Source organism: Psychrobacter sp. DD43, assembly GCF_904846555.1.
GTDB classification, from domain to species: domain Bacteria; phylum Pseudomonadota; class Gammaproteobacteria; order Pseudomonadales; family Moraxellaceae; genus Psychrobacter; species Psychrobacter cryohalolentis.
Genome location: NZ_CAJHBE010000016.1, coordinates 1 through 57,671 on the forward strand (window position 1 = coordinate 1; position 57,671 = coordinate 57,671).

General features: G+C 43.0%; 48 protein-coding genes (1 of these 48 running past the window's edge). 16 read left to right on the top strand and 32 right to left on the bottom strand.

The genetic code is table 11. The annotated features are described in order from the left end of the window. Positions 1 to 238 precede the first annotated feature (238 nt). Positions 239 to 1,525 (bottom strand): NRAMP family divalent metal transporter, encoded by a 1,287-nt coding sequence (locus JMX89_RS09190; protein WP_201531731.1) that lies wholly within the window; start codon positions 1,523 to 1,525, stop codon positions 239 to 241. Positions 1,526 to 1,832: 307 nt separating this feature from the next. Next, positions 1,833 to 2,870, bottom strand: coding sequence for a LysR family transcriptional regulator (locus tag JMX89_RS09195; protein ID WP_201531729.1), 1,038 nt, complete (start codon positions 2,868 to 2,870; stop codon positions 1,833 to 1,835). Between the two features lie 225 nt (positions 2,871 to 3,095). Between JMX89_RS09195 and JMX89_RS09200 the strand changes: the two genes are divergently transcribed. Further along, entirely contained in the window at positions 3,096 to 4,148 is a 1,053-nt protein-coding gene (locus tag JMX89_RS09200; RefSeq protein ID WP_201531727.1) for a hypothetical protein, read from the top strand. Positions 4,149 to 4,167: 19 nt separating this feature from the next. Here the strand turns inward: JMX89_RS09200 and JMX89_RS09205 are convergent, their stop codons facing one another. From JMX89_RS09205 to nirB, 5 genes are all read right to left on the bottom strand, one after another. Then, a complete protein-coding gene (locus tag JMX89_RS09205) occupies positions 4,168 to 4,527 on the bottom strand; it encodes a DUF3817 domain-containing protein (RefSeq protein ID WP_413786636.1) in 360 nt (119 codons plus the stop codon). A gap of 157 nt (positions 4,528 to 4,684) precedes the next feature. Further along, positions 4,685 to 5,647, bottom strand: a complete 963-nt coding sequence (locus JMX89_RS09210) for an acyltransferase (protein WP_201531725.1) — start codon at positions 5,645 to 5,647, stop codon at positions 4,685 to 4,687. A 339-nt stretch (positions 5,648 to 5,986) separates the two neighbouring features. Further along, positions 5,987 to 6,649, bottom strand: a complete 663-nt coding sequence (locus tag JMX89_RS09215) for a hypothetical protein (RefSeq protein ID WP_201531723.1) — start codon at positions 6,647 to 6,649, stop codon at positions 5,987 to 5,989. A gap of 126 nt (positions 6,650 to 6,775) precedes the next feature. Next, positions 6,776 to 7,183, bottom strand: coding sequence for a nitrite reductase small subunit NirD (nirD, locus tag JMX89_RS09220; protein WP_201531721.1), 408 nt, complete (start codon positions 7,181 to 7,183; stop codon positions 6,776 to 6,778). Between the two features lie 45 nt (positions 7,184 to 7,228). After that, on the bottom strand, positions 7,229 to 9,838 hold the full coding sequence (gene nirB / locus JMX89_RS09225; protein WP_201531720.1) for a nitrite reductase large subunit NirB: 2,610 nt from the start codon (positions 9,836 to 9,838) through the stop codon (positions 7,229 to 7,231). Between the two features lie 559 nt (positions 9,839 to 10,397). Between nirB and JMX89_RS09230 the strand changes: the two genes are divergently transcribed. The 5 genes from JMX89_RS09230 (at position 10,398) to cobA (ending at position 19,788) form a co-directional block, all read left to right on the top strand. Next, the gene (locus JMX89_RS09230; protein WP_201531718.1) at positions 10,398 to 11,909 is read left to right on the top strand and encodes a NarK family nitrate/nitrite MFS transporter; all 1,512 of its coding nucleotides are present in this window, start codon (positions 10,398 to 10,400) and stop codon (positions 11,907 to 11,909) included. A 2-nt stretch (positions 11,910 to 11,911) separates the two neighbouring features. Further along, positions 11,912 to 13,963 carry a bifunctional protein-serine/threonine kinase/phosphatase gene (locus JMX89_RS09235; protein WP_201531716.1) on the top strand — a complete coding sequence of 684 codons (2,052 nt, stop codon included), beginning with the start codon at positions 11,912 to 11,914 and terminating at the stop codon, positions 13,961 to 13,963. An 80-nt stretch (positions 13,964 to 14,043) separates the two neighbouring features. Then, positions 14,044 to 15,459: an NAD(P)/FAD-dependent oxidoreductase gene (locus JMX89_RS09240; protein ID WP_201551430.1), complete on the top strand. Its 1,416-nt coding sequence runs from the start codon at positions 14,044 to 14,046 to the stop codon at positions 15,457 to 15,459. Then, entirely contained in the window at positions 15,456 to 18,749 is a 3,294-nt protein-coding gene (locus JMX89_RS09245) for a nitrate reductase (RefSeq protein ID WP_201551432.1), read from the top strand. Before JMX89_RS09240 ends, JMX89_RS09245 begins: the two co-directional genes overlap by 4 nt. A gap of 109 nt (positions 18,750 to 18,858) precedes the next feature. Next, positions 18,859 to 19,788, top strand: coding sequence for a uroporphyrinogen-III C-methyltransferase (gene cobA / locus JMX89_RS09250; protein WP_201551434.1), 930 nt, complete (start codon positions 18,859 to 18,861; stop codon positions 19,786 to 19,788). Positions 19,789 to 19,846: 58 nt separating this feature from the next. On the opposite strand, the gene JMX89_RS09255 is transcribed toward cobA, so the two are convergent. After that, positions 19,847 to 20,731, bottom strand: a complete 885-nt coding sequence (locus JMX89_RS09255) for a LysR family transcriptional regulator (RefSeq protein ID WP_068408009.1) — start codon at positions 20,729 to 20,731, stop codon at positions 19,847 to 19,849. 194 nt (positions 20,732 to 20,925) lie between these two features. Here JMX89_RS09255 and JMX89_RS09260 point away from each other — a divergent pair, with 194 nt between their 5' ends. Together JMX89_RS09260 and JMX89_RS09265 are read left to right on the top strand one after the other, a co-directional pair. Beyond that, entirely contained in the window at positions 20,926 to 22,053 is a 1,128-nt protein-coding gene (locus JMX89_RS09260) for an alkene reductase (protein WP_191690031.1), read from the top strand. 172 nt (positions 22,054 to 22,225) lie between these two features. Beyond that, the gene (locus JMX89_RS09265) at positions 22,226 to 22,441 is read left to right on the top strand and encodes a hypothetical protein (protein WP_201531706.1); all 216 of its coding nucleotides are present in this window, start codon (positions 22,226 to 22,228) and stop codon (positions 22,439 to 22,441) included. Positions 22,442 to 22,931: 490 nt separating this feature from the next. On the opposite strand, the gene JMX89_RS09270 is transcribed toward JMX89_RS09265, so the two are convergent. Then, positions 22,932 to 23,867: a LysR family transcriptional regulator gene (locus JMX89_RS09270; protein ID WP_201531704.1), complete on the bottom strand. Its 936-nt coding sequence runs from the start codon at positions 23,865 to 23,867 to the stop codon at positions 22,932 to 22,934. Between the two features lie 98 nt (positions 23,868 to 23,965). On the opposite strand from JMX89_RS09270, the gene JMX89_RS09275 reads away from it, so the two are divergent. Further along, positions 23,966 to 24,400: a DMT family transporter gene (locus JMX89_RS09275; protein ID WP_181210410.1), complete on the top strand. Its 435-nt coding sequence runs from the start codon at positions 23,966 to 23,968 to the stop codon at positions 24,398 to 24,400. An 8-nt stretch (positions 24,401 to 24,408) separates the two neighbouring features. Further along, a complete protein-coding gene (locus tag JMX89_RS09280) occupies positions 24,409 to 24,870 on the top strand; it encodes a DMT family transporter (protein WP_201531820.1) in 462 nt (153 codons plus the stop codon). Positions 24,871 to 25,450: 580 nt separating this feature from the next. Here the strand turns inward: JMX89_RS09280 and JMX89_RS09285 are convergent. Beyond that, the gene (locus tag JMX89_RS09285; protein ID WP_201531701.1) at positions 25,451 to 26,371 is read right to left on the bottom strand and encodes a glutaminase; all 921 of its coding nucleotides are present in this window, start codon (positions 26,369 to 26,371) and stop codon (positions 25,451 to 25,453) included. Between the two features lie 545 nt (positions 26,372 to 26,916). Here JMX89_RS09285 and JMX89_RS09290 point away from each other — a divergent pair. Then, positions 26,917 to 28,245 carry an ATP-binding protein gene (locus tag JMX89_RS09290; protein ID WP_201531699.1) on the top strand — a complete coding sequence of 443 codons (1,329 nt, stop codon included), beginning with the start codon at positions 26,917 to 26,919 and terminating at the stop codon, positions 28,243 to 28,245. Between the two features lie 11 nt (positions 28,246 to 28,256). On the opposite strand, the gene JMX89_RS09295 is transcribed toward JMX89_RS09290, so the two are convergent. After that, entirely contained in the window at positions 28,257 to 28,949 is a 693-nt protein-coding gene (locus JMX89_RS09295) for a thiopurine S-methyltransferase (RefSeq protein WP_201531697.1), read from the bottom strand. A gap of 575 nt (positions 28,950 to 29,524) precedes the next feature. Between JMX89_RS09295 and JMX89_RS09300 the strand changes: the two genes are divergently transcribed. Continuing rightward, positions 29,525 to 30,124: a DJ-1/PfpI family protein gene (locus tag JMX89_RS09300; RefSeq protein ID WP_201531695.1), complete on the top strand. Its 600-nt coding sequence runs from the start codon at positions 29,525 to 29,527 to the stop codon at positions 30,122 to 30,124. A 262-nt stretch (positions 30,125 to 30,386) separates the two neighbouring features. Here JMX89_RS09300 and JMX89_RS09305 read toward each other — a convergent pair whose 3' ends face one another. Further along, positions 30,387 to 31,766 carry a PLP-dependent aminotransferase family protein gene (locus JMX89_RS09305; RefSeq protein WP_201531693.1) on the bottom strand — a complete coding sequence of 460 codons (1,380 nt, stop codon included), beginning with the start codon at positions 31,764 to 31,766 and terminating at the stop codon, positions 30,387 to 30,389. A gap of 223 nt (positions 31,767 to 31,989) precedes the next feature. Here JMX89_RS09305 and JMX89_RS09310 point away from each other — a divergent pair, with 223 nt between their 5' ends. Further along, entirely contained in the window at positions 31,990 to 33,159 is a 1,170-nt protein-coding gene (locus tag JMX89_RS09310; protein ID WP_201531692.1) for an MFS transporter, read from the top strand. A 310-nt stretch (positions 33,160 to 33,469) separates the two neighbouring features. On the opposite strand, the gene JMX89_RS12915 is transcribed toward JMX89_RS09310, so the two are convergent. Together JMX89_RS12915 and JMX89_RS09315 are read right to left on the bottom strand one after the other, a co-directional pair. Then, entirely contained in the window at positions 33,470 to 33,598 is a 129-nt protein-coding gene (locus JMX89_RS12915) for a hypothetical protein (RefSeq protein WP_265088693.1), read from the bottom strand. Between the two features lie 634 nt (positions 33,599 to 34,232). Next, positions 34,233 to 34,706: a hypothetical protein gene (locus JMX89_RS09315; RefSeq protein ID WP_201531690.1), complete on the bottom strand. Its 474-nt coding sequence runs from the start codon at positions 34,704 to 34,706 to the stop codon at positions 34,233 to 34,235. A gap of 224 nt (positions 34,707 to 34,930) precedes the next feature. Here JMX89_RS09315 and JMX89_RS09320 point away from each other — a divergent pair, with 224 nt between their 5' ends. Further along, positions 34,931 to 35,605 carry a hypothetical protein gene (locus JMX89_RS09320; protein ID WP_201531688.1) on the top strand — a complete coding sequence of 225 codons (675 nt, stop codon included), beginning with the start codon at positions 34,931 to 34,933 and terminating at the stop codon, positions 35,603 to 35,605. Positions 35,606 to 35,755: 150 nt separating this feature from the next. On the opposite strand, the gene JMX89_RS09325 is transcribed toward JMX89_RS09320, so the two are convergent. The 11 genes from JMX89_RS09325 to yghU form a co-directional block, all read right to left on the bottom strand. Further along, positions 35,756 to 36,235 carry a hypothetical protein gene (locus JMX89_RS09325; protein WP_201531686.1) on the bottom strand — a complete coding sequence of 160 codons (480 nt, stop codon included), beginning with the start codon at positions 36,233 to 36,235 and terminating at the stop codon, positions 35,756 to 35,758. Next, complete coding sequence (locus tag JMX89_RS09330; RefSeq protein ID WP_201531684.1) at positions 36,236 to 36,979, bottom strand: zinc-dependent peptidase; 744 nt, start codon at positions 36,977 to 36,979, stop codon at positions 36,236 to 36,238. A 97-nt stretch (positions 36,980 to 37,076) separates the two neighbouring features. Continuing rightward, a complete protein-coding gene (rhuM, locus tag JMX89_RS09335) occupies positions 37,077 to 38,069 on the bottom strand; it encodes a RhuM family protein (protein ID WP_201531682.1) in 993 nt (330 codons plus the stop codon). Positions 38,070 to 38,154: 85 nt separating this feature from the next. Continuing rightward, a complete protein-coding gene (locus JMX89_RS09340; RefSeq protein WP_201531680.1) occupies positions 38,155 to 39,255 on the bottom strand; it encodes a helix-turn-helix transcriptional regulator in 1,101 nt (366 codons plus the stop codon). A 218-nt stretch (positions 39,256 to 39,473) separates the two neighbouring features. Further along, complete coding sequence (locus tag JMX89_RS09345; RefSeq protein WP_201551437.1) at positions 39,474 to 41,555, bottom strand: hydantoinase/oxoprolinase family protein; 2,082 nt, start codon at positions 41,553 to 41,555, stop codon at positions 39,474 to 39,476. Positions 41,556 to 41,595: 40 nt separating this feature from the next. Then, positions 41,596 to 43,359 (bottom strand): hydantoinase B/oxoprolinase family protein, encoded by a 1,764-nt coding sequence (locus tag JMX89_RS09350; protein ID WP_201551439.1) that lies wholly within the window; start codon positions 43,357 to 43,359, stop codon positions 41,596 to 41,598. A gap of 358 nt (positions 43,360 to 43,717) precedes the next feature. Further along, positions 43,718 to 43,924: an EamA family transporter gene (locus tag JMX89_RS09355; protein ID WP_227673066.1), complete on the bottom strand. Its 207-nt coding sequence runs from the start codon at positions 43,922 to 43,924 to the stop codon at positions 43,718 to 43,720. Between the two features lie 27 nt (positions 43,925 to 43,951). Beyond that, positions 43,952 to 45,196 (bottom strand): DUF819 domain-containing protein, encoded by a 1,245-nt coding sequence (locus JMX89_RS09360; protein WP_201551440.1) that lies wholly within the window; start codon positions 45,194 to 45,196, stop codon positions 43,952 to 43,954. A gap of 281 nt (positions 45,197 to 45,477) precedes the next feature. Continuing rightward, on the bottom strand, positions 45,478 to 47,142 hold the full coding sequence (locus JMX89_RS09365) for a DEAD/DEAH box helicase (RefSeq protein WP_201551442.1): 1,665 nt from the start codon (positions 47,140 to 47,142) through the stop codon (positions 45,478 to 45,480). A gap of 650 nt (positions 47,143 to 47,792) precedes the next feature. Further along, the gene (locus JMX89_RS09370; protein WP_227673067.1) at positions 47,793 to 48,872 is read right to left on the bottom strand and encodes a DUF1176 domain-containing protein; all 1,080 of its coding nucleotides are present in this window, start codon (positions 48,870 to 48,872) and stop codon (positions 47,793 to 47,795) included. A 463-nt stretch (positions 48,873 to 49,335) separates the two neighbouring features. After that, positions 49,336 to 50,178: a glutathione-dependent disulfide-bond oxidoreductase gene (yghU, locus tag JMX89_RS09375; RefSeq protein WP_201531665.1), complete on the bottom strand. Its 843-nt coding sequence runs from the start codon at positions 50,176 to 50,178 to the stop codon at positions 49,336 to 49,338. Positions 50,179 to 50,573: 395 nt separating this feature from the next. Here yghU and JMX89_RS09380 point away from each other — a divergent pair, with 395 nt between their 5' ends. Then, positions 50,574 to 51,950, top strand: a complete 1,377-nt coding sequence (locus tag JMX89_RS09380; protein ID WP_201531664.1) for a DHA2 family efflux MFS transporter permease subunit — start codon at positions 50,574 to 50,576, stop codon at positions 51,948 to 51,950. Between the two features lie 121 nt (positions 51,951 to 52,071). Here JMX89_RS09380 and bfr (JMX89_RS09385) read toward each other — a convergent pair whose 3' ends face one another. The 3 genes from bfr (JMX89_RS09385) to JMX89_RS09395 all read right to left on the bottom strand — a co-directional run bounded on the left by bfr (JMX89_RS09385) (position 52,072) and on the right by JMX89_RS09395 (position 53,710). Beyond that, positions 52,072 to 52,545, bottom strand: coding sequence for a bacterioferritin (gene bfr / locus JMX89_RS09385; protein WP_201531662.1), 474 nt, complete (start codon positions 52,543 to 52,545; stop codon positions 52,072 to 52,074). A gap of 62 nt (positions 52,546 to 52,607) precedes the next feature. Beyond that, positions 52,608 to 53,096 carry a bacterioferritin gene (gene bfr / locus JMX89_RS09390; RefSeq protein WP_011513715.1) on the bottom strand — a complete coding sequence of 163 codons (489 nt, stop codon included), beginning with the start codon at positions 53,094 to 53,096 and terminating at the stop codon, positions 52,608 to 52,610. 422 nt (positions 53,097 to 53,518) lie between these two features. After that, on the bottom strand, positions 53,519 to 53,710 hold the full coding sequence (locus tag JMX89_RS09395) for a bacterioferritin-associated ferredoxin (RefSeq protein ID WP_201531660.1): 192 nt from the start codon (positions 53,708 to 53,710) through the stop codon (positions 53,519 to 53,521). Positions 53,711 to 53,998: 288 nt separating this feature from the next. On the opposite strand from JMX89_RS09395, the gene JMX89_RS09400 reads away from it, so the two are divergent. Next, positions 53,999 to 54,322, top strand: a complete 324-nt coding sequence (locus tag JMX89_RS09400) for an ArsR/SmtB family transcription factor (protein WP_133104660.1) — start codon at positions 53,999 to 54,001, stop codon at positions 54,320 to 54,322. Positions 54,323 to 54,439: 117 nt separating this feature from the next. Here the strand turns inward: JMX89_RS09400 and JMX89_RS09405 are convergent, their stop codons facing one another. The 4 genes from JMX89_RS09405 to JMX89_RS09420 all read right to left on the bottom strand — a co-directional run. Continuing rightward, a complete protein-coding gene (locus JMX89_RS09405; RefSeq protein WP_011513718.1) occupies positions 54,440 to 55,162 on the bottom strand; it encodes a sulfate/molybdate ABC transporter ATP-binding protein in 723 nt (240 codons plus the stop codon). 82 nt (positions 55,163 to 55,244) lie between these two features. After that, complete coding sequence (cysW, locus tag JMX89_RS09410) at positions 55,245 to 56,177, bottom strand: sulfate ABC transporter permease subunit CysW (RefSeq protein ID WP_201531658.1); 933 nt, start codon at positions 56,175 to 56,177, stop codon at positions 55,245 to 55,247. Continuing rightward, positions 56,177 to 57,061 (bottom strand): sulfate ABC transporter permease subunit CysT, encoded by an 885-nt coding sequence (gene cysT, locus JMX89_RS09415; protein WP_011513720.1) that lies wholly within the window; start codon positions 57,059 to 57,061, stop codon positions 56,177 to 56,179. Before cysT ends, cysW begins: the two co-directional genes overlap by 1 nt. Before the next feature lie 266 nt (positions 57,062 to 57,327). Next, positions 57,328 to 57,671 carry the final stretch of a sulfate ABC transporter substrate-binding protein gene (locus tag JMX89_RS09420; protein WP_201531657.1) on the bottom strand. The gene runs 754 nt beyond the window's last position, so 344 of the gene's 1,098 nt are visible here — the last part of the coding sequence; its start codon lies beyond the right edge, outside the window — the gene reads right to left on this strand; its stop codon occupies positions 57,328 to 57,330.

The following is a 57,671-nucleotide window of genomic DNA, read 5'->3' on the forward strand; positions in this document are numbered from 1 at the left end:
ATTAAATATATTAATAATATTTATTTTATGGATACTGCTATCCATTAATTAGAGGTTTGTCTCCATTAGTATTCATAACGTATCAAACGCTGCATTTCTTCTTATTAGATATTTACATCTAGTTACAATTATATTTATAAGCGTTTTGTCGTTGTCCACAAAAAAGCCCTCTTAGTCTGGCTAAAAGGGCTTTTACTCTATCGAGTCTATTATTAGCTAGATTGGCTAACCTTTATTTTTAACCAATAATACCTGCAAGGCTAGCTAGGAATAACAAGGTAAAGCCACCTAAGAATACAAGCCCTGCAATCGAATAGGCGTTCATACCGGCTGATAGCTTTTTATGGTTTTTCACGAGCGAATAGTTTAACCAACCAAAGATAGGCGCGGATATAAAGGCCGATATCATCGCAAACTTCAGCATAGCGCCTAATTGACCTGCAAAGAAGCTAATAATCAAAAGACCGCCACCAATAGCATAAGTGGTCCAAAAGGCGATTTGCTTTTTATTAATCTCGTCTTCACTTTTTAGTAAGCGCCAGCATTCGGCATTGGCACGTCCATAGCCATCTGCACAGGTAATAGTGGTGCCAAACATACACATAAAGGCGACAAAGGCGACCAGTAGTCTTGACCATTCACCGATAGTGGCGGTATACATATTGATAAGCTGATCAATATAAGCGACACCTGCGGTTTGAATCTCTTGACCTGAGCCATATTGCACGAAAACGCCCAACGCTAAAAAGAACAAGGCTAAAATAGCGGAAACTAAGAAACCGACATTAAAATCCAGTAAGCCCTGACGGTGAGTGGTATTGTCCGCTTTTCTCTTGGCTGATGTCCACATCGAGGTGATGGCAGCGAACTCAAGTGGTGCTGGCATCCAACCCATAAGAGCCACAATAAACCCTAAAGTCGCCAAGTTCCAAGGAGAGGCAGGGACAAAATCCGCCACCATAACCGTCGGCTTACCAGCAGCAATCATCACCGCTAACACGGTTGCGGATACGAGCGCAATCATAATCCATTTAGTCACGCCGTCAAGCAACTTATAATGACCAGCAATCAGAAAAAACCAACATACCGCAACGATGATGACCGCTAAGGCAATACTTGATAGTCCTACAGATGCGGGCAGCATAAAGCCCAATATCACTGCCGCAAGCAATGTCACAGCCCCCGTACTAATCACCGCCGATAAAATAGATAGGATAAAATAAATCCAGAGATAGGCTTTTGAGCGTTTGGCATAGCCTGCGATTAAGCTCTCGCCAGTGTCGTAGACATAATCGGTGGCAAAGCGGAAGAACGGATACTTAAAGACGTTGGCTAATATAATCATAATCGCCAGCTGCCAGCCATATAACGCGCCAGCCTGTGTCGATGAAATCAGATGCGAGCCGCCAATAGCAGCAGTCGCCATCAGAATACCGGGACCAAAGATTCGCCAGCTAAAGCCTTCTTGCTGCGCGGAGAGAGTATCGCCTGTGGCACTTGGGTTATTGAGTGGTTGTGTGGTCATGCTTACCTCGAAATGGTTAAAACGGCAAATCATCACTTACCTGTGTCAGTTTGCCAATGATCATGAGCGCATCGCTTAATACTATTTATTAGTACTGTTTATGAGTACTGTTTCTTAAAACGATTTGCCTTGTATCGACTTTAGCACACCAATCTGGTTTAGTAGAATGATTATTTATATAATTATTACTTATTTTTTGCATAGCCATTCCTGATAGTTAGCATAATTAAATATAAATATCAAGATTTATCAATGGCTATTTTTTCGGGCTTCTTTATACCACAATTATGACTCAATATCTGATAATTTAGCGCTGAGATTCAAATTTTTGCCGGCGGTAAGTAATGCCGCGCTGCTCGTAGACATGATAAGTCGCACGCAATAAGTCAGGAATATGAGGATGCACAAAATCCTTAAGTGTATGCAGATAAATAGGTGAGGTGACGTTTTCGTGGATGAGGCGCTGATAGCTGATCTGCTCCGTACGCACCGTTTTTAAGCTGGCAGGGACTAAGGTGATGCCTTCGCCCGCCGCTACTAACCCGAGTGCCACTTGCAAGTCACTGACGGTGGTGGTCATAAATGGAGAGATGCCGTACTGTGCAAATAAATATAGTAAAGGCTCTGTTATCTGCTCAACAGTAGAGGCTTGATGATGGCTCGTATTATTTTTCTTATTCTGCCCCAAGGTTTTAGGAGTCCCTGTGCTTGATACCGTTTCTGGCATTGTTTCTGGCACTGTAGATACAGGCAAGTGGGTTTGATGATAGAGAATCAGGCGGTTATTGGCCAAATCGATCAAGCGTTGCTCGCGCACATTGGCAAGCGGATGGGCTTTGGGGAGGGCAACGACATAGCGCTCATGGCGTAACAGTATTTGCTGTATCCATGGGTCTTGATGGGCAAAGCGTCCAAAACCAATATCGATGTCACCAGATTTGAGCGCATCCATTTGCTGATAGGAGCTGATGTCCTTTAGGTTGACGTCAATCTCAGGATTGGACTGCTTCAGTCTGGCGATAATCTCAGGTAGCAACCCATACAGTATAGAGGGTACAAAACCGATATTTAATGCGCTGCTAGGGGCAGATAAGCGCTGGGTCATACCAACAACCGTATCGACTTCTGTCAGTATGGTACTGATTTTATCGTAAAAGAACGTGCCAGCTTCTGTTAAATGTAGCGGTCTGTGATAACGGTCAACCAGCATCACGCCCATATCTGTCTCAAGTTGCTTGAGCAAACGGCTTAGACTGGGCTGTGACAATCCGATTTTGGTAGCGGCTGCGCTAAAGCTCCTAAGCTCGGCAACGGCAATAAACGCATTGAGCTGCTTTAAATCCATGTTTTATGCTCATTTATCTGTAATATCATGTCGATTGATGAAGCGGATACTACTGTATTTTATATCAATAACAGCAAAACTAGAAAATTATGCTTGAAGCATACGAGTTGACACTCTATATTGTTTATTAACGATAGCGTTACACTTTAGCAAACTAATAATTTTTACCCTTCATTCTAGCAGTCATCTACGGTTTCGTGGCATAAACTGGTTTGGTATCACTTCATGAGCGACAAAAAAGACAAGCAAAGCGCCGATTTAGAGGCAAACTTAGCAAAAATCGCTAATACGAAGCCACGACTGCGTAATCGTAAACATAATATCTATGAGCGTTATATCACTCGTGTTGAAAGCGCAGAGACTATTGAAAGTACTATTGAAAATACAGAAAATGAGAGCGAGCCAACTGTCACCAATACTGATGCTTATGATGAGACTGATGCCGGTCTTAGGGCAAGTCTACTGGACAGTCCTGTTCAGCCGCACATATTACAACCGCTTAAAAACGCTGACAAGCTGTCATCCTATGAGCCACTAAGTGCAGCAGAACTAGAGTTATTTGGCAGCCAAGAGCAAGATAATGTGGAAAATACAGCAGGGTTACAGATATCTGATAACGCGAGCACATCGGTAAGCTTAGACTTCTCTGATGAAGATGAGAAGGTTATACACCCTTTAATGACAACAGAGGTGACTGATAACGCAGCTTCTACAGTTAAAGATGAAGATGAAGATACTGAGGTAAATGATAGCGCTTATATTGATGAACCTATCAGCACTGCATCTTTGATAACCTTACCCCTCAAAAAATCGAAAAAAAAGAAAGCGGTAAAATCAATACAAACGCAGAAGAGTAGTAAAAAGCCACTTATTATAGGTATGGTGCTTGGCTCACTCATGATTTCTGGTGCTGTATTCACGTTAATTGCGACTGGTTTCTTGTCCACCGGTACTACGTCTACAGCGTTAAATGAAGCTGGCACGCCTATTAATAAAAACGCGACTCAGACAAGCCCGGTCACCAAACAAACAGCTACTGACACTGAAATAAACACCACTGAGAAGAATGTTGTGGTAGAGGCTAATACGCCACCTGCTGTCATTGAAGTGCCCAGTGACTCTGACCCTGCCAAATCATCAAACCCCAAGCCTGAAACGGACATGACGAATAAGGAAAATGAAGCAGCTGTTAGTGCGCCAAAATCCGAGCCTGCCATCACATACGAAGATTTTAGAGAAGAGTCACAAAACACGCTATATCGTGAAACCAATGATTAGCGTCATAAAAACTCTTGTCTTAAATAACTTTCTTGCTTTTCTTTAGGCTATTTTTTAACCAATGGTCAAATATGAACGGACCAAATGGTAAGAACGAGCCAAGCACGCCGGCAGGGATCGCCCATATAGGCATTTTTATCTTGACGGCTGTGCCCATGAGTACAACAATATAGGCGATGAATAAGCCACCGTGAGCCATACCGATATATTTTACCCCTTCTGGAATGTCCATCATGTACTTTAGTGGCATAGCGATGCAGAGCAACAGTAAAAACGAGGTGCCTTCTAGATAACCTATCGTCGTAAGCGTTTTTAATACTGTATTTTGTTCTGTTGTAAGATTAGAGGCGGGTTCAAACATTGGCTGAGCCTGTGGCACTGTATTTTCCTTTTATCATCGACATATAAGGTATGGTCGTTTAACGAGGTAAGCAATAATAGCAGCCGTAGGTTGCTATTATTGCCTTTAGTGAAAAAACCCATAGAACGGTCAATATATGTGCAAATAAAACAGATTAAGTTAAAAAGCTTGCTAGCTAAGCATCAAGGGCAGGGGGCTTACTTTCAAATTCAGCAAGCATCTTAGTAATGAGCTGATCTTTTTGCTGCCAAACTTGCTCAACCCAATCAAACATTTCTGCTTTTATCGCCTCATCAGTCTCATAGCCGCCATTTTGAACACTGGCAAATAAGTCATCAGGCATCTTAATATGTCTGACATCGACGCCCAGACGCTTGATATTGCCTTTCCATAAGTCGCCATATGTCGGCACACCATCAGGATAGACGATGGTCATATCTAAAATACCATCGATGTCTTCGCCAAGCGCACTAATCGCTAGCGACAAGCCGCCTGCTCTTGGTTTAAGTAAATGCGTATAGGGCGATTGCTGCTTATCCCGTTTTACGGTGGTAAAACGGGTGCCTTCTAGATAATTTAACAGTGTAAAAGGCTTGTCTTTCAGCAATGCACAAGCGCGTTTTGCTTCTTCGATATCTTTGCCTTTTAAGGCAGGATTTTTCGCAATCGCCTCTTTAGAGTGTCGACGCATCATTGGAAAATCGAGAAAATAGAAAGCTTGACCAATGACTGGAATATATATCAGCTCAAACTTGGTAAAAAATCGCGTCAATGGCAAACGCTTTTCACTAATATATTGCACGATACTGGTATCAACCCATGATTGGTGATTACTTACCAATAAATACTTGCCTTCGGTATGGATATCATCAGGTAGGCTGATACGCCAGTCTTTATCCGGCAAAATGTTATCGATCATCGCGTTATTGCTGTTAATCCAATAATTGGTCACATCAATGACCGCTTTATCAGCAATCGCTGCACCAGTAACAGCTTTGGCTGCACCCATAATCCATACAGGAGGACCTGCCAACATACTATTAAAAGTAATAACGCCTGTCGCGGTGGTCAGCGAAGCGATTTTGCCAAGTTTAGGATTGCGTTCATGTAGTTTTTGAACGAATGATTTGAATCGCATGTTAAATCCTCTTAACCTTACATATTATAAGTGGTTAGTAACGTAGTGGCATAATACTAGCAGAAATCGATAGGCGTGTTTACGTAATTGGTTTGGCTTTACATTTCACCGTTAGTCGTGGATATACCTAGTAGCTGATAACTAATAGCTAATAGACGTCAATCGTATTTGATTTATTTTTATATCAAACTAGGTTTATAATTTACCGTTAATATTTAGAGGGTTTACAATCGATGATCGACACTAACACTCTTGATCTCACGACAAGCCAAAAACAAAAAAAATCCAGTGCTAAATACTTAACACTGGATCAATAAGACCAATTACTCAAAGTACCAATCAGCCTTGTAGCTGGTCAATCATACCTTGGTATTTGTCTTTTTTCTCAGCAATCCTACTACGCTCTTCTTCTGCATTGTCTACCGATCCTTCAGAGTCTGCCACTTTCTTATCAAAAGCTTCTAACTCGGCAGTTTTGGCATCCAAAAGTCTGTTAAGCATAATAGCAACCGCTTTTTCAGAAACGTCAAGCGTCATATTAGAAGCTTCAGACGTAAAATCCTCTTTAAGCTTAGCAGCCCATTGATAGATATTAGCTATCGTCGCACTATGCTTGTCCTCATGCTTGTCTTCATTTTCAGAATCAGACTTATCCTCTTCGTCAGATTTCGCTTCTTTTTTGTCAGAAATAAAGTCATCTTTGAGCTTAGAAGCCCATTGATAGATGTTGGCTATCGTCGTACTGTGCTTATCTTCTTTGGCAGAATTGTCATCTTGATCGTCTTTATTGGACTCATCATCCTTGCCAGACTTAGTTTCTTCATCAACCTCATAGTCTTTGTCAGCATTGTAATCTTCAAAATCACCGTCTTCATAAACGACAGTATCACCTTTTACTACTTCTACGCCTGTTACCGCATCATTTGAAGTCGTTGTCGCTGCACTCTCAAGAGACTCTAAGGCATTTTTAATGTTATCGTTATTAGTAGACTTGTCAGACATGATTTATGATCCTTTTAATGGCATTAAGTGAAATATATTTACCGCCAATATTATGCCAGTACAATTTTTTATTCAGTATCTTAATGTAAATTACATGTTTCAATTTGCTAAAAAGGCGGCTACGCCTTAAACAACTTCCATTTCTAATAGTGTTGTAGATGACGCTTCTAACTGATCATATTTTATCACCACATTATTACCTTCAAGACTGGTATCAAGCTCAACATGGTAAGTAGCAAGCGTGACACTTGTATCATCCAAGCATTGACCGGTGGCAAGGTTAAATCTCTGCTTATAAATAGGGGAGGCCACATACAGTACCGCTTCATCAATGCCAGCATCGTTGGTAACAGTAGTGCCTCCAATTAACCCTCTAGATAATACATTAGCCTGACTAAACGGGTCATAGTTATCAAGCGCAAAAAGCTTAGCCTCCTTAGTGCGAAAAATTGCCACTTGTTTACCCTCTATCAGTGCGCAAACACCAGTCTCAGGGAGTATGTCTTCTAATTTACAAACGGTATACTGGTTCATTGGGTGATCCTTATTCGTATATGATCGGAAAGTGTTAAACGTTGATTAAGCCAGCTCGGTCACTAAGATTTGAGTTTTTTCAGTATCGGTTGCGGGGCGGATCTGCTCGCGCTCGGTGACAAAGACAACGTTGTCATCTCCTTGCTCGCTATTGACGAAGTGACGGAAACGTTTGAGCTTTTCGCTATCGGTTATGGTGGCTTTCCACTCACACACATAGTTGTCGATCAGCAGTTGCATCTGCGCCTCTAGCTCATCAGCGATGCCCAAACTGTCTTCAATAATGACCGCTTGTAGATACGCCAATCCGCCATCTAAGCTCTCGCGCCATTTTGAGGTACGCTGGAGTTTATCTGCTGTTTTTATATAAAACATGATAATACGGTCGATGTATTTGATGACCGTGTCGCTATCAAGATCGGTGGCAAACAACTCGCCATGACGCGGGGTCATACCACCATTACCACAGACAAATAAATTCCAACCATTTTCGGTGGCGATAATGCCAAAGTCCTTGCTTTGTGCCTCCGCACACTCACGCGTACATCCGGACACGCCCATTTTTATCTTATGCGGTGAACGCACCCCTTTATAACGGTCTTCTAATCTTAATGCTAAGCCGACACTGTCATCGACACCATAGCGACACCAGTTATTACCCACACACGATTTAACAGTACGCAACGACTTACCATAAGCATGACCAGTCTCAAAGCCAGCTTGCACCAACTGTGTCCAGATATCAGGGAGTTGGTCTAGACGTGCGCCAAATAAATCCACGCGTTGACCACCTGTGATTTTGGTATACAGATTAAATTCTTTAGCGACTTGCCCAAGGATGATCAGCTTATCGGCGGTGATTTCACCACCCGGCACACGAGGTACGACAGAATAGGTGCCGTCTTTTTGGATATTGCCTAGATAATAGTCATTGCTGTCTTGCAACGGTGTCAGTTCAGGCTTAAGCACATAATCATTCCAGCATGAGGCCAAGATGGAGGCGACCGTAGGTTTGCAAATCTCACAGCCATGACCGTTACCATGCTCATCCAACAGAGCATCAAAGGTTCTAATACCATGAACACGAATCAAGCTATAGAGCTCTTGACGGGTATAGGCAAAGTGCTCACATAAATCATTATTGACCTCAAACCCAAGGGTCGTTAACTGATAGCTTAAAGTGTCTTTCACCATAGGCGCACAGCCACCACAGCCTGTACCTGCACTGGTACAAGACTTCACTTCTGCAATGGAGTAAGCACCGTTCTCAACCGCCGCGCAAATAGCCCCTTTGGTGACGTTGTAGCATGAGCAAATCGTGGCGCTATCTGGTAAATTTTCTATACCCATCGTTGGTTTTTCAACGTTAGGTAAAATCAGGCTTTCAGGATGGGCAGGCAAGTCGATATTGTTGAGATATAGCTGTAATAGATTATTATAGTCTTCGGTATCACCAACCAATACCGCGCCAAGCAAGCGCTTATTATCAGACGTTGTGACCAGTTTCTTATAGATACCTGTCGCAGGATTTTGATATAAATAGCTCAAACTGTCTGCGCTTTTGCCATGGGCGTCGCCAATACTACCCACATCCACGCCCATGAGTTTGAGCTTGGTGCTCATATCAGCGCCCGTAAAGGTTTGCGAATGATCTCCTGTGATTTGCGCCGCGCAAATACTCGCCATGCTGTAGCCTGGTGCTACTAAGCCAAATATTTGGTTATCCCACACCGCGCATTCGCCGATAGCGTAGACATGCGCGGCATTGGTGCGGCATTTTTCGTCAATTAAAATACCACCTCGTGCACCTATCTCAATACCGCACTCAGGATTGTTTTTGATAATGCCATCTTGCGGACGAATACCTGCACTAAAGACGATCATATCGGTGTCAAGCGAGGTATCATCGGTGAATTGCATGGTCAGCTGGCACGGATTCTCATTAAAGGTGCTCAGGTTTTTATGTATGGCGTCGCTATTATCAATAATGGCTTGAGTATTCTTACCAGTCAATACTTTGACGCCAAGCGCCTCAATTTTTCGCTTTAAAATATCGCCGCCAGCCGCATCAAGCTGTACGCCCATCAATTGCGGAGCAAACTCTACCACATAAGTCTCTAGTCCTAAGGTGACCAGTGCTTTTGCTGCTTCAAGCCCGAGTAACCCTCCACCCACAACCACGCCTCTTTTTACTTTTGGTTGCTCAGCGATGGCAAGAATGTCATCCAAATCAGCAATGGTGCGATATACATGACAGTGTGCATGCTCACGCCCTGAAATCGGCGGTACAAATGGATAGGAGCCTGTCGCCAGCACCAGCTCACCATATTCAATCCGCTCGCCAGCTTCAGTGATGATGTATTGATTGGTGGTGTCAATATCTACAATACGCTGGTTCAGATGCAATTGAATCTGGGCAGATGCATAGGCGCTTAAATCAACCAAGTTGAGCTTACTAACATCTTTATGTTCAAAGTAGCTCGATAAATATACCCGATCGTAAGCGGGACGGTCTTCTTCAGCAAACACATGAATCTCAAACTGCTCATGTAACCCTTTTTCTATGGCTCGCTCAACGAAATGGTGCCCGACCATACCGTTACCAATCACCACCAACTTAGCTTTACCTGCCTTACTCACTATAGTGCTACTCATGTAATTATCCTTAGTCATGGGTTTGTCTAAATAGTGCTTACAGTAATTACATCTTCAATAACTGTGCCAAGCACCGTTATATAGCGCCATATCTCTAAGCGAGAGTCTCATCACTACAGACGAAAAACCTGACGATGACAGTGTATTTCCTAGGCGGCGTGGTATGTGTGAGGATATAAATAGCAATGATAAATAAAAAAGTCTTCTCTCATTAAAAGTGAGGATATAAAAAATGGATGCACCAAAATAGATAAAACCATGCACCAATTTGATTGTATTTATGGCAGTCAGGGTTTTTCATTCATCTCGATAAAATTAGCGTTTCTATATGGCTATTAAATTATGAATGACCTTGTAATAGCGGCTTGGAAGTCACCTATAGTAAAGCATGAACGCCTTTATCAAAGCCGAGGTTTTATCTGTATAACGAAGCTGATAGCGGCAGCTGGCACAGCCATTGCACCCCCTTAAATGCTCTAACTGGTCAGTTCGTTCAACATAATGTGTTCTTACGGCTTTCCATGTTAGCCCTGAATTTTACTATTTAAGGAAACCGCTTATGTCGTCATCGCCATCACCGAGCCCTGCTGCACCAAATAAAAACAAGCTCAATATTCTCTCTTTTACTGGTAAAAACCAGATACTCCATCTTGGTTGGATGGCTTTTTTTCTGACCTTTTTTGTGTGGTTTAACCACGCACCATTCTTATCTGCCATCGGTGAGACCTTGAGTTTGACCAAGGATCAAGTCAAAACCTTGTTGATATTAAACGTCGCTTTGACTATTCCAGCTCGAGTCATTATTGGCATGTTGACCGATCGTTTTGGACCGCGCCTCGTCTATACCGCCATTTTGGCAATTGGCGCCATTCCCTGTTTTACCTTTGCCTTTGCGCAAGATTACAACGCGCTGGCACTGTCCCGTTTTTTCTTGGGTTTTGTGGGTGCTGGGTTTGTGGTGGGTATTCGTCTCATGAGTGATTGGTTCCCTGCAAGTGAGCTGGGTACTGCTGAAGGTATTTATGGCGGTTGGGGAAATTTTGGTTCTGCTGCTGCTGCGCTGCTGTTACCGACAGTAGCTATTATTGCTGCTGCTATATTTGGTGGTGATGAAGGATGGCGTTATGCGACGGCCACCTCCGGGGTGGTGATGATGCTCTATAGTGTGATTTTCTATAAGATGGTGCGTGATACGCCTAAGGGTGCGACGTATTTTAAACCCAAAAAGTCTGGCGCCATGATGGTGACCTCAACAGGTGACTTTTGGCTGATGATGGCGTTTAAGCTACCAATGTATTTGGCGTTAGCGCTTTTGGGATGGAAGTTATCACCCGCTGGTGTCAGCTTACTCAGTCAGGCAAGTGTCAATATCGTCTACATCGGATTGGTCGTTTTATATATTTATGAGTTTGTGAGTAGTTATCGCTTTAATAAAGAGGTATTTACGACTCCTGTGCCAAAAGCGCATCAATATGATTTTAAGCAAGTCGGTATCTTAAATATTTTATACTTTGCGACCTTTGGCTCAGAGCTTGCCGTAGTGTCTATGTTGCCGCTTTTCTATCAAGAGACATTTAATCTATCAATTGTGATGGCAGGGGTTTTGGCATCTAGCTATGCGTTTATGAACTTGATGTCGCGACCGGGCGGCGGCTGGCTCAGCGATAAGTTTGGTCGCAAAATAACGCTGCTGATTTTGACCGCAGGTTTGGCTGTTGGTTATTTATTAATGGGTATCGTGGATTCAACATGGCCAATTGCACTGGCATTATTCATCACGATGTTTTGCTCTTTCTTTGTACAAGCGGGTGAAGGTGCTGTGTTTGCGGTTATTCCACTGATCAAGCGTAGCATGACCGGACAATTTGCTGGCATGACCGGCGCTTATGGCAATGTTGGCTCGGTTGTTTATTTAACTGTATTGAGTCTGGTCTCTTATCAAGTATTCTTCATGGTGATTGCCGCGACCGCCGTCGTTGGCTTCTTTGCGCTGTTCTTTTTAAAAGAACCTGAAGGCGTCATCATCGAAGAGATGCCTGATGGCAGCTTTGCCCAAATTAAAGTGAGCTAATTATGCCAATGAATGAGGCACTGTGGTTGCTTGATTTTTATAGCATGCAAGGGCGCAAGTCTGAAAATCAAGACAGCTTGCTGATGACAACCTGCTTGCAGTATGGACAGTTTACAGCAACCATCAACGGCGGTGTTCAGTGTCCTCATGCGCCTTTATTGGTGCTGATAGCGGATGGTGTCAGTGCCTGTCAGTTTCCCAAACAAGCCAGCCAATTGGTGGTCAATACTGTCACGCACCATCTTACCTTAGCACTTAAAAACGGGGCACTTAAAAATGAAGCGCTTGAAGAGATGGTATTGGCAGAGAACCAATCGCAATCAGCAAACATAGACTTTGATGACAATCAAGTTGCCATTTTGATTCGGGAGGCGGTCAATAAAGCCAATGACGCCCTCTATTTCCCGCAAGTCTATGAGCGCGTGCCACCACTATTATCCACCTTATCAGGCCTGCTGTGTATTGGCGACCGTATCCATCTGTTTCATACAGGCGACTCACGGATTTACCGTGTCGGTTTAGAGAGTATAAAAGTGCTCAGTAAAGACCACCGCATTCACTATGGGCAAGATAAAGGCGCGCTATCTGCCGCTATTGGCGCGGATACGATGGTCGAGCTCCAACAGTCAGTATTTACCTTGCATCAAAATGAATGCTTAGCACTGATGACAGATGGCGTCTATGAGTCTATTGCAGCGTCCGAGCTCCAGTTTGAGCTATGTTCAGCAGTAAAGGCGCTGTGTCAGCCGAGTCAAACGATAGATACGACGGATAACAGCTCGAATGACGGGGCAGTGAATAGTCTTAGCATCAGCCAAAACATATGCGAGCAGGCGTTTAACGAGGGCAGTCATGACAATTTAAGTATGGTGATACTCGGTATGAATGCACAAGCGCTCCATAAGCAAAAGACAGCCGATAGCGCTCATACTAAGAACAATAGTAATAATAAAAATGCTAGCCTGCATGATGCGATGCCTCACGACATCCATCGGTATCAGTTATTAACGGGCTTAGAAGTTGGGGCACGGATTGATGGTTTTATTGTCAAGCATATCATAGCCCACACTGCTCGTAGCGAAGTATATCTAGTAGAGGATGAAACCCATCATCTATTTGCACTAAAGTCACCAAGCCTTAGTACTATTGCCGATGGTCATTATCTGCGCGAATTTTTAAAGGAGCGTAAAATTGGTTTGAGCTTATCTAAGCATAGGCGGGCGGGCGAGCCTGCCTATAATCAAGCAGATCCTAATAACCTATCTAGCGACAGCAGCCTTACAGGCATCAGCAGTATAAAACCCTATCTAGACGCAAGCTCAGCGCTTAGTGCTTCAGGGTTGCTACGCTATTACCCCATACCAGCCAGCAGTGCATATCTATACCATCTCACAGAATATATTGAAGGCGAAAGCCTAAGAGATTTTATAGATCGTCATGCGCCTTGTGATGTGTGGCAGACCTATGATTTGTTAACCAAAATAGGCATGGCGGTTCGGGTGATGCATCGAAACTATCTATTGCATCAAGATATCAAGCCGGAAAACATCCTATTGACCACATCAGGCGCGGTCAAATTGATAGATTTTGGTTCAGCCAGCTCTTCCATACTTAAAGACAGTACGCGACCACCGAACGGTGATTTGCACTACGCTGCACCAGAATATTACAGCGATGCACCAAAAGGTGTGCATTCTGATTTATTTTCCATAGCGGTGATTGGCTATGAGCTGCTAACAGGTGAGCTGCCATTTAGCTCACAAGCGTTGATGCATTCACATCAGGCAAATCATACCTTAAGGCTACCTACTCAATTATTACGTCAGTACCGTGTACCTGCTGCCAGCCAGCAAGCGCTAATGCGTGCGCTGCTTGCTAATACCCAAGCTCGCTATCAAGCGATTGGCGAGTTCTTACAAGATTTTAACCCTGAGAATCATAATTATATTAGCGACCCTGAGCCGCTCATCATACGCAACCCATTACTGGTATGGCATAGCATTTGCTTTATTCAGTTTGTGCTCATTTTTTCGCTGTTGGCTTATTTCTTATAAGCGCAGGCTTTAAGCACAAAAGACACTCTGACACGCCATCTAATTAATGCTGCGCGTTGCGGCTAAGGGATTTTTTGCTCATGTCATCAGATAGATCAAAATTAACAATCCAGACAATGTCTTATGCTCATTTAAATGCGGGTATTGTCATTATTGGTGCTGGCATGGCAGGCAGCCGTTTTGCCATTGAGCTGGCACGTGCCCAGCAGCAAAGTAAGTCGCCAAATAACCAAAGACCATTACCGATTACCCTTGTCAGCAAAGAGCCAGAGGTCGGCTACAACCGCATTATGCTATCACCAGTGCTGGCAGGAGATAGCGCCTTTGAGGATACTTATTTATACCAGCAATCAGAGTATCAACAGTTGGGTATTGTTGTCTTAGCAGGGATTGCAGTTACCGCTGTGGACACCAAGCAACAGTCTATTAAGCTTGATAATGGACAGACGCTGGTCTATGCCAAGCTGGTTATCGCTACAGGTTCGAGCGCTCGAGTCATCCCTTTTCCCAATCATGATGCGACAGGCGTGCATGTGTTCCGAGAGGTAGCTGATGTTAATGCTTTAATTGAATACGCGCGCCAAGGGAAAAAAGGTCTAGTAATTGGTGGCGGGGTGCTAGGGCTAGAGGCCGCCTGCGCGCTGGCTTCTCAAGGGGCAGATATGACGGTCATTCATGTAGATAGCTATGTTCTTAACAGGCAACTTGATTTACCTGCTGCCCAGCTGTTGCAAGCTGAGCTGGCTCGTCGGGGCGTAGGTGTGGAGGTCTCTGCTATTACTGATTGTATTGCGGTCAATGACCAGCATGAGGTGAAAGGCTTATCATTGAAGGATGGACGTACCTTGCCGGCAGATTTTATTGTGATGGCAGTCGGGGTGATGCCTAATATAGCACTGGCGAGAGACTGCGGTCTTGAGGTCAATCGCGGCATCATTGTGGATGATTGCATGCACACGAGTTGTCCGCATGTCTACGCAGTTGGCGAATGCATAGAGTTGGATGGTGAGCTATTCGGTATGGTGGCACCTGTTAATCAGCAAGTGGATACCTTAGTCTCTGTGCTAAAAGACACTCGACTATCGGGCGACAGCTTAGGTTCTAAAGAGAACTGGCAGCCTTTTCGCAGTACACCGCTGTCCTTAAAGCTAAAAGTATCTGGCATCAGTGCTTTTTCAGCAGGGCAAGTCGACTTTGAAGAGGAGGAAGCGGCAGCTATCGAAACCATTACTTATCAGCAAACCAGTATAAATCACTATCATTGCCTTTACCTTAGAAACAATAAACTGATCGGCGCTGTACTCTACGGTGAGGTCAATGAGGGCAGTTTCTATAGCCAGCTGATCAACAGCAATAGTGATATCGCGCCTATAAAAGCGGATTTAATATTTGGCGAGGCTTACTGTGATTTGGAGAAGGTAACGACAGATAGTGAGGCTAACGATAGCGATCTGGATTTATTAAGCGCAGCAGACATAGTAGGAGCGGCGTCATGAGTGAAGTGATCTTGAGTAATAAACCGAATGCTAGTCAAGAATTAGAAAGTCGTATACGTCGATCTGATCGCAAATCTAATAACAAATCTGATGACATATTCAATCCTTCAAAAACGGCTCTTATTGCCACATATACTGAAGAAACGACGTCCACCATACGTACCACTTGTCCTTACTGCGGGGTAGGGTGTGGCGTCTTAGCCAGTGTCGATGCGGCAGGGGTAGTGAGCGTAAAAGGAGATCCTGAACATCCGGCAAATTTTGGTAAGTTATGCTCAAAAGGCAGTGCGCTAGCACAAACATTGGGCAGTGAGCGACGCTTAACTGAGCCTTACTATCAAAACAAGCAAGCGGTAATGCAACAGCATCGACCTATGCAATTGAGTAATGATTTTAACGCTATCGACATATCTGATGAGCCACTTATAAAGCCTACCGATTGGAATAACGTCTTAGATGATATTGCCACGCGCTTAAACGACACGATCGCCAAGTATGGTCGCGACAGTATTATGTTTTATGTCTCAGGACAGCTACTCACTGAGGATTATTACGTCGCCAATAAGTTTATCAAAGGCTTTATCGGTAATAATAATATCGATTCCAACTCACGCCTATGTATGTCTTCTGCAGTAGCAGGACACAAACGTGCCTTTGGCGCTGATTTGGTGCCTAGTAATTACGAGGATTTAGAGTCCTGTGATTTATTAGTGCTGGTGGGCTCGAACATGGCATGGTGCCATCCTATTTTGTTTGGACGTTTTTTGGCCGCCAAAAAAGCCAATCCCAATAAAAAACTGATTGTCATTGACCCACGTCGTACCGATTCCTGTGAGTTCGCCGATTTGCATCTACCGATAGCAGCGGGCACCGATACGCATTTATACAATGGTTTATTACATTATCTTAGCGAACACAGCTTCTCTGATACAGGTTATATCGAGCATGGTCATGGTGTTGATGATGCTTTAGCGGCAGCCAACGTCTGGAGCATTGAAAAAGTTGCTCAAGCTTGCCAAGTCAGTATCGACAGTATCCTTGAATTTTATCAGCTAGTCGCCGCTCATGACAAAACAGTGACTGCCTTTAGTATGGGTGTTAACCAGTCAAAGAGTGGCACTGACAAGGTGAATGCTATTATCAACACCCATCTGCTTACGGGACGAGTGGGCAAACCGGGTGCCAGTCCTTTTTCACTCACTGGTCAGCCAAATGCCATGGGCGGTCGAGAAGTAGGCGCGCTCGCCAATCTGTTGGCGGCGCATCTGGACTTGGACAATAGCATCCATCGGCAATTAGTCGCTGACTTTTGGCAAGCGCCGCAGCCTATTGCTGCAGAAGTAGGCGTCAAAGCGTGCGATGCTGCCGATGCTATCTTAGATGGGCGTATCAAAGCCATTTGGATTATGGCGACCAATCCAGTCGTGAGCTTACCTGAAGCGGATAAATTTCGCCGCGCATTAGCGGCTTGTGACTTGGTCATTGTCTCTGACTGCTCGGTAGACAGCGATACGGTGAAGTGCGCAGACATTGTATTGCCAGCCCAAGGTTGGGGCGAAAAGTCAGGCACGGTCACCAATTCTGAGCGGCGAATCTCAAGACAACGGGCATTGAAGCCTGCACTAGGACTCGCTAAGCCTGACTGGTGGATACTGTCTCAAGTGGCTACCCGCATGGGGCTATCAGGGTTTGATTATGACCATCCTAGTGAGATATTTAATGAGTACGTGGCGCTCACTGCTTTTAAGAACGACCCTAATCAATCAGCATCGAAAAACAATCAACCGCGCTATCTCAATTTGGCTAAAGACCTACTAATGCCAATCCTAAACCGTGCTGACTATGAGGTAATGCCCCCCTTTCAGTGGGGCGGTGCGCGTATTACACCCACTCAAGTAAACCTCATTGCTATTACGCCTTCAGATAGTGCTAGCCTGCCTAATTTTCATCACTTCCATCCACATCAACGTCGGCAGAAGACGAATAAGAGCGATGTTAAGAATAGAGATAAGTGGCATAACACTGACTTCAACCCATCAACCGTGAATCTACGCCTGATTACAGGCAGAATACGAGATCAGTGGCATACCATGACACGCACAGGGCTGGCGCCACAGCTTAATCAACATGAATCTGTGCCGACGCTGACTATCCATCCTAATGAAGCCAAACAACTCGGTGTTGAAAAGGGCGACTATGTGCAGCTACATCCTCGCTATGAGCAGATCCTGCCGAATAGTGAGGCGACAACTATTGATACGAATAATGTTAGTAAAAATGCCGATACAGATAATGAGAATATAGAGCAAAAAGTTTTAGCGCAAATCGTCATCAGTGATAGTATGCGTGTTGGCGATGCTTTTATGCCTATGCACTGGAGTAACGCCTTTGCTAGCTTTGCACGGGTAGGGACACTCATTCCGACTGTGGTCGATCCATATTCAGGGCAGCCTGAGCTAAAAAACTCAGCGATTCGCATGAGCGCCGTGCCTATGCAGACACTTGGCAAGATTATGGTGCATCCTGATTTTCAGGACACCATATTAGTGCACTTGCGTGCGATGACTGCTCATTTTAAGAAGGAAGCAATAGCGGGTGAGTCGCAAACAGCGTCTACAAACTTTGAGTTAAATGATGCAGGTTCGTCTCTCTCACTACCAGCGCTGACATGGAGTATCAGCAGGCAAGCCAATAGTGTGCTCATTACCCTTGCCAGCCCAGCCGAGCGCACAGCTAGGCAGTTGCTTGACCCTAAATTTTGGCAGCAGTTTATCGATGACTATCAAAAGTCTGTATCAGACAAGTGGTTGACTGGCAATGCCGACGATACTCTGACGGTTAATAGCGCTTTCACCTTGAGTAAACCAGAGAAGCAACTACGCTTTATCTCGACTCAGTCGGAGGTGAGGAGTGAGGCGTTAGACCATATACCAAGTCCTTTAGACTCTGCTATGCCGAGTGATCAGCTGCTATTAGCCATTTATTTTGCACCAAAAGTGATGTATTTGCCTAGTACACATTGGCTTGACATCTGCTTTGCCAGTACCGATGCCATACCAGTACAGCAGCGTTATAAATGGTTGCTGGCAGGCCGTCCAGCTACCGGCTATATCGATCCAGGTCCGTTGGTGTGCTCTTGCATGGCAGTCGGAGAAAACATTATTGTCAATGCAATCGCCAAGCAGCAGTGTCATAGCGCACAAGCAGTGGGCGAAGCGTGCCGTGCTGGTACCAATTGCGGCTCGTGTGTGGGTCAAATCAATGCGCTTATTGAGGAGTATGCGTCATAGCTGTCTTATAACTTCCTTATAGCCGCCTTATGAAATACAACCAATTGATCAATATGGCATGGGGCTTGCACCGTATATTGCACTAACAGCATCATTAGGAGTCACCGTCATGACGGATTCATCTGCCTTTATCGCAACACTACCTCCAAACGATTTATCTAATAAAAAGTGTGTCGTCAATACACTAAACGCGCCATTAAATATAGCAGCTACAAAAGTAGGTACTGTGCATTTAGTCGGTGCAGGCTCTGGTGATCCTGAGCTGCTCACACTAAAAGCTTTGCGAATCATGCAGAGCGCTGATGTGGTGCTTTATGATAGTTTGGTCTCAGAGGATATCTTGGATATGTGCGAACCAACAGCAGAGAAGATATTCGTCGGTAAACGCCGAGCCAATCATGCGCTGCCGCAAGAAGGCATCAATGAGCTGCTGGTCAAGCACGCGCTGGCAGGTAAAACAGTTGTAAGACTTAAAGGCGGCGACCCTTTTATCTTTGCGCGCGGCGGAGAGGAGCTTCAAGAAGTGGTACGCCATGGTATCTTTTTTGAATCTATTCCCGGTATTACTGCCGCCAGTGCCGCTGCTAGTAGTACAGGTATTCCATTGACGCATCGAGACCATGCGCAGACAGTGAAGTTTGTAACGGCATATAAGAAATCAGGAGCGCCCAACAATAACTATGACGAGCATTTAGATAGCACCCAAACCGTCGTTTTTTATATGGGATTGCATCAGCTAGATGAATTGACCGAAGGGTTAATAGCAGCGGGACGAGATAGCGAAACGCCTTTTGCGGTGATTAGCCATGCCAGCTTGCCCACGCAGCAACTGCTCATCGGTACGCTTGGTAGTATCGCTAAGCAGCAAGCCGAAGCGAAATTGCCAACCCCAGCATTACTGATTATGGGCGATGTGGTGACGCTATATCATGAATTTGCAGACTACAACCTTGGTGCATTTGGTAAGCGTGCAGTCTGCAATATTAAGCAATCCATCACCGATAAACATCTTATACCTACTTTTGAGAGTGTTGCATAAAATATAGGGTTAGCCTAAATGCTCAATAAGATGACTTTAAGACAGGCTAATCTTTTAACTATAAATTTCGTAATTGCTCAATTAACCAGCGATGTATACCACTGTCACTGGTACGTGGATGCCATGCTGCGATTACCTTAAAGGTGGGCGGTAATGCTTCGATTTCAATCTCTTTGACTTTATTATTTGGTAATAGTCGCGCAGGGTAAAAGGCAATCATGTCGGTGGTGTGCAGGATATCTGGCACGGCTGAAAAGCTAGGAACTGACATCACAATATGGCGTTTAAGCCCTTTTTCTGCAAACCATTGATCATGCGATCCGCGCAAATTGGCACGCGAAGGCGATACCACCAGCTGTGGGTGTGCGGCAACTTGCGCCAGTGTGAATATCTCTGTTGCAAAGGTGTTTTTATAACCCGTCACACATAAATGCTGTTCTTCAAATAGCGTCACATACGATAAATTGTCAGGGATAAACTCTGGAAAAGTAATCAGTAAATCAAGTTCGCCTGCCGCAATCAGCTGATTGATATTGTCTGATGCAAAATCTCTCACTATCAGCTTTAAATGAGGCGCTTCACAGCGTGTGATACTAAATAACTGCGGCAATAATGCCTGCGTCGCATAGTCGGTTGCACTAATCGTAAAGACGCCTTTGTAGGTTTGCGGCGTAAACACTTCTGGCTCTAACAATACTTCCAACTGTTTTAATATCTCGTCAATCGGCTGCCGCATTGCTAGTGCTTTTGGTGTTGCCACCATGCTATTGCCTTGACGAATAAACAAACGATCATCAAACAAATCCCGTAGCTTACGCAACTGCTCACTAATCGCTTGTTGCGTCAGTCCCATTTTGCGCGCAACTTGCGAGAGATTTTTTAGATCAAGTAGTGCCTGCAATACTCTAAGCTGCTTGATATCTAGCCGATTCATACCATTCATAACACTTACCATTAATAGTTGTACCCTAGACAAGAAAGGCTTGTTTCTAATTGTACCTACAAAACTCTATGCTAACCAACATTACTTAAGCAGCCCATTAGACCTAAAAATAGATTCAGTGGCTCAAAAAATACGCCTATCCGTTTGCTTTAAAAGAGAGTGTTATGAAACAAGCTATGCTAAATGTGCCAAAAATGAAAAATACCAGTGCGTTATTTTCATCTGTACAACTTGGACCTTATACCCTTAAAAACCGTATCGTGATGCCGCCTTTGACGCGCTCTCGTAGCACGCAACCTGACAATATCCCTAATGATTTAATGGCAAGCTATTATGCACAGCGTGCCTCAGCAGGTTTTATGGTGACTGAAGGTACACAGATTGAGCCGCGTGGCCAAGGCTACGCGTGGACGCCCGGGATTCATTCACCAGCGCAAATTGAAGGCTGGAAAAAAGTCACGCAAGCAGTACATGCTAAAGGCAGTATTATTTTTGCGCAGCTGTGGCACGTTGGCCGCGTGTCTCATACCAGCTTACAACCCAATCAAGCGCAGCCTATCGCTCCATCTGCCATTACTGCCACTAACGTCAAAGTGTTTATTGAGACAGGTCCAGGCGAGGGCGCTTTAGCCGACCCAAGTGAGCCACGGGCACTGAGCACAGAAGAAGTGGGTGAATTGGTCGCTATGTATGCACAAGCCGCGCGCAACGCACTAGAAGCAGGTTTTGATGGGGTAGAGCTACACTGTGCCAATGGGTATTTGGTCAATCAATTTATCTCTGAGCATAGCAATACACGTGATGATCAATATGGTGGTTCGTTGACCAATCGTCTGCGTTTTTTAAAAGAAGTGGTTGCCGCCGTCAGTGAAGTGGTTGGCGCTGATCGTTTAGGCGTACGTTTTGCGCCTTTATTTGCCAGCACGGATGAGACTCGTGTGTATCTAGGCTTAGTAGAAGCAGACCCTCATCATACCTATATTGAAGCGATTAAAGTACTTGAACAGGCGGGCATTGCTTACTTATCCATTGCAGAGGCTGATTGGGATAATGCGCCTGATTTGCCAGAGCCTTTTTATCAAGCGGTCAGAGCTGAGTTTTCAGGACGTATTATTTATGCCGGTAAGTACACTGTGCAGAAGTCGGTCGATATATTATCTAAAGGTTATGGGGATTTATTTGCTTTTGGTCGTCCTTTTATTGCTAATCCCGATTTACCTGAACGCATAGCCAATCATTGGCCACTCAATGAGGCAGATCCTGCCACGATGTATGGTGGCACTGCCATTGGGTACAGTGATTATCCTCGCTATCAGGAATAGCAAAGCAGCTGAGCAGTGAATAAAAATAAGGCCATTAATACTAATGGCCTTATTTTTATTTATAAATTTGGGATTTATTGGATATTCACAAACAGTCAATCATCAAGCGAAAATTATTGTTTTTGTCGCTTAAATATCTTTCTTTTATCATTTTATCAATAGGTAGCAGGCAATGAATCAGAATACTAAAGACAGACTGATACGTATATTAGTAGGATATGTCGGACTTTATCCGACGCTCTTAATCGTATTAACGTTATTAAAGCCTGTGACTCATGGTCTAAGTCTGCCAGTGGTGGTATTGATTGAAACCATAATACTCGTGCCGTTGACGCAGATAGTGTCATTTCCAATAGCAGGCTGGCTCATTGAGCGCTTAAGAAGATAACAAGCGTTGCTCTTTGCCTAGTTTGGATATGGGTTTTTAAGAGTATTGATTGAGATGATAAATGATTGATGGCACGGGTAAGTTTGTAAACCAGATAATTGAGTTGGTTGGATTTCAGCCGGATATTAAAAACAGCACTCTATAATAAGGAGGAGAATAAATGGTTCATAAACCTTAATATCTGACTTAGACTGAGTACAACAATTCTCATTTATTATAGAGTGTGCATGAGAGCAGATAAGTATTCGAAGGCTTGAGTATGCGCTTATCAAGAATTTTTCTATGATCACCCAATTATCAAACAAACTCGGAATAAGTCACCGACTAAAATACATAATAAGTTTCCCAGAGAAATTGAACAACATCCTAATTTTCTCAACAATGAATAACTTAAGTTAGGAACGCTCCTGAATGGGTGCAATTACATATTCCTATTGCACCTTTTCCTCATAAGGTGCATGGATACTTATTGCTTTAAATTCTTGTTTTTTTAATTGAGTTGCCAGTAAAGAGGACGACCATAAACCTTAGCAAAATAATCAATTAATGTTCTAACATTTAGAGAGACATGACGAGTATGAGGGTAAATAGCTGCGACATGTTGAGGTGTGGTTTTCACGGCTGCATTATAATCAGGTAGTAGCTTGATAAGCTCACCGCTCTTTAAATACTCACCGATGAGCCAATCTGGAAAAAGCACAATCCCCATACCTTTGAGTGCAGATACCAATAAAGATTCTGCATTATTGGACATCAATAAAGCGGGTGCTAAGAATGGCGTCCAATCTTCACTTTCTGTTTTAAAAAGCCAACGATTGGGTCCTGTTGAGCCTTTATATAGTAAACATTTATGATGTGTCAGATCTGGTGGCACTTGCAATTTACCGTGCGTGTTTATGTACGATGGAGAAGCGGCAAGATGATAGGTTTGCTCGCCAAAAATACGCGCATGAAAGGCGGAGTCCTGTAACGTGCCAATTCTAAAAATAACGTCTGTTGCATAATGATGAGGATCAATAAAGTCATCCGTTAAACTCAAATCTATCTGTAATTTAGGATACTGAGCACTAAGCTGTGGCAGCCAAGGTGCGATATGTCGTTGTCCAAAAAATACGGGAGCGTTGATTCTAATTAAACCACCCGGTTCTAGTGTCCTGTCTTGAAGCTCCTGCTGTGCTGCACTCATGCTCTCGGTCATGGATTTTGCATAGCGCATGAATACGCGACCTGCCTCAGTAGGAGTAACAGCGCGTGTATTACGGTAAAAAAGCTGCTGTCCCAGTGAGTCCTCTAACTGTTTGATAATACGTGACACTTTAGAAGCCGAAACGCCTTCTTTTCGAGCCACTACAGAAAAACTCTGAGCGTCAAAAACCTCTATAAAAAATAATAGTGTTTGTATGTTGATGGTATCTACCGTATTCATTTGTGCAACTTATGCAAAGGTCATTTTCGTATTATAGCGTTTTTTAATGGGTATACATTGCTGTAAGCTGCAGCGTATTGCTCATTAAGGATTTTTTCATGCAAATTTTATTGATACTCATTGTTGTATTAGGCGGCATGGGGTTGTCTGTTGAAGCAGGATTACTTGGGCCTTTAGGGAGTCAGGTAGGCGAGCTGTGGGCAACATTGAGCATTTTTGGTGTTGGCGCTGCTCTGACATTCTTTTTGATGCTGTTTTTTAGTCCGCGAGACAGCCCTTCCTTTTTCTCACAGCCGCCTTTACTACTGGTTGGTGGTATTTTAGGGCCTGTTTATGTTGTGGTATTAACCGTGGTGACGCCTGTTATTGGCATTGCGCTGACGATGATTGGGATATTGGCTGGGCAAGTATTTCAGAGTTTAATCATAGATCATTATGGTTTGTTCGAAACCATGGAACGAAAAATAGACAGCAAACGAATTATCGCTTTATTTTTCATTATTGCCGCACTTGTTTTTATGGCAAAAGGATAACCTAAATGATGCTTATTTTAATGATTGTATTAGCAATAATTGGCGGCGCAGCTTTGAGCGTTCAAGCGGCATTAAATGGTCGCCTTGGCGGCAATGTTGGCGTATTTAAAAGTGCCTTTTTAACATTTTCTGTGGGTGCGGTTGTGACCGCTCTACTTATTTTCTTTTTTGAGCCAAATCATACCGTTACTTTGTTGGGTGTCCCTAAGTGGCAACTGCTTGGTGCCTTATGCGGTGTGCCTTACATTGTCATTATGGTGGTTGCGGTCCAGCGTATTGGGACTGCTGTAGCAACGGTAGCAGTTATTTTTGGTCAGCTGAGTATGAGTGTATTAATTGATAATTTTGGTTGGTTAGGTAATGAGGTGATTAGCCTTTCAGGTAGTCGAATAGGTGCTTTGGTTTGTTTAGCAATTGCGCTTTATTTTATTTATGCGAGTAGCAAGTCTGAACCTAAAGAGGCTCAGTAGTGAGCTATGCTGAAGAAATTGTAGAAACTAATATGGGAGGTTTTAATCAGACATCTCAATCATAATGACTCATGCTGTTGATTTTATAATCATTAAGTTCATATCTAACACTAGCAGTTCGATGCTTGTATAGCGTACCGTTGAACTAATCGCAGATCATTATGGTATTCCAATTAATTAGATTTTGTTAATGCTAGTGCTTACATTTAGCTAAAAATACTGGTAAAAAATCCAAGCCTGAAGGCACTGGTTCATGGATTCAAACGCTCCCTAGGCAACCTATCTTAAATATTTCTGAGCCTCTCTTTTAGATACGGCTCAATTAAGTCTAGAAGAATAGAAAATTTATAAATACCAAGTCAGAATGTATAGAAAAAAGGATTTTCTATACACGTTTGGAAGACACAAAAGACGATATCAATATATCCTAAGGGGGTATCAATGGAAGCAAACGTGGATCAGAGTATCCGTTTACCGATCCCTAAAATAGAATCGCTATAATCAGGATGTAATACCATCCGAAAAAGCGACATTATTCGCTGGATTGATAATCAATTAAAAAAGCATTAAGTGATCGCTTTCAATTCGAAAAAACTGACCAGCCCGTTTTCTGTACCAGCAGCTCTAATGCCTTTGACCCAAGTTTGGAATTTCCTACGTGATCAAGCCCTGGTGACCAAACTGCGATTGAGCCTTTACCTGGCGCTATCGTCAAAATACCGCCACCAACACCACTTTTACCCGGTAGCCCAACACGGTAGGCAAATTCACCAGCGCCATCGTAATGACCGCACATCATCATTAAGGAGTTTATCCGTCGAGACTGCTGTGCATTAATCACTCGTATCCCTGTGTGTTGATTAACACCATTAGACACTAAAAAAAGACCAGCACGGGCTAACTGCTCACAACTCATTGCAATCGCGCATTGATGAAAATAAACACCGAGCACCTTATCTACGTCGTGCTTTATATGACCAAAGGACTTCATAAAGTGGGCTAAGGCGGCATTTCGATCTCTGTGATCCATTTCAGACGCTGCCACTTTATGGTCAAAACGGATCGAATCATCATCGGCAATAAAGTGTACAAACCGCAGAATTTCACCCAAGGTTTCTTTCGGCTCATGTCCCATCATAATGGCATCCACCACGGCAATCGCACCAGCATTGATAAATGGATTACGTGGTCGACCCGATTCAAACTCCAATACCGTGATCGAGTTAAAGGGATCGCCAGATGGCTCACGACCAACATGGGTCCAAATTGCATCACCTAACTTGCCAAGACCGATGGTTAAGGTAAATACTTTGGAGATACTTTGGATCGAGAATAGGATGCTCGCATCCCCTGCTACATATACCTGCCCATCAGGTGTCGCTACGGCAATACCAAACTGGTTCGGATCGACATGCGCCAGTTGCGGGATATAATCTGCCACTTTTCCACGATCGATTTCAAGGGCCATCTCTGCGGCAATATCATTAAGAATCTGTTGCATATGAGTTGGGTAACCGTATTTCTACTGCGTTGTTGAATAATAGTGATTTTAACTGAATAAAAGGTGATAAGGATGTAAATATTATATTTTAATTCAGGTCTATTGAAGTGAATTGCACTCAGATTCTCGGAGATTATTGTGACCGTGAGCATAATCTCACAGTCATTTCAGTTTTTTTTGCATAAATAATGAGTGGGGTTGCTCCGTATTATCAGTTCAGGGATACTTATTTTCACCCTCCAAAGAGGTACTAGATAAATCCATGTCTACATTTAATGTAGTAAATAATTACCAAGAGGTTATTAACTCTATTGATACAGTTGATATATTTCGCCAATCTCATAGATATAAACTTAGGGATTTTTAATTTAGTCAAATTTATCAATCCTATCGTAGGTTCTGCATAGATAGTACTATAGCTATGACTTACACCCAAAAAAGCTCTAAAAAATAGTAAGAATATTATATGTCAGTAGAGTTGACACCAGTAAGAAGTCGTTACTTGCTCAATTATTGTGTTTTGATCTGAAAGGATGTGAATAAATTTGATTTATAAGCTCATACTAAATAAGCATTTGCAGGTTGCACTGCTGTTTTTGCTGATTCAGCAAATTATTGTTGCTTCATCAACGTACTTTATTGCTCGCCTTGCACAAAGTTTGACCGAGGAGAGTATCTCAATTTTATATATGGTGCTATTTGCCGTCTCTTTAGTAGCGGTTTATGTGCCCGCGTATTTTTGTGTCACCAATACGGAGCGCGCCAAGTACGATGCTCATAAGCTGTACAATGATAATTTTCATACTGTCTTTTTAGGCAAGACCTACTTGTTATCTAACGATGAGTTACAGAGTACGGCAACCACAACACTCGCTCAGGAAAGCAACTACACCCTTGAAACCGTCATTGATAGCATTTTTGATATTTCAGCGCTGGTGCTCAATGTCTTATTTAATGTGTTGGTCATTGCTTGGTTTTTGGATGGCACATTACTGCTTGGTTATGCAGTAGGTATTATTTTTGCCTCCATGTTTGTGCATTTTAGACGGCATGCTTTAAAAACGGCTGCCAAAACTGATCAACAATCGCGTCTGAATTTGACCGCTAAACTTTTTGACAGTTGGGATAACGTCGTTATTTTTAATAAGCATAATTACACGCTCTATAACAATATGGTTCAAAAAAGCTTTGCAACAGCAAAGAATAATAGCGTTAAATCTACATCGATTCAGCACATCAATTCAAGCTTAGGCATGATCATATTGATGCTGCCTGTCTTTGTGGTCACTGCTTTTATTTTTAATAAAAATTGGCAGGATGCTGCGACGATGGCGGTACTAATTGCCACATTGCCAAGACAAATTCAGCTATTGCAAATGTGCTATGCACTTATTGGATACCATACCAGTATTGGCGTTATTAGAACGATGTTAGATGGTATTTTAGAGGTTTTACAACCAACCACTGTGGATTTAGATACCTACATTCAGGCAAACCAAATACGTGTGAAGCAAACAGGGGATATTTTTGATTCAACACAACTGCCCAAGCAAGGTAGAGTAACGTTGGTTGGTAATAATGGCGTTGGCAAATCTTGTATGTTGCTTAAGCTCAAAGACCACTACCAAGAACAGGCTTACTATTTACCCGCTAAGCACAATTTGTATTTCAATTACAAAGCAGATAAAGCCCATAAGGGTTCAACAGGACAACAACTCATCAAACAAATTCAAGAAATTAGAGAGGACGACCGAAGTACGATTGTCATGCTTGATGAATGGGATGCACATTTGGATAGAGAAAATACTCAAACTATAGATCAATATCTTGATGAGCTTGCCCAAACAAGGCTTGTAGTGGATGTTAGACATTGATTTGTAGAATATTAATTTTTAGATACTAATGTATAGACAAGACGATATCCTGAATCACCTGCGGTAGAAACATAGTCTACTTTTTCTTGTGCTATCAATTTTATCTTATAATACTCAGCATAATATTGTTCAAGTTGAGATCGTGTCACTAAGAAAGGAGGTAAGTTTTTATGATTATCGCTGCGCTGCTTCTCACCGTCATAAGTAAAAGATAAGAGAAGTTGGCTTGCTTTATTACTAAGCGCCATCAGTTTATGTGTATAGCGTGTACGTAAATTATCAGGCTTCATATCTGGAAGCGCTACTAATGCACCACGATCATACACAGCATCTATTATTCCAATATCAATAGGACTTAAGTCAAAGATATCACCCACCCAGATTTTGAGAGTTTGTCCTTCATGTTCAGCTTGATAACAAGTGAGATTAGGAGTAGTTGGATGTAGTGATACTGTCGCTTGCAAATCAGTTTCGGCAAAAAACTGTATGACTGCTATTTCTGACAGCTCAACACCAATAACGTCGAAACCCTGATTTATAAACCATAGCATATCCACGCTCTTACCGCATAAAGGCACAAAAACGCGACCATTTTTAGGGCTATTGGGTGCTTTAAAATGATGTATTAGCATGGGATGTGGTTTTTTCTGAGTAAAATTAGTTTGGCTCTTTTGCCATGCATTTTTCCAAAATTCAGGAGTCATAAAGTTAACCTTTATTGTATTAGACTGAGTCTGCCTTGTTGTTTTGTTTTGGGAATCTCTAAGCTGTAAGATGCATTGGCTTTGATAAAGTAAATATGAATGGCAAATAAAGCATGCTTTACGGTTAGGAGATATCGTAGGTAATTTTCTTCAATACTTCATAATAGTTCTCAAGCAAACTCGATTTTTTGACTGAGTAATTGCTATGAGCCTATCCATAATCTTGCCAATGTCTGCCTTTGCTTTAGCGGTTTTGCTGGCAGGTAATGGCTAATTTATTCAATGCTGCGGACATCTGTCTATCAAGTACCAATTTTTTATTATCAAACCTGTGCATCAGAGTAGATAAGTATTCAATCATTTATGTTTGCTTAAATATTCGAGCACAGTTTAAATTGAGCCAAAACAAATCTGCTGAAAATAGAGTAGGGGTTGTCACAGGACTGAAACAGCTAGGAACGTCAAAGGTGGATGCGATGGCGACGTTGGTTAAAAAGGTAAATGAAGATTAAGCTTGATTATAAGGGTATAAATGAGCGATATTTAATTTAATAATATTAACTCAAGGACACACCATGACATCGATACGAACCGTTGGCATATTACTTTTTAACGAAGTCGAAGTATTAGATTTCGCAGGACCTTTCGAGGTGTTTTCATTGGCTGAAAACGATAGCAGTGATAAGCATTTTGATGTCATTACCATTGCCGAGCACCAAGCGCCAATATCTGCTAGAAATGGTTTAACTGTTATACCGGATTATAGCTTCGACAATCATCCCATTATTGATGTTTTGGTTATTCCAGGCGGTTATGGCGCAGAAAAGGTTGAAATAAATAATCCAGTGGTTATTGATTGGATTATCTCTCAAGCAAAGATTACCGAGTTAACGCTATCAGTCTGCACCGGTGCCTTACTATTAGCAAAAGCTGGATTGCTGGCTGGCAAATCTGCAACCACCCATTGGATGGACTTGGACAATTTAGCATCCTATCCTAATATTGAGGTTATCGCTAATACCCGTTTTGTCGATGCCAGTGACGAGACTGCTAAATTGGTAACATCAGCAGGAATAAGTGCGGGTATTCATGCCAGCCTGTACTGTGTGAAGAAGTTACTAGATAGTCAAACTATGCAAACAACTGCAAGACGTATGGAGTTTGATATAGGTTAAAAGCGTTAATAAATTTGGCTAACAAACACCGCGGCATAAAGAGCTTGGATCTTGCATTATCGGCTGGCAGTGTCACTTTGAAGGGACCCGAGAGAGTATGGTCAAGATGAAATCTAAAATGAACTTAATAACTATCATGAACTGTCCAATCACCTACTGAGATAATAGAGTGTAGCCACCAATATATTGGAAACAATAACGCATGGTTAGCAGCCATATTGGATAATTTATTAAATGTATAAAAACTTCTAAGTATTGTTGGCTATACCAACGCTTGAGCCAATACTTCAAATACTTTTGAACTACTCATTTGTGCCACATTAAAACGCATAAAGTTCTCAGCATTTTTTGATTGACTAAAAGCATTGCCTGGGGCTAAGACTACACCTTGTGACAAACAACGATTAGCCAGTTCGGTTGCACTATTATTATCTGGCAAGCGGCACCAAAGGAACATCCCTGCTTGTGGTAGTAACCACGGCACAATTCCCAATTTTTCCAAGCGTGGCAGCGCTTGAGAACGTGCGCTTGCAAGACGCATATGCATCGTGCTCATATGTTTGCGATAACCGCTGTCCGTTAGCGCCGATAACACAACTGCTGCTGCCAGCTGACCGCCGCCAAAGCCAGTTGCTATTTTTAAATCGAGCAAACTCTCAATCCATTCATTTGGCGCGGCTATATAACCGCAGCGCAAGGATGCCGATAAGGTTTTAGAAAAACTACCAATATAAAACACGCGTGATAAGCCGTCTAATGCCGCAAGCCGTGGCGCAGGTTTGACTTCAAAATCAGCAAAAATATCATCTTCGATAATATATAAACCAGCGGTCTGAGCCAATTGCAATATTTGGTAAGCCGTAGCATGCGATAAGGTTGCACCGGTAGGGTTATGGATGGCGGCATTAGTAATATATAGGCGTGGTTTGTGTTCTTCTAAAATTTTCGCAAAGGCATCTATATCTGGACCATTCGGCGTATAAGGCACGCCAATGATTTTGACTCTATGAGCACGCAATAGCGCTCGAAAATTAAAATAACAAGGGTCATCGACGACTACTGTATCGCCTGCGGTCAATAAAAAACGTAAAATCAAATCTATCGCTTGTGTGCCAGACTCTGTCAGCATGACTTGTGAAGGCTGCGCATCGATGCCCAGTCCTGCCATACGCCGTGTCAGTAATTGGCGCAATGCGGGCAATCCTAGCGGCGTTGCATACTCGCTGATAACGGTAGCGTCACCTCTTGCCGCATGTCGTAAACCGCGGCGCATACCCTCCACAAACAACCAATCGGATGGCAGCCAACCACAGCCAGGCTTTAGTACATTATCGGATGGCTCAAGCGATTGCCGCGACACCCAGAGTGGATCTATCGCGCGATCAAGATTATGCCCTGTTTCTGTTAATGAGAGCGGCGCTGTCGTCTCTGCGACATAGAACCCTGCGCCAGGACGCGAGTAAATAATACCTTCTGTTTGCAAGCGCTCGTAAGCTTCAACTACCGTTGAGGGTGAAAACCCGTAACTGTTCGCCGCTGCTCGTACGGAGGGCAGGCGTGTTCCGAGCATATAAACGACGGTTGCTATCTTTTCTTTAACGTCAGCCATGACGACTTCAATTCGTGTTAATTGATGCTTCATATTTTTCAAGTGAACCCATGAATATATAAATTCGATAGAAGAGCTGTATGGGTTTTATATACCAAACAGTTCTGTCTAATTGTACTGGATTGTATATAGATAAACTAACGCACTTTTGTTTTAATCATTGAGCCTAAAACGATGTGATATGGCTATAAAGCCTGAGTGGTGACAACCATTAATATCAATCAACCCAATGATACTTTTTTAAAAGCGGCTATATATGAGCACTCAAAAATATAATAAATATTTGGCATTTGCATTATGTGTCATAACAACAAGCGTTAATATACAAGGACCACTTTATGCTATTTACGCTAAAAATGATGGCTACGGTGTTTTAGCAACCACGGTCGCATTCTCTTTTTATGTGTTGGGGGTGATACCGGTATTATTAGCTTTTGGTGGACTCTCCGATAGGATTGGGAGACGCAAGACGATTTTAATCTCTTTAAGTTTATCAATAGCGGCAACTGCTCTGATGATGTTCTATCCTTATACGCGAGCGTTAGCAATAGCGAGATTGTTGCTTGGTGTGGGCACGGCCTTAATGGCAGCAACAGCGACCGCATATATGATTGAGTTGATTGGCTCGTCCGATACGGGGCGTGCGACCACTTGGGTAACTGCAAGTACCACTATAGGTTTTGGTCTTGGGCCTGCATTAACGACAGTTTCTCTATTGTTGTATGAGACACAGCATCCTGCCAGCTTTTTCTTCCTGTTAATAAGCGCGTTTTTATCAATATTTTTAGTATGGCGGCTGCCTGAGACTGCGCCGAAACGCTCTAATACATTTAAATCAATGCTTAAGCTGCCATATTTTAATCGTGAAGTGATATGGTATGGCGGCGGTATTTTGATTTGTTGGGCGACTACCGGATTGGTTTTATCGATTATTCCATCAGTATTGGCCACGCATGGACTGGCTAAGTATGCTGGAATATCCTCTATGCTTGCCATCAGCTGTGGATTATTGTTTCAGCCTATCGCTCGAAAGCTTGATCCTCAAGTATCATGTAAATTGGGTATTCTGATTTTACTTCCTGCTTATGTGTTGCTTGCTTGGGGTGCGCTGCATGCCAATCTACCAGTAATTCTTTTAGCGGCTTTTTTAGCTAGCAGTAGTTGTTATGGTTTCGTATATTTAGGCGGGTTGTCAGGGGTGACACAGTCTGCTGGCACTGAGCAAGCTCGTGCTAGTGCTGGCTATTTTTTAATGGCTTACATGGGGTTTAGCGTGCCAGTGATTTTTACTGGTTTGATGATAGATCAGTATGGTTCTACTGTTGCATTTTACGCTTTTGGGTTGTTTTTACTGCTGGGCGCGTTTTTATTGTTCGCAAGTCAGTCTATTTTAAAACCAGAGTCCGCCACTATTGCAGCACCTTGATATAAGATTTTATTTAGCTAAACAAGCTTTCTTTAATAGGAAATAAATAAATGCTTCTCATTGTAATCAATCAAACACAGCACACAATAAACCGAACATAAGGCACAATCAGATAATGACTGCTCTCACTGCTATGATAAGCCGCTTTTTCATAGCAAGAAGCATCCTGTTGATACAATAGGGTAGCGTTAAAGCCTGACATAGATAAGTGCTCATTACCTTGACCTTGAGAAGAATATTCTTTAGAAAAAACTGTTGAAAATTGAATAATTTTCTGGTCTTTTGCCGAATAGAAGCCCTCGTTTTTATCTTACTGATGACAAGCGACAATAAACAGTACGGTAATATCATAGCGATTTTCCATCCAATTATCACCGTAAAACGCCTGTTCTATAAACTCTTGCCCCGCAGTATTGACCAGTTTTTTAGGTGTTAGCATGAGCTCATCCAAGCGCATAAAGCGATGAGACTTGCTTAAATTAGTAGGCAACAGTAACTATTTATTTTTTGGTCATTTTGATAAAGCCCGTAATATATTTGGCTGTGAGGTGATAATTGTGAATGAGAGACTATGCAAGGGGCTTATTAGGTATTGCGAAGGTAGTAAGCACAGTACAGTAATGATGAGCAGAACAAGTTTATCAAAGAGGTTAACTTTGAATGAATAATAAAATCACTGTATCCACAACATGTCTATAAGAGGTTTCTGAAATATATGCAGAGAGGCTATTAGCGACTTGATTTAATGCATTAAGTTCGATTAGGACTCCGCGTATTAAACCTTCAAGACATATCAGTTAGTAATTATACTAGTGATGATTACAATGATTATTTAAACAGGTAACACATATTATGATTAAGCAATTATCGAGCAGACTGACTAACAACTTAATGCTTGAACATAGTCCTATGAACTTAGTACTACATACACTTCATTTAACATAATATACATTATGCGAAAACAAACCAACGGTTTTATAATTTGGGCACATCATATTTTGTATAATGCTATTTGCTAATCATCCCATTGATTTCTATCAGCAGTTATTTGATGTCGATATATTGGTTTCTAATTAAGGACAGTTTTTAAGCAAATGCGCTCGTAAAGATGTTCCATCCTCATCTAAGATTACATCCGCCACTTGGCACGCAGAATTATCACAGGACAATTCATAATAAACATCATGGCCATGCGCTAAGCTGACTTGGACCAAGCCTCTGGTTGTCACTGAAAATTGCTTGTCTTGTGCATAATCAGGATCTTGAGAATTCCACAAGACATCGTAACCCACATGACAGGATGTTTGCGCTTTAGCAAAGTAATCTTGCTCACGCTGCATGGCAGCCTTCAGATCCGGATTGGCATATTGATGTAATACCACTGGGTTATCCATTCCTTCATTATTCACATCCTGCTGGTACATCTTGGCCACAGTATCAATTTTCATGGCAAAAGCTGTCTGTAACGGCTGCGTTAGATTGGCAGTAGCCGTGATAGCAGAAAATCCTATTGCGAGCATCATTATAGAAAATATCATTTTTTGCATGGCACCCTCCATGAAATATGACGTTTTAAGTGTTATATTCATTAAATCACATACAAGCTACCACTTTACTGCTTAATTGTGTCTATCGAGTTTATTAAAAAACACTGTTTACACAGCACCATTATAAACTTTGATGCGTTATTAGTACTATTGATTGGTAAATATACATTGGATCTAGTATGTGTTTTGGAATGACTTAAATAAGCTACGATAAGGATATTGTTATGATGCCATCTACTCGTTCTAATATTTTTCAGTCTTATCTTTATAAGCTATCAACCGCGGCGGGGTTTGGTTTAGTGCTAGCAATCACAGGGTGCCAATCTTCTGCTGAATCCAACGCCAGCACTCCAAATCAATCAACTGGCAACCCATCTGTACTTATAGTCTCAGATATGAGCCAGCAAACGCTCAAACAGCAAGCACTGCGTATCCAGCGCGCTCTTGCCAATAATGATTTTTCTAGAATCACAGATGATATTCATCCAACTCGTGGCGTACGTTTTTCGATGTATGCTTACGTAAGGACTGATACGGATAAAGTCTTTAGCCGCGAGCAGTATGCTCAGTATCTACAACAATCAAAAATTCGTTTTACTTGGGGCGAAAAAGACGGTACTGGCGAGGCATTGGTAGTGCCACTACCAGAATACTTAGATACGTGGGTCGCCGGTGAGAAATATAATAATGCCAGTATCAGCGTTAATGAGTTTAAACATAACGGCAGTATGATCAATAATTTAAAAGAGATTTACCCCAATTCAGAGTTTGTTGAGTTTTATCATAAAGGCTCAGAGCAATACTCTGGTATGGACTGGCGTATCCTACGCTTAGTGTTTGATGAGTATCAAGGCAAACGTTATCTGGTTGCTATTGTCAATGAACAATGGACGGTTTAAACAACCTTTACCTGTAAAAACAAGTGCTTACAGTCATAAAAATCAATAACGGGCGGTGTTATTAAATCAATACACTGCCCTTTTTATGGTTTTTTTAAGCTATTAAACGGATAATTAAGAAATTAGCGACTGAAAAATCCGTAAAAACACTTATAAACTGAGTAAACATTGATGATTTTTATAGGTCATATAGAAGGTAGTAGCAGTACCCTTATCCTCTTTGCTTTCATATACTGGATAATCATACGCTTCCTCAAAAATGCCCTTATAACTATCTAGTTTATCCATGCCTTTTGTAGTTAAATCTGCTTTGTTGTTTATATTCATTAAATGATAAATGTCACTATAATCAACATCCTTTTGTCTCATCTCCATAATATTGAAAGCAAAAGCTGACTGAGTTGAACAAAAATCTTCATTATTATCAGATATATTTTGGACTTTATCGAGGGTTGAATCTATATATACTCCTAATTCTTGCAGCTCTTTAGGATATTGTGAGGGAGCATTGATAGCATATGCCGGATGCGTTATCAGCAAAGCATAAATTAAAATTAGCAATTTTTTCATGAAATTCATATTCTCGTAAGTATGGTTTTTTCTAATCGCTTTTACCAAGACACCTTTCATTCATAGCGGCGTTTGGCGAAAAAATTTCACCATTATCTCGTAAATATCAGGATAAGCATCAATCAGCTTTTGCGGCGTCTCAAAAAACACTTCACTCAGTACCGCAAAAAATTCCGCAGGATTGGTGGCACCATAGCGATCGAGACCTGATTTATGATGGCTTTGAAAATCCTCAAAGTCGCGGCTCATAATTTCAGTCCAGCGCGCAGGATCCATATCCGGTTGCAGCGGCGGAAAGCCATTAGCGCGACCATTTAGCATATCAAGCTTATGCACAAACTCATGAATGACGACATTATGCCCATCACGCTCGCCTGAGTGTTTGGCATCCTTCCATGACAGTATAATGGGACCACGCAGCCATGCTTCGCCGCTACGATGCTGACTGCCCTCATGGACGATACCCAACTCATCTACGGTGCTGGTTTCGCTTTTGTAAGAACCCGGATAAATAATAATGGCCGACCAGCCAGCGTACCATTCAAGGCTTAGGTTTAAAATAGGCAGACAAGCTTGCAAGGCGATAGATTGCTTGACCGCATCGGTAATCTCGAAACCCTGCGCGCCAGTAATCGACTTATCCGCCAAAAACAACGTCGCCAGCTCAAACAAGCGTGTTAGCTCATCCTCGTTTAGCCTCTCAAGTATCACAATACGCTTGGCAGCTTGCAGCCAGTCAGCATGGGTAAACTCGCTGTTGTCCAATATGCGCTGCTCGCGCCAGTCTTTTATCATGCTAAACATATTGAATTTCCTTTAATTTTGTCGTTAGACTGTGCTTTTTATTATTGGCGTTATGTGTTTTTAAGAGGTTAAGTGATGCTGACAATAAGCCTATTTATCAAGATTCTAATGACAGCATATTCATAATCAATTTAATCAAAGTTTCTTTTTGGTTGGGGTCAGACTCGGCAACCAACAAGGTTAATGCGGCAAGCCCGGTGTTATTAATAACCATGTCACCTTTATCATTGAGCAGTCGATTATTCCGATGCAAAAAATCTACAAACAAAAAAGCGCCGCTGCGTTTATTGCCATCGGTAAAAGGATGATTTTTGACCATAAAGTACAGTAAGTGCGCCGCTTTACTCTCGATGGTCGGGTATGCAGGCTCGCCAAACACCGTCTGCTCTAAATTACCCAATACGCTGTCCAAGCCATCACCGCGAGGCTTGGCAAATAGCTCAGTCGCCTCACCTCTATCTATCAGCTGCGCTTTCAAATCCGTCAGCGCTGCCATCGCCTCAGTCGGACTGGGTAAGATACCGCCATCCTCCCCTGCAGGATTATCAAGCAAACCTTCATCATAGCGCTGTAACCATAAGAATGTCTGTGTATAACGACTGATAATCTCAACCAAGCCGCGACCTTCATCGGTTTTCAGCTCGGGACTTTGCGCGGTTTTTCTGATTAAATTTAACGCTTGTTGTAGCTCGCTTGAGTTTTTATCAAAGCGCTCTTGATTGAGTGTATAGCCTTGCACCAAGTATTCACGTAGGCGCTGGGTTGCCCAGCGTCTAAACTGCACACCTTGGGGAGATTTGATGCGATAACCCACTGAGATAACCACATCTAAGTCATAAAACGTCACAGGGCGATCAGAATTTGCAATATGCATTTTTTGCATATTGCTTTTTTCAGCAATTTCTTCATCGTTTATAGCATTGGCAATATGACGCGAAATCACTGATTGGTCACGACCAAACAACTCGGTCATTTGTGCTTGCGTGAGCCAAACAGTCTCTTGCTCGAAGCGAACGTCTACCTGCGCCTCTCCATCAGCGCTTTCATAAATCTCTACTTTTGCTGTTTTATCATTCGTCGCATCAGTCATCTTGGTTTTTCCTTAACTTAATATACGCGCTTATGATCAATCCATAAATCATACAGCGACTGCGTGACAGAGTACATAACAATGACTATCCTGTGCTTGGAGTATCTCGCGGCGTATAACCGAAATGCTGCTTATAAATGCGTGAAAAATAACCTTGGTCACCATAACCGACTCTATGCGCCACTTCATCGATGGTTACGTAGCTTTTGGTTTTTAAAATATGATTGGCCTGCTTTAAGCGTAGCTCTTTTACCCATTCTGAAAAACTATAGGGCAACTCAGCAAACAGTTTATGCAAGTATCTGACCGATATATGACAAGCAGCAGCGACCATCGCTGGGGTTAAAGCAGGGTTTTCTAGGTGCAGATGGACGTAATGCTCGATGCGCTTTAGATGTACCGACTGTATGGACGAGCTGGTACTCATCATCACCTCTTTCGGGGCGCTTAATGTCAATACAATAAGGTTAAGCAGCTGTTGCTCTAGGATTCTAACCTCTAAAGCCGCCAATCGATGCTGCTGAATCAGCTCTAATATCTGCCTGATTTGAAAAACCAGCAACCTGCCTGCCCCTTCATCAATAGACAGACTGCGGGCAAACTGCCGATCTATAGTGCCCATTTGCGGGGTTAATAGAGCCAAAGGCACCTTGATCACATATAACGACACTTGCTGCAGATGATAAAACTCATAAGGTAAGTTTGATAATTCAATAAAGAACTGACCCGGGCTTGAGGTTAATTGGCGGTTTTTTTGCGCAAAACGGACGCTACCGGTCACAGGAAAGGTGATTAAAATACTGTCGTCGCTACTATTGTCCTTAACGCCGTCACTAGACTGTTTGCTCGCTAAGCTGCGTTTATAATGCACGGTATTGGCATGATAATGAGACACGCCGATATCCAAAAGCTTGGCGTGTTGCAAGTAACCAGAAAACTGACTTGGCTGGCGAAAGCTTACATTGAGATCAAAATAGGTATCATTGATGGTGCGCTTCCAATCAAACGCGTCTAACGTTTGAGGAGCACTTATAGCAGGTGTTGAAGATATTGGCGCAAATGGGGTTAATAGTGGTGATGATATTGCCGAATTTGAAATAGAACTGTCCCCTACAATGTCTATGAGACTATCGCTGTTTGCTGTGCTATTGGCATTGGTATTGTCTGTATCGCGACTTGCATTCATCCTTGAATACTCTATGAATAAAAAATGAGCGGTAATGGCTGCTTATACACTAAGCGCTATTTGTAAGCATTTTATTAGATGCTAAGCGGTTATTTTTATATCATAAACGTATTATTACCCTGATGTCTAAATATGATACCTAAAACAAACATCAGGCATTAAACGAGGTTTAATGCCTGATGGGAAAACTATAAAGCGATAACGATGAAAACAGCAAGCTAAGCGGCTTTGGTTAGCTTATAAGTGCCCGTCTCATGCAATTCTGCTTGCCAGCCTTTTTTAATCACAATCGTGGTGGTTGGCTCTTGAATAAGCGCCGGCCCTGCAATCAGCGCCCCTGCCCCAAATTCCTCACCATTATAAATAGGCGTATCAATCCATTCGTATTCTTGATCCATGATCATCTCACGGCTGCCAACTTGCGCCTGACTGATATCACCTTGTTGCTTAGCAAGCTCTGGTAGCTTGGGCTTACTGATTTTACCGATGACAGCGACTTCGATATTGACCAGCTCGACCTTATTGTCACGCTCATCATAAGTATAGAGCTCTTTATGACGATGATGAAAGGCTTCTAGAATCGTTTGCACGCTATCGGCATCAAGCTTGCCATTGGGTATCAGTACATTACACTCATGCACCTGCCCGACGTAGCGCATCTCCATGGTGCGCTCGATGATGATATCGTCTTCTGCAAAGCCATCTTCTAGCAGCTTTTGCACGCCCAAGCTTTCTAGCTCATGTAAGGTGGCATTGAGTGACTGTAGCTCTGAATCTGGCGCAATAATCATCATCTGCGTGGCCAGATAATTATATTTAATATCAGAGATGATTTGACCAAAGGCGCAGAGACAAGAGGCAATCTTTGGTATCAAAATAGTACCAATACCCATCTCTTCTGCCAAATCGACAATATGCATGCCACCTGCGCCGCCTGCACAAATAAGCGCAAAGTCGCGAGGGTCATAGCCTTTTTCAATGGTAATACGGCGAATACCGTTTGCCATGTTTTGATTGACGATGGCACTGATACCAAAGGCGGCATGTGCCAAGTCAATTTTTAATGGATCGGCGATGTGTTTTTGCACCGCTTGCAGCGCTTTGTCTTTATCCAAAGTCACGCAGCCGCCTAGCACGGCATCGGGCTCAAGGTAACCTAACACCAGATTAGCATCGGTCACCGTTGGTAACTCACCGCCTTTACCATAAGACGCAGGACCTGGGGTCGCGCCAGCACTTTGTGGACCGACCTCGAGCATCCCAAAGTTATTTACATGACCAATAGAGCCGCCGCCCGCGCCCAGCGTTTCAACATGAATCATCGGCACGCCAATACGATTGCGTAAAAAATCAATATCACGGTTTAGGCTCGTTCGACCAGATTTGGCCATCGTGATATCAAAAGACGTCCCGCCCATATCAACGGTGATAATGTTATCAATGCCAAAGGCGCTGGCAATATACAGTCCTGCTTGCGGTGCTGATGCGGGTCCTGAATTGATGGCATTAACCGCCCGTTCGCGCATGATGTTACCGACCGCAAGCCCGCCATTCGACTGAAAGTAACGGACCGGCTGCTCAGCGCCGAGTGCCTTAAAGTAATCATCAATCTTATGTACATAAGACGCCATAACGGGGCTTAAATAGGCATTGACCAATGTCGTTGAGGTACGCGTATATTCCTTAATCTGCGGATATACTTCACTACCGCAGCAGACAAACACCCCCGGCATGTGCTGCTCAATCAGCTCTTTGGCACGCTGTTCATGCTCGGTATTACGGATAGACCACACAAAAGAGATGGCAACCGCTTGCACGTCTTGCTGTTTTAACACTTCAATCGCATCGAGGATATCTTGCTCATTTAACGGCTCGTGTTCGCTGCCGTCTGCTAAGATACGACCACGGATAGGAAAGCGGCGGTCACGCGTAGCAATTTGTGGTGCCGGCGGGTAACTGGCATCATAGCGGTGTCCTTCTTCTTTGTGCCCTAAGCGTATCTCGATACTGTCTTCATGTCCTTTGGTACATAGCAATCCTACTTTTACGCCCGTCATCTGAATCAACGCATTTAGTGCGACGGTCGTACCATTTATGCACAAATCGCAGGCTTGAATGATGTCCTCGATAGGACGGTTAAACTTGTTGGCAATTTGCTGGAGACCATTGGCAATGGCTAAGGTGCCATCCTCTGGGGTCGATGGCGCTTTAAACAGATGAATGTCACCGGTTTTTTCTGCCAAGACAAAATCTGTAAAAGTCCCGCCAGCATCAACGCCAATACGAAAATCGTTGTTCATAAGTCATCCTTAACTCAATCATGAAAGTTCAATGTGTGTTTTATGCGGTTATCTGGCGGCGTAAGTACTCAGTCTCAGCTTCATTGAGCGCCAGAGTTTCTGGGTCAAGTACCACGCCGTATTCAATCTTTGCCGCAGCAATTGAGATAATTCTTTCTTTTACATCCTTGATGACCGCTTGAATATCGCGATCAAATGAGCTGCCGTAGCCGCCGCCACCCGGATTGATATTGCGCGCGCGTTCACCCGGCGTGATTTCCGTAACAGTGTTTTTTCTATATAAGTCCGTTTGCCCGTCTTTATGTAGTATCTCTAGACGCCCAACTTTAAGCTCAGGTGAGATTTGTTCCGCGCCGCCTGCGCCCATAGTAGGATGCTGACGACCTTCGCCAAAGGCAATAACTGTCATGGTATGGTCTAATGGCTCAACTTCCCAAACCGTACCACAGCCGCCGCGGTACTCGCCAGCGCCGCCACTGTCTTCTGCCAATCCATACTTATGAATTAAGATAGGATACTGATATTCCAATAGCTCAATATCTCCCGAGCTTAGCGCCCCAAAGCAGCTTAATGGTCCACAAGCATGCCAGCCATCCATTTGCTGCGTGGCTCCTGCCCCTGAAATAATAGACGCCAAAATCATGGTGACGTATTGCTCGCCAGTTTTTGGGTCGATACCAGCGATATTAATCCCTGACGAATGTCCCCAAGAGGCGGTAACGCGCTCTGGTGCTGCTGCTTCAAATGCCATACGTACCGCATCGGTTAAAGTTTCCATTGGCGTGGTCGTACAGTTGACATGCGGCGCCGGTTCTTTGGCATTACATAAGGTGCCATGCTCGCCCAAATCAACGGTCACACAGCGATATAGGCCTTCGTTATACGGCGGCTCTACTTGGGCAAACATCATTAGCCCAAGTAACACCCCTGACATCGAGTTACCGGCATAAGAGTTGATAAAGTAAGGGACTTGCGGTGGACTGGTGATTTTAATATGTACGTCGCTGTCTTTGATAACGATATCAGCGCTAATGGTCATATCACCCAAGCCATGACCTGAGTCTTCTAACACCGCCTCGCCATGATAATCGCCATCTGGGATAGAGGAGATTAATGAGCGCATATGGTGGTCAGCCATGTTCTTTAGCTCTTCAATCGCGCCGCGCACCGTTTCAACACCGTATTTGTCTAGCAGCGCAATCATATTACGCTCGCCAACGGCACACGCGCCATACTGAGCATTGAGATCGCCTTCTTGATTACGGCGTGAGCGCATATTACTGTGTATGAGGTTAATCACATCACGACGTCTGACGCCTTTTTCCCAAATCTTAATGGGCGGAATGCGTAAGCCTTCGGCATATATCTCTTTGGCGTCAGGGTTATAGCCGGCTGGTACAGGGCCTCCGATATCAGTGACATGACCTTTACAGACTGTCCAAAAGACTAATTCACCTTTATAAAATACCGGCTTATACATACAGCAATCTAGGATATGGCTGCCCATCATCACAGGATCGTTATGATAAATGACGTCGCCTTCATGAATGTCATCACCGTAATATTCAGCGACGGCTTTCATGGCTGGCATGAGTGAGCCTAAATGAATGGGAATATCTTGCCCTTGCAAAATCATCTCAGGCAAATGATCAAACAGCGCATTGCTATAGTCATGGGCTAAGTTAAAGACACTCGAACGGGCAGTTTTTTCTAAGGTGGTTGTCATCTCACGCTGCGCCGTTTCTAGGGCACCACGTACGACAGACAAGGTAATAGGATCTATAGAGGGGTGAGCGTTGCTCATGAAAGACTCCTTGTCGAGAAATTTGGGTCGGAAACAGCGCGTTTATATAGGCGAAATAAAAGAATATATCGGTCTATATGACCATTTATCCTTATCCTTCAGCGCGCGCTTTATCTGGCTTATCATCTATCCTAATGATCAAGCTTTTTCACTATAGCGAGGTTTTGGTCAAATAGATGGACTGTGCGTGCAGAGTTTTTGACTGTGAGTGTGCAGATGTAACGATAAGCAGCCTGTTTTTACGGTTATCATAGTGCGATATAAAGCGTTTAGCATAAAAAAAGAGCAATACCTCATATGTGCGGCACTGCTCTTTTTGTCTATTCTTACTAACTTCAATTGTATACGTTATTCAATACTAGGTACGAACCGCCTTTCTCCATAGTCCTATCCTTATATTAGCCAATACCAGCCCAGATAAGATAAGCACCATCGCTAGCATCTTCCACCATGTGACCACCTCTCCTGTAAACAACACTGAAGTCGCCATCCCAAACACGGGCACCAGTAAGGCAAATGGCATCACCTTAGAGGCGATATTTTGACTAAGCAGATGCGCCCACAAAACACGCCAGCATTTAGTTAGGTGCTATTACCCCACCACCAGCCGCATCATCTGGGTACTGATATAACCACCAAAAGTGCCCACGGCATAACCTAAAATACCCAAGAATACGCCAACTGGAGCCAGTGACGGATGAAATGCTGTAGCGACAATCGGTGCCGATGACGCGCCGCCAGTATTGGCATTGGAGCCGACCGCCAAAAAGAAAAACGGCGCACGGATGATTCTGGCAAAAATAAATATCAATATCACATGGATGCTCATCCAAAGCAAACCAATTAGTAGCAGTCGCCATTGTGAGACGATGCCTGCTAGATTAATTTGCATACCGATAGCGGCAATTAATATGAAGATAAAGACGGTACCAATTTTTGAAGCACCAACATGATCAAGTCTGCGTATTTTAGTAAAAGAGAAGACCACGCCGATTAACGTGATGATCACTACCATCCAAAAAAACGAGCTGGCAAAGCTATATTGCACCGCCCAGCTATAAGGCGCAAAAAACCCTGCAATCTGACCACCAACGAAATGTGCCACACCTACCATAGCAAAGCATAAGCCAAACATCACCATCAAGTCATTTAAAGTCGCTGGACGAGCATTGTCACGCTCATAATTCTCAACGGCTTTGACGACCTTATCAATGCTACTGCTATCCGCCCGTAAAAACTTGTCAATCTTCTCACTGTGTTTTGCCATGACTAAGATGGCCAGTAACCACAGTGAAGCATTGGTAGTATCAACCAATATCATCATCCCAAACAGATCATCACTGACGCCAAACAGCTCCTTCATCGCTGCTTGGTTTGCCGCGCCGCCGATCCAACTACCAGCAACCGCTGAAAAGCCGCGCCATAGCGTGTCATCGGTAAACATCTCAGGCGACACCCATTTAGCGATACCTAAGCTAATAGGACCACTAATGACAATAGCGATACTAGCAGCGAAGAACATCGCAATCGCTTTCCAGCCTAAGCCCAGTATCTTCGGTACATCCATCGACAAGGTCATTAACAGCAAACTTGCTGGCAACAGATACGTGGCAGTAAAACCATAAATCTGCGAGCCAATACCGTCAGCGAAGACACCTAGACTATTTAGCGTCGCAGGGATAAAACAGCACAGTACGATACCCGGTAGCACCGCATAAAACCGTTGCCAAAACTTACCAGGCAATGCTTGGGTATAAAATACCAAACCAATAATCGCCATAATGATGCCAAACGCTAATGGCAAGCTTTCAATAGCTAAATAAGAAATATCCGGCATCAACTGGCTCCACAGCACACGATGAGTAAAAGTTTGTCAGTATAGACAAGGCAAAAAAAACGCGCAAGTAGCTATCGAGTACAAAGCTTAATTTTAAAAGCTTTGAATAAGTCAGAGTTTTTAAATACCTGCATATACTTGGGTCATATCTCTATGTGGTGGTTAATATCAAACTATTGGGCACAAAAAAGCCAGATAACAAGTATCTGGCTTTTCTTGCAATATCTTTAGACGATTAAGACATGATTATCAAAAATCATTAATCGTTTAAAATAAGGCTATTACGAGTTGTTACCACGGTTGCCGCCAGTTGGACGACCTTGACCACGGCTGTCTGAACGACCAGCTGGGCGACCTTGGCTGCCACTTGGACGACCACGACCCGTTGCAGCACGCTCACCGCGTGGAACGCCAGTGCTATCGCCGCGACTAGGAGCACCAGTACGCTTGCCTTGATACGGCTTGCCACCTGAACGCTCATTTGGCTTACCTGACGCGTCACGTGGCTTACCTTGATAACCGCTGTCATTGCTTGCGCGTTGACCGGTTGGAGCGCTGTCGCTTGAGCGACCGCGTGCATTAGCAGGATTACCTTGATAGCCACCACCCGCGCGACCACGACCTTGACCATTACCGCCGCCGTTTGAACGACCACGGCCACGACCGCGACCGTTACCTTTGTTTTCGCTCGGTACATAAGTCTTCTTAGGTTCCATACCTTCGATGACACAGACTTCCATTTTGCGATCTAAATAACGGTTGATAGCGTTTAGCTGTGGACGGTCATCCATGCTACATAAGCTGATAGCGATACCAGTACGGCCAGCACGACCACAACGACCGATACGATGGACGTAATCTTCAGTTTGGCGCGGTAAGTCATAGTTAATAACGTGCGAGATTGCTGGGATGTCTAGACCACGAGCGGCAACGTCAGTCGCTACTAGGATTTTGACTTTACCATTACGCAAATCTTGAACGATACGGTTACGCTTGCTTTGTGGCAAGTCACCATGTAGGAAGCTGGCTTTATGACCCGCTTCTTGTAGCTGTTTTGCTAGTTTTTCAGTGCTACGTTTGGTAGCAGCAAAGATAATGATCTGTTCCATATCTTGCTGGCAAACGATTTTATCAAGTAAACGGTTTTTATGATCAAAATCATCACAGTAGTACACTTTTTCTTCGATGTGTGCAGATTCTACTTTGATTGAGACACGCTCAGGGTTCTTAGTGAAGCTGGCAGCAATTTTACCTACTGGGCCATCCCAAGTTGCAGAACACATGATTGTTTGGCGATCAGTTGGTGCAGCACGCAAGATGTCACTGATGTCATCAGCAAAACCCATGTCTAGCATACGGTCAGCTTCATCAAGTACCAAAATTTCTAGGCTTGATAAGTCAACGCGACCAGCATTGATATGGTCAAGTAAACGACCTGGGGTCGCAACGATAACTTGAACGCCTTTCTTCAGAGCAGTGATCTGACCATTATATGGTGCGCCGCCAACTAGTGGTACACAGAACAGGCCGCGCATGTCTTTAGAATAGGTGCGTACGCTGTCATGTACTTGCTGAGCAAGTTCACGCGTTGGCGTTAGAATAAGTGCTTTGGTTAGTTTGTCAAAGCTAGTAGCGCGGCTTAAACGATCAAGTACTGGGATAACGAATGCTGCAGTTTTACCACTACCAGTTTGCGCTGACAATAGAAGGTCACGACCTGCTAGAGCAAAAGGAATCGCTTGTGCTTGGATAGGCGTTGGGTTGGTATAACCACTGCGATCAAGTGCAGTTAGAATAGGCTTAGCGATGCCAAGATCAGTAAAAGTAACTTGGTTTTCGTCAGAAGCGTCAGTAGTAGCCGCTTGAGTATTTGTGTCAGTGTTTGGGGTGTCAGTGCTTTCGATGATACCGTTTTCAGCGGCAATTGCAGATAAGATGTCAGTCATGAGTATCCTTGGTAAGTATAAGCTGCTGTAAATTCAGCAAACTTGATGCATACCACTGATAACCGTTCACCACGCTACCCATATAATCTGATTATCAAAATAATGATAATTACATGCCAAACCCATAAGGTTTGTCAAAATTATATAAAGGCGTTCGTGCTGTCTGACGTATTTTGGTGGTAGTGCCGAGTGTCTCATCTTTGTCTGCTAAAAACTCGATATCAATGCTTATTCCAAAGCAGATAAAGGTAAATAACAACCAATCTAGCCCCTACAAGGGTCCGTAGATAAGATATGAGTCAAAAATAATAGGATTATTTAAGTACACAAAATCATCGGCAACAATTACTTTCGGTCATCCTAGACCCAAAATCGCAGGCGATGTTATCAATCTCATAATTCACATTAGACTATGCTAACGTGGCGACGCAGTATAACACAACAAAATCGTAATCAGTAGCTGTTTTTACGATTATTGTAGAAAACGGCTATAATACAAGAGTTGGTGCGCTATACATAATTAATAATATAGGTATTTTTACATTAAATATTTTTATCATGCGCGCTGCATTTACGCTAAAGAATATCGAATAAATGATCATTACCGCTTTAAAAGAAAAGCAAGCAATGAGGCATTGTAGACATTGATATTAACGTGATAGTTTCACATCAGTGACGTATAGGGGCATCTGCCAAGCACCGCCCGCTTCAATCATACGGCACAGACCAGTGCTACTCTCATGACTTTTCTCAAAATCCTTACCCGTCCATAACCATTCGGTTTTAGAGATACAGTCGCCAAGACCCCGACCTTTTTGGACAGAAGTGATCTGACCCTTGTCGTAATCGGTGGCGTTGTTTGTGATCAGCTTTGGCTCGTATGGTTTGGTATCATTGATTACCCAGACACCCTTACCTGCATTATAAGCACCTGTCCAGCAATTATGCTGTACCAATACCTGCTTGCTGTTTAGGCGATTGACGTTCCATGACGATTTGTCATATAGGCTTGGACAGTCGCTACTGATATCTTTTATGGTGCCTTTCATCAGATCTGATAACTGAGATGAGCGCATGACGAATTTTTTCTTATTACCAGAGGTGGCTTTCGGATTGGGCATCACCATCCGTATCGCTGGTATTGACTTAGGCGATAACACACTACTGTTAGATTTGCTGGCGCCCTCTGTACGAACAAAAGCACTGGCTGTGCCCACTCGACCTTGTGCTTCATCCGCTTTTAGCATGACCGCACTCGCCCCTTTATCGGACAAGCGCCAACGCGTATTACGGATAACCAGCTCTATCTTACTTGATTTGGTCAGTGCCTCTAACAGCGCTGTGACTTGCGGTGAAGTGAGCTCAGCATAACCAGCAGCACCTGAAAAAGGCTTGGCTTCGCCATAATCTCTATCATTAATAAATAAAGATATCCGGTGACGGTTACCCAATTGCATCAAGGCTTTGGCAGAATTTTCTCTTGCACCGCCAAGCTTGACCCGAGCATCAACCGTGGCATTGACACCTGCACGGCGTATCAACAATAAAGACACTGGCAATTCGATATCATTGTCTGCTTGATAACCCGCCAGTCGGCAAGTACGTGTATTGTCACAGACCACTTGCCAATCTTGGCTGGTAAAATCTATAGGCGTATCAGCACTAGCTGCGGCGCTGTATAACGCGGTACTGATAGCAGTAAGGATGGGTAATAAAATTCTTTTTGACATGGTTTTTGTTATCTTTTTTGTTTTTTTAGACGGCGCTTTGATATGAGAGTTGTTTGAGTATTTAGGTTTGACAACACTACTCTGGCTACTAGGACCATTTGCACTCAATAAGAGGGTTGGTCTATTCCTAAGCATATCATTCTCCTTCATAATCATCATTCATCAATAGAAGAGGTTTAAGCGCCTACCCTTTTTGGGTGGAGGCTGCTATCTTAACGCATCCATGTTTCTATCTGTTGTACTAATGTACCATTATGTAATTAACAAAGTATAGCTCAAATGCTTATGTCCATATGTATATTTGGAATAATGAATATTTAAAACAGAAAAAAGGTTAATAAGACAGGTGCTTATTAACCTTTTTGTTCGTAAATATACAAAGATGTTTTATTTTTTACCTTTTATATCAAACATTTACAGACAAATAAATGAGACGCTTAGATGAATTATCGTGGCAATTGGTCTAAGCAATAGGCTCAAGGACTAAGTTCACCGCACGTTTAACGGCTGGACGTTCAGCAATTTTTTTCGCCCAGCGCTGTAGATGTTGATACTCATCCACTTGTAAGAATTCTGCCGCCTCATAGAGCTTGCCAAGTGCCAATTGACCATACCATGCCCAAATAATCATATCGGCGATATTATAATCAGACTCCTCGTCTCCGCCCATATATGTATGGTCTTTTAGGTGGCGGTCAAGGACGTCAAGCTGGCGTTTGACTTCCATAGCATAGCGATTGATAGGATACTCCATTGGCTCTGGGGCATAGGCGTAAAAATGCCCAAAACCGCCACCTAAGAAAGGCGCACTGCCCATCTGCCACATTAGCCAAGACAAGCATTCTACCCGTGCCTTACCTTGCTGCATCGGAATGAATTTGCCAAATTTTTCCGCTAAGTACATTAAGATAGCGCCAGACTCGAAGATAGCTAACGGCTCGCCAGCCTCGCTAGGACTATGGTCGACCAAAGCCGGTATCTTCGAGTTTGGGTTAATAGCGACGAAGCCCGAGCCAAACTGAGCGCCTTTTGAGATATCTATCAGATAAGCATTGTATGCGGCTTCCTTGATATCAAGCTCAGCAAGCTCTTCTAATAAGATATTTATCTTAACACCATTAGGCGTATTCAATGAATATAGCTGTAATGACGCATCGCCTACTGGAAGTGCCTTATCTTGTCGTGCGCCAGCGGTTGGACTGTTGATACTTGCAAATTTGCCGCCGTTTTCTTTATCTTGTGTCCAAATTTTGGGCGGTGTATAGCTCTCTATCTGATCGTTCGTAGAATTGTTATCCTGACTCATAATGTGACCTATTTTTTGTTGTATTGATTGTCATATTTTAGAAATGGGGGTTTCTACTATATATCTTCTACTATAACGGGGACTGATCCTGCTATTAAAGTCCTGTCTTGTAATTTATATGGTAGAGATGTTTAAGTGAAATAGTATTTAGTATTTAGTATTTAGTATTTAGTATTGAGGATATAAGATAATGACAGACATTTTAAAAATTTATTAAGCCATTTCTTTTAGATAGCAACTATTTAGATCAGTCCTTTTGAATGTTTACTATGCTGCTCTTTAACTACTCGGCAGTTATTTTTATACTACGCATAATATAATGGCTTTGTTGAAAATTTACTGTCGATTAAGGTAAGTTTCCACGAGCCACGGTTTTAAGATATGGTGAAAGTAAAATGGTAGCCCTGACTCCAACGCAAGATAAATACCTACCCTATGTACTGGCGGTAGCGTTATTTATGCAAATTTTAGACGCTACTATTCTAAACACGTCCCTACCACAGATGGCACAAGCATTGGGCGAATCGCCACTACAAATGCAATGGGCAGTCATCAGCTACGCACTTACTTTGGCTATTTTTATTCCTATTAGCGGATTTTTAGCCGATAAATATGGCACACGCCGCGTGTTCTTGTCCGCCATTATCATATTCTGTATCGGCTCGCTATTATGTGCCGCTTCTCCGACACTAGACTTCTTAATAGGCTCACGTATTATACAAGCTATCGGCGGCGCGATGATGACGCCGGTTGCACGCTTAATTTTGGTCAAGTCTTATCCGCGCAATAAGCTGTTGACGGTGATGAACTTTGCGGTAATCCCCGCTTTGGTTGCGCCATTGGTTGGACCGGTATTGGGTGGCTATATCGTACAGTACGCCAGTTGGCACTGGATATTTTTAATCAACATACCCATGGGTGTTTTTGGTTTTATCATGGGCAAAAAACTGGTACCAGCGTTATTTGAGGATACCAAGCGTCTAGATTGGACAGGGTTTTTGTTGTTTGCCGCTGCCGCTTGTGGTTTTACCTTGGCGGTAGAGTTTGGCGCACAAGTCGGGCGTGGAGTTTATGGGCTGATATTTGGACTGCTAGCAAGTCTGTTGCTTAGTGCTTATATTTGGCACGCAAAACGTCGTACAGCTCCGCTATTTCCATTGAGTTTGTTTGATATCCGTACCTTTCGCATTGGTATCACGGGTAATTTATTTACCAGATTTGGCATTAGCGCTGTGCCATTTTTGCTGCCGTTGCTTTTGCAGGTGGTGTTCGAGTACTCTCCCTCGCAAGCTGGCTGGCTACTTGCCCCTATCGCCGTAGGTGCTATCGGCATCAAGCCTTGGGTGAGTAAGATTATCCAGCGTTACAGCTATCGCACGGTATTAGTCTATAACACGACTTTTATGGGTATCTTGATTATCATCTTGGCGCAGTTTAATGATGCGGCGCAGTGGATGTGGTTTATACCTATTTTAACTGTCATGGGCGCATGTAACTCTATGCAATTCAGCGCAATGAACACCATTACTATTGGCGACCTGCATGGTACTCAAACCAGTAGCGGCAATAGCCTGATGGCTGTCAACCAACAACTCGCCATCAGCTTTGGTATTGCCTTTGGCGCTGCGCTGCTCACTCTGCTACGTGAGCGCCTACAAATGGATACATTGACCGCCTTTCAAACCACCTATTGGATATTGGGTGTCTTTACCATTCTCTCAGGATTGCATTTTTTACGCTTAAAACCCGAGGACGGTCGTGGTTTATATTAAAAGTAAGTATTGAAAGGTTGTATTTGAAATATAAAAAATAGACCAAAAAAAGCCAGCCTATGCTTGGGTTATGAGCAAAACATAGGCTGGCTTATTGTGACTCAATGAGAGTTGCTAATATCTAATCGTCATTCATCTGCGATTGGATATAGTTTTGAATACCGACATCTTTCATTAAGTCTTCTTGCGTCTCAAGCCAGTCTTGATACTCTTCATTACCGTCTTTTAGAGTAACCAATAGCTGACGTGATACATAATCTTGCTGCGTTTCACACAAAGTAATCGCATCGGTAATAATGCTAAACTTTTGCTTTTCTAAGCGCAAATTGCAGTCAATCATTTCAGGCACGTCTTCAGCGATAAACATCTTGCCATAATCTTGCAAATTGGGTAAACCACCTAGCAATAAAATCCGTGCAATCAAATCATCAGACCATTTCATCTCTGCGATAGACTGTTTATAGAAATTTTCGTTTAATGATTCTAAGCCCCAATGGCGAGCAATACGTGCATGTAAAAAATACTGGTTGATGGCTATTAACGACTGACCCAGCACTTTATTCAGTGCGCAGATAATGTCTTTATCCCCATTCATATTCTCTCTCCCTATCTATTGGATATTTGATTTAACTATATAGCGATTATTATCCGTTACTATCAAACAAGATTTGAAGAGACTTCAGCCATCTGACTTTGCAAATAATTTGGCAGACCAATCATATCAATCAAGCGTAGCTGCTGCTCAAGCCAATGGGCATGATCCTCTTCCGTGTCTTTGAGCTGCACAACCAACATCTCGCGTGTGACATAGTCATGCGCTTCTTCACACATTGCGATACCGTCTTTAAGATGTTTTTGTACCTGATATTCTAAATTTAAATCAAGCTGTAGCATCTCAGGTACAGTAGTACCAATATTAATCGCGTCGACGCTCATTTTAGGCGTGCCGCCTAACATCAAAATACGACGAATAATTGCCTGTGCATGTAAGGTCTCATCTTCCATCTCATGGCTGATACGATCGTACAATTTACCGTAATGCCATTCTGCATACATCTCAGAGTGGATAAAATACTGATCACGAGCTGCAAGCTCACCACCTAACAAAAAGTTTAAATAATCAATCACTTTAGGGTTGCCAATCATCACTTACACTCCTGTATGTATCATTGTTTGTTATATACATTCATAATTTTGCATATATATAAAGCGCCATTCGTAAACCAATCAGTAAAGATTAAAATCAACGAAGGCCCTTACATATTAAGAAGGATATAGTAGCATAGAGAGAGCTTAACGCTTGTAACGATATGAACTGAGAATCATAACCAACCACTATTTGTATTAGCGTATCAGCAACAGGTGCGATAGCAAACTCCCAATAGAAGTAGCTAGATCTAGTTTTGATGTGGAGTATCAGTGGAGTTATATGGACGCTTGCAACCTACTCTTTAGGTATAATGCTAAAATAATAAATGCATAATAGTGAATATAATCCTGTTTTATCAAGGCTTATACACGATTAGGATGCACAAGTTAGAGCGTAAAGCCTTATAAGTATTTAGCGCTTAAACAGCATAAGACAATACTTCGAGCTTAGCATGATGCTCCTCTAGATAATCATTTACCATAGGCTCACAGCAGCCGCAGCAGGTGGCGACATCTAACGTGTCTTTTAAGCCATCTAACGTATCGATACCAGACGCGATAGCAGCTTTTATTTGCTTTTCTTTGACATCATTACAGATACAGACGTACATAAATGGGTTCCTACTGTGATTGACTAACGTGTTATTCGCTATAATAACGATAATTATTAGCATTTACAATAGTGTTTGGTGACTTTTTCAGTCAGGTTAATGACAGATTTATGGTTATGTTGATCTTAATCAATCCATGTAACTGAATATAGTAATCCATGTAAACCGACGGTATCAAAGGTAGTAAAATGGCGACGAACTGTAAATTTGCTCATTTTTTAATCGATTTTAAGGATAACTGCTGTTATATTGTCCTCCTATTAACTAAATATACATTGGAACTGACCCATGTCTAATAATAATTCTATGATACAACCACTTGAGTTGTTTAAAGTATTATCTGACCCTACGCGCTTGAAGATTTTCCAAATCCTATATAATAAAGAATCACGCTGCGTCGGTGAGTTAGTAGAGATACTTGATCAACCACAGCCAACGATATCGCGTCATCTCAACCACTTAAAAAAACTGGGCATCCTAAATTGTGTTCGTGATGGAACTTGGATGTGGTACGAGGTCGCAAATGACTTGCCAGAATGGTGTCAAGACATCTTGGACACTACCTATAAGCAGATATCAATCAAAGAAAAAGCCATGCTAAAACTAGCCTAATGCTAATGGGCAGTGAAAATTTTGCTTAAGTAACTGTGGTTTATATTAGCCGCATAAAAAAAGACCTCATGATAAGGTCTTTTTTTATGCGCTATCGCTAGCACTCTTGATTGAACGTTAAACCAAGTCTAAGAAATCACTGACAAAGGCATTGGCTGGATGATGAATCAGCGCCTCTGAGGTGCCTACTTGCTCGACACGACCGTGATTCATCACGACAATTTCATCAGATACTGCCCTTGCCTCTTCTTGGTCATGAGTCACCATGATGCTGGTGATACCAAGCTCATGATGTATGTCTTTTAGCCAAGTTCGCAGCTCTTTACGCACCTTGGCATCCAGCGCCCCAAATGGCTCATCTAATAGCAGTAGTTTTGGCTTAACTGCGAGTGCACGAGCCAGCGCAATACGCTGCCGCTGACCGCCTGATAGCTGATGCGGGTAAGCGTTTGCCACTTGTGGCAGCTGTACCAAATCTAATAGCTCAGCCACGCGCTTATCAATATCCGCTTTACTGGGGCGCTCGTTTTTTGGTAGTAATGTCAGACCAAAGCCTACATTGTCAGCAACATTTTTATGTCGAAATAACGCATAGTGCTGAAACATAAAACCAATGTGGCGCTTTTGTACCGGTGTATTGGTGACGTCTAGCTCATCAAATAATATCTGCCCAGAGTCTGCATACTCAAGACCGGCAATGATACGCAGCAAAGTGGTTTTACCGCAGCCTGAAGGACCTAATAAAGTCGTTAATTTGCCGGTAGGTACTGTGATATTGATATCATCTAAGGCAGTGAAGTTACCAAATTTTTTATTAACGTTACGAATCTCGATGCTCATAATAGTGTCTCTTATTATTTCTTTTATCGTAGCAGATAGTTTCAATAGTATGGCGTATAGCAATAGTGGCTTCTATAAACCGTTATGATTTGCCTGCCGATTCTGTAACAGTATCATTAGCACTGACTGGCAGTTCAGGCGCACTTATCAAACGTTCGGACTTGGCAAATTTGTGATCTTGTAGCTTGGTCATGATTTGCTGAATAAGTAACGTGACCAAAGCAAGCGCGGCAAGTAAGCTCGATAAGGCAAAGGCGGCGGTAAAGTTATAGTCATTATAGGCAATCTCAACCAGTAGCGGCATAGTGTTGGTTTCTCCGCGGATATGACCTGAGACCACACTCACCGCACCAAACTCCCCCATCGCCCGTGCATTGGTCAAAATCAAACCATATAGCAGCGCCCATTTGATATTGGGCAGTGTCACATGCCAAAACGTTTGCCAACCCGTCGCGCCTAACGTTAATGCTGCCTGCTCTTCACTATCGCCCTGCGTTTGCATCAGCGGTATTAACTCACGCGCCACAAAAGGAAAGGTGACAAATAACGTTGCTAAAATAATACCGGGTACGGCATAAATTACCTGAAAACCCATGCTCTCAAGCCAGCCACCAATCGTAGAATTAAGTCCAAATAACAGAACAAACATCAAACCGGCTACAACGGGAGACACTGAGAATGGTAAATCAAGCAACGTCGTCACCAACTGCTTACCTTTGAAATGATAACGGGTTACTAGCCACGCAATGGCAATACCCATCACCATATTAATCGGTAAGACAATTGCCGCAGTAATCAAGGTTAGCCTAATCGCCTGCAAGGCTTCAGGATCAACGAGAGAGGCAATATATAATTCCCAGCCACCCTTAAAAGCTTCATAAAACACAGCTAGCAGCGGCACTACCAACATAATAACCATGAATAAAACCGCAATGATAATAAAGGTGAGGCGTACCCATGGCGTATCTTTGGTTGCTGGGTTGCTTTGGTAGTCGTAGCTATTAGAGATTTGCATTAGCGAGCTCCTACACGGCGCGACAGCTTCCACTGTACGATGTTAATGGTCAATAAAATCACAAAGGAGATAAGCAGCATAAATAATGCAACGGCTGACGCGCCTTGAACATCAAACTGCTCAAGCTTACTGATAATGATTAATGGCAAAATCTCAGACTGCATTGGAATATTACCTGCGATAAAAATAACCGAGCCATACTCGCCGGTCGCACGGGCAAACATCATGCCAGCACCCATCAGTAACGCAGGCAACAGCTCTGGTAAAATTACCTTGCGAAATGTCGTCAAGCGATTGGCACCCAATACCGCAGACGCCTCTTCGAACTCAACCGATAACTCCGCAAGTACGGGCTGTACAGCACGAACAATAAAGGGAAAACTGACGACCACTAAAGCCAACCAAATACCAATCGGTGTAAATGCCACTTGAATATCAAACTTGGCAAACCATTGCCCGATAAGACCATTGGGTGCATACAAAGTCGCAAGAGAGATACCCGTGACCGCTGTCGGTAGTGCAAAGGGTAAATCCACCAAGGCATTTATCAAGGATTTGCCCCAAAATTCATAGCGTACGAGCACCCATGCGACCAGTGTGCCAAACACCATATTGGTTAGCATCGCCAAAAATGACATCCATAAGCTGAGTTTGATCGCCGCCGTAACTTGTGGTTGGCTAATAGTCTCCCAAAATCCCGTCCAGCCCATTTGTGTTGTGGTATAGGCCATCATGGCAAACGGCAGTACTACCAACAGTGACAAACTAAAGACAGTGATACCCATACTTAGCCCAAACCCTGGTAGCACATTGCGCTGACGCAAGCGTGTTAACCAGCCTTTTTTCGGCACGGGTTTGATGGTAGAAGGTGTTGTTGCACTCATAATAGTGTCCTATTGCCTAGCTGATGGTACTTATCGTAAGCACTCTATCGTATCGATATGGAGAAAAAAGTATGATAAAAAGAGATGATGAATATGCTCATGGTATAAAGGACATAGCGTTGACGGCCATGTCCTTTATGAGATTGACATAATTTCATGATGTCGTGCGTTACTGATTAATAGTCAAATAATGCAGTCGCTATACTCAAATAAATCCTTGAATAAGTAACGGCTTTTATCGTCGGTTACTGACAGTACTACTGGTGTTACTGAGGTGCATTAACCGCTAACTTATCAAACAAACCACCATCACTGAAATAGGTGCTCATGATCTCATCCCATGTGCCAAATGCATCATTCGGACGGAAGGTGTCGATAGGTGGCAATTTATCACTGTTTTTATCAAGAACACTCTTCACACTTGGGCGCAAGTATAGATCAGCTGCCAATTGCTGGGCTGCATCGCTCCATAAGAAATCAAGATAAGCTTCGGCGGCATCTGTGGTGCCTTTTTTATCAGTGACGGTTTTTACGATAGCAACTGGGCTTTCAGATTTGATTGAGTATTTTGGATAAACAATATCGACTTGACCGACGCCAAAATCTTTTG

Coding starts and splice junctions, on each gene's coding strand:
- JMX89_RS09310 (WP_201531692.1), top strand. CDS start 31,990: ATGAGCACTCAAAAATATAATAAATATTTGGCATTTGCATTATGTGTC.
- JMX89_RS09365 (WP_201551442.1), bottom strand. CDS start 47,142: ATGACTGACATCTTATCTGCAATTGCCGCTGAAAACGGTATCATCGAA.
- JMX89_RS09315 (WP_201531690.1), bottom strand. CDS start 34,706: ATGCAAAAAATGATATTTTCTATAATGATGCTCGCAATAGGATTTTCT.
- JMX89_RS09280 (WP_201531820.1), top strand. CDS start 24,409: ATGCTTATTTTAATGATTGTATTAGCAATAATTGGCGGCGCAGCTTTG.
- JMX89_RS09190 (WP_201531731.1), bottom strand. CDS start 1,525: ATGACCACACAACCACTCAATAACCCAAGTGCCACAGGCGATACTCTC.
- nirB (WP_201531720.1), bottom strand. CDS start 9,838: ATGAGTAGCACTATAGTGAGTAAGGCAGGTAAAGCTAAGTTGGTGGTG.
- JMX89_RS09325 (WP_201531686.1), bottom strand. CDS start 36,235: ATGAAAGGTGTCTTGGTAAAAGCGATTAGAAAAAACCATACTTACGAG.
- JMX89_RS09400 (WP_133104660.1), top strand. CDS start 53,999: ATGTCTAATAATAATTCTATGATACAACCACTTGAGTTGTTTAAAGTA.
- JMX89_RS09260 (WP_191690031.1), top strand. CDS start 20,926: ATGAAAAATACCAGTGCGTTATTTTCATCTGTACAACTTGGACCTTAT.
- JMX89_RS09235 (WP_201531716.1), top strand. CDS start 11,912: ATGCCAATGAATGAGGCACTGTGGTTGCTTGATTTTTATAGCATGCAA.
- JMX89_RS09305 (WP_201531693.1), bottom strand. CDS start 31,766: ATGAAGCATCAATTAACACGAATTGAAGTCGTCATGGCTGACGTTAAA.
- JMX89_RS09195 (WP_201531729.1), bottom strand. CDS start 2,870: ATGGATTTAAAGCAGCTCAATGCGTTTATTGCCGTTGCCGAGCTTAGG.
- rhuM (WP_201531682.1), bottom strand. CDS start 38,069: ATGACTGATGCGACGAATGATAAAACAGCAAAAGTAGAGATTTATGAA.
- JMX89_RS09240 (WP_201551430.1), top strand. CDS start 14,044: ATGTCATCAGATAGATCAAAATTAACAATCCAGACAATGTCTTATGCT.
- cobA (WP_201551434.1), top strand. CDS start 18,859: ATGACGGATTCATCTGCCTTTATCGCAACACTACCTCCAAACGATTTA.
- JMX89_RS09255 (WP_068408009.1), bottom strand. CDS start 20,731: ATGAATGGTATGAATCGGCTAGATATCAAGCAGCTTAGAGTATTGCAG.
- JMX89_RS09200 (WP_201531727.1), top strand. CDS start 3,096: ATGAGCGACAAAAAAGACAAGCAAAGCGCCGATTTAGAGGCAAACTTA.
- cysW (WP_201531658.1), bottom strand. CDS start 56,177: ATGCAAATCTCTAATAGCTACGACTACCAAAGCAACCCAGCAACCAAA.
- JMX89_RS09345 (WP_201551437.1), bottom strand. CDS start 41,555: ATGAACAACGATTTTCGTATTGGCGTTGATGCTGGCGGGACTTTTACA.
- JMX89_RS09320 (WP_201531688.1), top strand. CDS start 34,931: ATGATGCCATCTACTCGTTCTAATATTTTTCAGTCTTATCTTTATAAG.
- JMX89_RS09275 (WP_181210410.1), top strand. CDS start 23,966: ATGCAAATTTTATTGATACTCATTGTTGTATTAGGCGGCATGGGGTTG.
- cysT (WP_011513720.1), bottom strand. CDS start 57,061: ATGAGTGCAACAACACCTTCTACCATCAAACCCGTGCCGAAAAAAGGC.
- JMX89_RS09370 (WP_227673067.1), bottom strand. CDS start 48,872: ATGTCAAAAAGAATTTTATTACCCATCCTTACTGCTATCAGTACCGCG.
- JMX89_RS09270 (WP_201531704.1), bottom strand. CDS start 23,867: ATGAATACGGTAGATACCATCAACATACAAACACTATTATTTTTTATA.
- JMX89_RS09330 (WP_201531684.1), bottom strand. CDS start 36,979: ATGTTTAGCATGATAAAAGACTGGCGCGAGCAGCGCATATTGGACAAC.
- JMX89_RS09350 (WP_201551439.1), bottom strand. CDS start 43,359: ATGAGCAACGCTCACCCCTCTATAGATCCTATTACCTTGTCTGTCGTA.
- JMX89_RS09230 (WP_201531718.1), top strand. CDS start 10,398: ATGTCGTCATCGCCATCACCGAGCCCTGCTGCACCAAATAAAAACAAG.
- JMX89_RS09395 (WP_201531660.1), bottom strand. CDS start 53,710: ATGTACGTCTGTATCTGTAATGATGTCAAAGAAAAGCAAATAAAAGCT.
- JMX89_RS09245 (WP_201551432.1), top strand. CDS start 15,456: ATGAGTGAAGTGATCTTGAGTAATAAACCGAATGCTAGTCAAGAATTA.
- JMX89_RS09215 (WP_201531723.1), bottom strand. CDS start 6,649: ATGTCTGACAAGTCTACTAATAACGATAACATTAAAAATGCCTTAGAG.
- JMX89_RS09265 (WP_201531706.1), top strand. CDS start 22,226: ATGAATCAGAATACTAAAGACAGACTGATACGTATATTAGTAGGATAT.
- JMX89_RS09295 (WP_201531697.1), bottom strand. CDS start 28,949: ATGACTCCTGAATTTTGGAAAAATGCATGGCAAAAGAGCCAAACTAAT.
- bfr (WP_011513715.1), bottom strand. CDS start 53,096: ATGATTGGCAACCCTAAAGTGATTGATTATTTAAACTTTTTGTTAGGT.
- JMX89_RS09360 (WP_201551440.1), bottom strand. CDS start 45,196: ATGCCGGATATTTCTTATTTAGCTATTGAAAGCTTGCCATTAGCGTTT.
- JMX89_RS09380 (WP_201531664.1), top strand. CDS start 50,574: ATGGTAGCCCTGACTCCAACGCAAGATAAATACCTACCCTATGTACTG.
- nirD (WP_201531721.1), bottom strand. CDS start 7,183: ATGAACCAGTATACCGTTTGTAAATTAGAAGACATACTCCCTGAGACT.
- bfr (WP_201531662.1), bottom strand. CDS start 52,545: ATGAATGGGGATAAAGACATTATCTGCGCACTGAATAAAGTGCTGGGT.
- JMX89_RS09285 (WP_201531701.1), bottom strand. CDS start 26,371: ATGCAACAGATTCTTAATGATATTGCCGCAGAGATGGCCCTTGAAATC.
- JMX89_RS09300 (WP_201531695.1), top strand. CDS start 29,525: ATGACATCGATACGAACCGTTGGCATATTACTTTTTAACGAAGTCGAA.
- JMX89_RS09340 (WP_201531680.1), bottom strand. CDS start 39,255: ATGAATGCAAGTCGCGATACAGACAATACCAATGCCAATAGCACAGCA.
- JMX89_RS12915 (WP_265088693.1), bottom strand. CDS start 33,598: ATGCTAACACCTAAAAAACTGGTCAATACTGCGGGGCAAGAGTTTATA.
- yghU (WP_201531665.1), bottom strand. CDS start 50,178: ATGAGTCAGGATAACAATTCTACGAACGATCAGATAGAGAGCTATACA.
- JMX89_RS09405 (WP_011513718.1), bottom strand. CDS start 55,162: ATGAGCATCGAGATTCGTAACGTTAATAAAAAATTTGGTAACTTCACT.
- JMX89_RS09210 (WP_201531725.1), bottom strand. CDS start 5,647: ATGCGATTCAAATCATTCGTTCAAAAACTACATGAACGCAATCCTAAA.